The sequence below is a fragment of the Pseudomonas sp. TH10 genome (assembly GCF_016651255.1).
Lineage (GTDB): Bacteria > Pseudomonadota > Gammaproteobacteria > Pseudomonadales > Pseudomonadaceae > Aquipseudomonas.
Window position 1 is genome coordinate 1 of the sequence record NZ_JAEKEG010000064.1, and the last position, 50,579, is coordinate 50,579.

General features: G+C 58.9%; 38 protein-coding genes and 10 pseudogenes. 25 read left to right on the forward strand and 23 right to left on the reverse strand.

Annotation, left to right across the window (positions count from 1 at the left end; all coding sequences use genetic code 11):
- Together JFT80_RS10105 and JFT80_RS10110 are read left to right on the forward strand one after the other, a co-directional pair.
- Window positions 1–342 (forward strand): FAD-dependent monooxygenase (locus tag JFT80_RS10105; protein ID WP_201147756.1); only part of this gene is annotated, 342 nt, incomplete at its 5' end.
- A 15-nt stretch (window positions 343–357) separates the two neighbouring features.
- Entirely contained in the window at window positions 358–1,167 is an 810-nt protein-coding gene (locus JFT80_RS10110) for an SDR family oxidoreductase (RefSeq protein ID WP_201147757.1), read from the forward strand.
- A gap of 130 nt (window positions 1,168–1,297) precedes the next feature.
- Here JFT80_RS10110 and JFT80_RS10115 read toward each other — a convergent pair whose 3' ends face one another.
- The 11 genes and pseudogenes from JFT80_RS10115 to JFT80_RS10160 all read right to left on the reverse strand — a co-directional run bounded on the left by JFT80_RS10115 (window position 1,298) and on the right by JFT80_RS10160 (window position 13,303).
- Complete coding sequence (locus tag JFT80_RS10115) at window positions 1,298–2,104, reverse strand: LysR family transcriptional regulator (RefSeq protein ID WP_307833066.1); 807 nt, start codon at window positions 2,102–2,104, stop codon at window positions 1,298–1,300.
- Between the two features lie 263 nt (window positions 2,105–2,367).
- The gene (locus JFT80_RS10120) at window positions 2,368–3,822 is read right to left on the reverse strand and encodes a site-specific integrase (protein WP_201147758.1); all 1,455 of its coding nucleotides are present in this window, start codon (window positions 3,820–3,822) and stop codon (window positions 2,368–2,370) included.
- 471 nt (window positions 3,823–4,293) lie between these two features.
- A complete protein-coding gene (locus JFT80_RS10125) occupies window positions 4,294–5,565 on the reverse strand; it encodes an OprD family porin (RefSeq protein WP_201147759.1) in 1,272 nt (423 codons plus the stop codon).
- Window positions 5,566–5,637: 72 nt separating this feature from the next.
- Entirely contained in the window at window positions 5,638–6,846 is a 1,209-nt protein-coding gene (gene mhpT / locus JFT80_RS10130; protein WP_201147760.1) for a 3-(3-hydroxy-phenyl)propionate transporter MhpT, read from the reverse strand.
- A gap of 85 nt (window positions 6,847–6,931) precedes the next feature.
- Window positions 6,932–7,951 (reverse strand): 4-hydroxy-2-oxovalerate aldolase, encoded by a 1,020-nt coding sequence (dmpG, locus tag JFT80_RS10135; protein ID WP_201147761.1) that lies wholly within the window; start codon window positions 7,949–7,951, stop codon window positions 6,932–6,934.
- Between the two features lie 10 nt (window positions 7,952–7,961).
- Window positions 7,962–8,897: an acetaldehyde dehydrogenase (acetylating) gene (locus JFT80_RS10140; protein WP_201147762.1), complete on the reverse strand. Its 936-nt coding sequence runs from the start codon at window positions 8,895–8,897 to the stop codon at window positions 7,962–7,964.
- Between the two features lie 32 nt (window positions 8,898–8,929).
- A pseudogene (gene mhpD / locus JFT80_RS10145) lies at window positions 8,930–9,726 on the reverse strand (2-keto-4-pentenoate hydratase).
- A 14-nt stretch (window positions 9,727–9,740) separates the two neighbouring features.
- The gene (locus JFT80_RS10150; RefSeq protein ID WP_201147763.1) at window positions 9,741–10,604 is read right to left on the reverse strand and encodes an alpha/beta fold hydrolase; all 864 of its coding nucleotides are present in this window, start codon (window positions 10,602–10,604) and stop codon (window positions 9,741–9,743) included.
- 17 nt (window positions 10,605–10,621) lie between these two features.
- Window positions 10,622–11,575 carry a 3-carboxyethylcatechol 2,3-dioxygenase gene (gene mhpB / locus JFT80_RS10155; protein ID WP_201147764.1) on the reverse strand — a complete coding sequence of 318 codons (954 nt, stop codon included), beginning with the start codon at window positions 11,573–11,575 and terminating at the stop codon, window positions 10,622–10,624.
- A 1-nt stretch (window position 11,576) separates the two neighbouring features.
- Window positions 11,577–11,993, reverse strand: coding sequence for a hypothetical protein (locus JFT80_RS24055; RefSeq protein WP_242482868.1), 417 nt, complete (start codon window positions 11,991–11,993; stop codon window positions 11,577–11,579).
- A gap of 5 nt (window positions 11,994–11,998) precedes the next feature.
- The gene (locus JFT80_RS10160) at window positions 11,999–13,303 is read right to left on the reverse strand and encodes a bifunctional 3-(3-hydroxy-phenyl)propionate/3-hydroxycinnamic acid hydroxylase (RefSeq protein WP_242482869.1); all 1,305 of its coding nucleotides are present in this window, start codon (window positions 13,301–13,303) and stop codon (window positions 11,999–12,001) included.
- A 65-nt stretch (window positions 13,304–13,368) separates the two neighbouring features.
- On the opposite strand from JFT80_RS10160, the gene JFT80_RS10165 reads away from it, so the two are divergent.
- The 7 genes from JFT80_RS10165 (at window position 13,369) to JFT80_RS10195 (ending at window position 20,522) form a co-directional block, all read left to right on the forward strand.
- Complete coding sequence (locus JFT80_RS10165) at window positions 13,369–14,145, forward strand: DNA-binding transcriptional regulator (RefSeq protein WP_201147765.1); 777 nt, start codon at window positions 13,369–13,371, stop codon at window positions 14,143–14,145.
- 230 nt (window positions 14,146–14,375) lie between these two features.
- On the forward strand, window positions 14,376–15,071 hold the full coding sequence (locus JFT80_RS10170) for a TetR/AcrR family transcriptional regulator (protein WP_201147766.1): 696 nt from the start codon (window positions 14,376–14,378) through the stop codon (window positions 15,069–15,071).
- A 981-nt stretch (window positions 15,072–16,052) separates the two neighbouring features.
- A complete protein-coding gene (locus tag JFT80_RS10175) occupies window positions 16,053–16,661 on the forward strand; it encodes a hypothetical protein (protein ID WP_201147767.1) in 609 nt (202 codons plus the stop codon).
- Window positions 16,606–16,944, forward strand: a complete 339-nt coding sequence (locus JFT80_RS10180; protein ID WP_201147768.1) for a VOC family protein — start codon at window positions 16,606–16,608, stop codon at window positions 16,942–16,944. The genes JFT80_RS10175 and JFT80_RS10180 overlap by 56 nt, the downstream gene beginning before the upstream one ends.
- Complete coding sequence (locus tag JFT80_RS10185; RefSeq protein WP_201147769.1) at window positions 16,937–17,761, forward strand: alpha/beta fold hydrolase; 825 nt, start codon at window positions 16,937–16,939, stop codon at window positions 17,759–17,761. The genes JFT80_RS10180 and JFT80_RS10185 overlap by 8 nt, the downstream gene beginning before the upstream one ends.
- A complete protein-coding gene (locus JFT80_RS10190; protein ID WP_201147770.1) occupies window positions 17,758–19,290 on the forward strand; it encodes a bifunctional 3-(3-hydroxy-phenyl)propionate/3-hydroxycinnamic acid hydroxylase in 1,533 nt (510 codons plus the stop codon). The genes JFT80_RS10185 and JFT80_RS10190 overlap by 4 nt, the downstream gene beginning before the upstream one ends.
- A 365-nt stretch (window positions 19,291–19,655) precedes the next feature.
- Window positions 19,656–20,522 (forward strand): transporter, encoded by an 867-nt coding sequence (locus JFT80_RS10195; RefSeq protein ID WP_242482872.1) that lies wholly within the window; start codon window positions 19,656–19,658, stop codon window positions 20,520–20,522.
- A gap of 75 nt (window positions 20,523–20,597) precedes the next feature.
- On the opposite strand, the pseudogene JFT80_RS24060 reads toward JFT80_RS10195, so the two are convergent.
- A pseudogene (locus JFT80_RS24060) lies at window positions 20,598–20,795 on the reverse strand (integrase); the annotation flags it as partial.
- Between the two features lie 854 nt (window positions 20,796–21,649).
- A pseudogene (locus JFT80_RS24065) lies at window positions 21,650–21,769 on the reverse strand (TIGR03759 family integrating conjugative element protein); the annotation flags it as partial.
- Between the two features lie 257 nt (window positions 21,770–22,026).
- Here JFT80_RS24065 and JFT80_RS10200 point away from each other — a divergent pair.
- The 14 genes and pseudogenes from JFT80_RS10200 (at window position 22,027) to JFT80_RS10265 (ending at window position 39,915) form a co-directional block, all read left to right on the forward strand.
- Window positions 22,027–22,347, forward strand: a complete 321-nt coding sequence (locus JFT80_RS10200; RefSeq protein WP_201147771.1) for a hypothetical protein — start codon at window positions 22,027–22,029, stop codon at window positions 22,345–22,347.
- 151 nt (window positions 22,348–22,498) lie between these two features.
- A complete protein-coding gene (locus JFT80_RS10205; RefSeq protein ID WP_201147772.1) occupies window positions 22,499–24,712 on the forward strand; it encodes an EAL domain-containing protein in 2,214 nt (737 codons plus the stop codon).
- 162 nt (window positions 24,713–24,874) lie between these two features.
- A pseudogene (locus tag JFT80_RS24805) lies at window positions 24,875–27,873 on the forward strand (molybdopterin cofactor-binding domain-containing protein).
- Window positions 27,870–28,676: a xanthine dehydrogenase family protein subunit M gene (locus tag JFT80_RS10215; protein ID WP_201147773.1), complete on the forward strand. Its 807-nt coding sequence runs from the start codon at window positions 27,870–27,872 to the stop codon at window positions 28,674–28,676. Before JFT80_RS24805 ends, JFT80_RS10215 begins: the two are co-directional and overlap by 4 nt.
- A 2-nt stretch (window positions 28,677–28,678) precedes the next feature.
- Entirely contained in the window at window positions 28,679–29,179 is a 501-nt protein-coding gene (locus JFT80_RS10220) for a (2Fe-2S)-binding protein (RefSeq protein WP_201147774.1), read from the forward strand.
- Between the two features lie 5 nt (window positions 29,180–29,184).
- Window positions 29,185–30,722: pseudogene (locus tag JFT80_RS10225) on the forward strand (AMP-binding protein).
- Window positions 30,723–30,741: 19 nt separating this feature from the next.
- Window positions 30,742–31,544: pseudogene (locus JFT80_RS25110) on the forward strand (enoyl-CoA hydratase/isomerase family protein).
- A 194-nt stretch (window positions 31,545–31,738) separates the two neighbouring features.
- Window positions 31,739–33,157: a sodium:solute symporter family protein gene (locus tag JFT80_RS10235; RefSeq protein ID WP_201147775.1), complete on the forward strand. Its 1,419-nt coding sequence runs from the start codon at window positions 31,739–31,741 to the stop codon at window positions 33,155–33,157.
- 109 nt (window positions 33,158–33,266) lie between these two features.
- Complete coding sequence (locus tag JFT80_RS10240; protein ID WP_201147776.1) at window positions 33,267–34,664, forward strand: UbiD family decarboxylase; 1,398 nt, start codon at window positions 33,267–33,269, stop codon at window positions 34,662–34,664.
- A 78-nt stretch (window positions 34,665–34,742) separates the two neighbouring features.
- Window positions 34,743–36,101 carry an MFS transporter gene (locus JFT80_RS10245; protein WP_242482870.1) on the forward strand — a complete coding sequence of 453 codons (1,359 nt, stop codon included), beginning with the start codon at window positions 34,743–34,745 and terminating at the stop codon, window positions 36,099–36,101.
- 11 nt (window positions 36,102–36,112) lie between these two features.
- Complete coding sequence (locus JFT80_RS10250; protein WP_008431725.1) at window positions 36,113–36,871, forward strand: SDR family NAD(P)-dependent oxidoreductase; 759 nt, start codon at window positions 36,113–36,115, stop codon at window positions 36,869–36,871.
- A 14-nt stretch (window positions 36,872–36,885) separates the two neighbouring features.
- On the forward strand, window positions 36,886–38,328 hold the full coding sequence (locus tag JFT80_RS10255; protein WP_201147777.1) for an aldehyde dehydrogenase family protein: 1,443 nt from the start codon (window positions 36,886–36,888) through the stop codon (window positions 38,326–38,328).
- A gap of 20 nt (window positions 38,329–38,348) precedes the next feature.
- Window positions 38,349–39,308, forward strand: a complete 960-nt coding sequence (locus JFT80_RS10260) for a LysR family transcriptional regulator (RefSeq protein WP_201147778.1) — start codon at window positions 38,349–38,351, stop codon at window positions 39,306–39,308.
- Complete coding sequence (locus JFT80_RS10265; RefSeq protein ID WP_201147779.1) at window positions 39,292–39,915, forward strand: UbiX family flavin prenyltransferase; 624 nt, start codon at window positions 39,292–39,294, stop codon at window positions 39,913–39,915. The genes JFT80_RS10260 and JFT80_RS10265 overlap by 17 nt, the downstream gene beginning before the upstream one ends.
- A gap of 16 nt (window positions 39,916–39,931) precedes the next feature.
- Here JFT80_RS10265 and JFT80_RS10270 read toward each other — a convergent pair whose 3' ends face one another.
- On the reverse strand, window positions 39,932–40,711 hold the full coding sequence (locus JFT80_RS10270; RefSeq protein ID WP_201147780.1) for an alpha/beta fold hydrolase: 780 nt from the start codon (window positions 40,709–40,711) through the stop codon (window positions 39,932–39,934).
- A gap of 90 nt (window positions 40,712–40,801) precedes the next feature.
- Between JFT80_RS10270 and JFT80_RS10275 the strand changes: the two are divergent.
- Window positions 40,802–41,772: pseudogene (locus JFT80_RS10275) on the forward strand (XdhC family protein).
- Window positions 41,773–41,961: 189 nt separating this feature from the next.
- Window positions 41,962–42,815, forward strand: a pseudogene (locus tag JFT80_RS10280) (AraC family transcriptional regulator).
- Between the two features lie 103 nt (window positions 42,816–42,918).
- On the opposite strand, the gene JFT80_RS10285 reads toward JFT80_RS10280, so the two are convergent.
- The 9 genes and pseudogenes from JFT80_RS10285 to JFT80_RS24095 all read right to left on the reverse strand — a co-directional run.
- Window positions 42,919–43,209, reverse strand: a complete 291-nt coding sequence (locus JFT80_RS10285) for a DUF6388 family protein (protein ID WP_201147781.1) — start codon at window positions 43,207–43,209, stop codon at window positions 42,919–42,921.
- Between the two features lie 69 nt (window positions 43,210–43,278).
- The gene (locus JFT80_RS10290; protein ID WP_201147787.1) at window positions 43,279–44,022 is read right to left on the reverse strand and encodes an SPOR domain-containing protein; all 744 of its coding nucleotides are present in this window, start codon (window positions 44,020–44,022) and stop codon (window positions 43,279–43,281) included.
- Window positions 44,023–44,427: 405 nt separating this feature from the next.
- Window positions 44,428–45,861: an alginate export family protein gene (locus JFT80_RS10295; protein WP_201147782.1), complete on the reverse strand. Its 1,434-nt coding sequence runs from the start codon at window positions 45,859–45,861 to the stop codon at window positions 44,428–44,430.
- Between the two features lie 286 nt (window positions 45,862–46,147).
- Entirely contained in the window at window positions 46,148–47,380 is a 1,233-nt protein-coding gene (locus tag JFT80_RS10300) for an MFS transporter (protein WP_307833068.1), read from the reverse strand.
- A gap of 125 nt (window positions 47,381–47,505) precedes the next feature.
- Complete coding sequence (locus JFT80_RS25115) at window positions 47,506–47,988, reverse strand: hypothetical protein (RefSeq protein ID WP_307833069.1); 483 nt, start codon at window positions 47,986–47,988, stop codon at window positions 47,506–47,508.
- A gap of 11 nt (window positions 47,989–47,999) precedes the next feature.
- Window positions 48,000–48,515: pseudogene (locus tag JFT80_RS24815) on the reverse strand (2Fe-2S iron-sulfur cluster-binding protein); the annotation flags it as partial.
- On the reverse strand, window positions 48,512–49,510 hold the full coding sequence (locus JFT80_RS10310; RefSeq protein ID WP_201147783.1) for a PdxA family protein: 999 nt from the start codon (window positions 49,508–49,510) through the stop codon (window positions 48,512–48,514). The pseudogene JFT80_RS24815 and the gene JFT80_RS10310, both read right to left, overlap by 4 nt.
- Window positions 49,507–49,977, reverse strand: coding sequence for an aromatic-ring-hydroxylating dioxygenase subunit beta (locus tag JFT80_RS10315; protein WP_103444837.1), 471 nt, complete (start codon window positions 49,975–49,977; stop codon window positions 49,507–49,509). The genes JFT80_RS10310 and JFT80_RS10315 overlap by 4 nt, the downstream gene beginning before the upstream one ends.
- Window positions 49,978–50,209: 232 nt before the next feature.
- Window positions 50,210–50,579: pseudogene (locus tag JFT80_RS24095) on the reverse strand (hypothetical protein); the annotation flags it as partial.

The following is a 50,579-nucleotide window of genomic DNA, read 5'->3' on the forward strand; positions in this document are numbered from 1 at the left end:
TCGCTGGTGATTTTCCGTCCGCTGGAAGGACTGTTGGTGGAGCAACCTTGGTATCGCGGGCGTGTGGTGCTGATTGGCGATGCGGTGCACGCCACCACACCGCATCTCGCTTCCGGGGCGTGTATTGGCATTGAGGACGCCATCGTGCTGGCAGAGGAACTTGAGAAAGCCTCCAGCCTGTCGGCTGCGCTGGAGTGCTTTCAGCAACGTCGATGGGAGCGCTGCCGACTGGTCGTGGAGAATTCAATGCGTCTGGGCGAAATCGAGATTAATGGCGGCGACAAGGCCGAGCACATGCGCATCATGCATGCTTCATTCGCCGCATTGGCTCAACCGATCTGACATGGAGAGACGACGATGAGTTTGTTAAGTGAGCATGTAGTACTGGTGACTGGTGGTGGTTCAGGCCTGGGCCTAGGCCTGGCGCGTCACTGCCTGAGCGAGGGCGCGCAGGTGGCGATCTTCGAAATCTCACCCGAGAAGGTCGTTCTGCTACGTGAAGAGTTCGGTCCTGACGTGCTGGTCTTTCAGGGCGACGTAACGCGCCTTGATGATTTACGTGCCTGCCGCGAAGCGGTGCTTTCACGTTTTGGCCGGCTTGATGCACTGATTGGTGCGCAGGGTATTTTCGACGGCAACGTGCCGCTTATGGAAATGCCTGAGGAGCGCCTCGATGCACTGTTTGACGAGGTAATGCGGGTTAACGTCAAAGGCTATCTGCTGTCGGCCCGGGTGTTCTTTGATCTGCTGCGTGCCAGTGAAGGTGCCATGGTGCTGACCACTTCGACTGCAGCTTATGCCGCCGATGGTGGCGGTGCGGTGTACAGCGCAAGCAAGGGCGCAATACGCAGTCTGGTCAACCAGTTGGCGTTCGAATGTGCGCCACATGTACGGGTCAATGCCGTCGCACCGGCCGGTATTGCCAACAGCCAACTGAGCGGGCCGCGTTCACTGGGGTTAGAGGCGCAAAAGCAATCCGACATTCCTGAGGATGCCTTTCTCTCGATGTTTCGCTCGCTCAGTTTGCTCAAGGAACTCCCGACGCCCGAGGATCACGGGCCGCTCTATGCCTTCCTGGCGTCCAGGCAGAACCGCATTATGACCGGGCAGACGGTCGTGGCTGATCAGGGGATGCTCAACCGGGCGGTGCTGCATCGGCAGCACTGATTGCGCGCTGCCGGGCTGCTGCCATGTGCTCAGGAGCGGTTCTTCAGCAACAAAGGGGCTTCCTGCTCCAGCAGCTTTTGCACCGTGCGGGTCGCCAGGGTGTTGGGGCGACGCAGGGAGCTGGCCAGTACTACGCTGCGCATGAGTTCCGGCTTGATGATACGGGCGACCGAAAAGCGTGGGTCGTCGACGTGTTCAAACAAACCCGAGGTGATTGCGTAGCCGCCACCGGCAGCGACGATTTCCCATTGCAGCCGGATCGAGTCTGCTTCCACCGCACAGTCGAATTGAATGCCGTGCGACTTGGAGAGTTTTCAAGCCGCGCGCGCAATGGATGAGGGCGCGAAGGCAGTACCAAAGGTAGACCCTGCAGGCTAGATAACTCGACGGTGGATTGTGTGACAGCGGGATCTTGCGCACGACCGACCAGCATGAGTTTGGGTTGTACCAGCACCGTCTCTTCCAGGTTCGACACATCGGCTTCGCGTAGAAGCAACGCCATGTCTACACGCCCTTCATTGATGAGTTCTTCAAGGTGTGCGCTGCTGCCTTCGCAGATCTGCAACTTGATGCGCGGGTAACGTTCATGCACCAGCTTGTAAAGTGGCCCTGCGATTGGCTCTACGGTAGATGGCAGCAAGCCAATGCGTACCTCGCCAATCGGAATGCCGCCGGAGGTGCGAATCACGTCGGAGACTTCTTCCGATTCCTCTACCAGGGCTTCGATACGCGGCAGGATCTGCAGGCCGAATTCGGTGAGGTTGACGCCGCGACCGGTACGGTTGAACAGCCTGACGCCGCATTCGCGTTCCAGTTGGGAAATATGCCGGCTGATCATCGATTGCGGTACGTCGAGTGCCACGGCTGCTTGAGTCAGGCTTCCCAACTTGGCGACCTTGATGAAATGGTGCCATTTCGGGTCCAGGATCGATTGCACTGTGGCTATCCTTTTTATTTTTTATGGAAGACGTGAGGCTTTGGATTATTCCATGCGTTCGGTATCCAGGGCAAAGGGCGAGCTCGAACTGCTCAATAAGCGACTCTTTACGGTGCTTGCGCCGAGAGCTATGGAACGGGGCGGAATCAGCCCCCGTTCCCCACGACAAAAGTTCTCAGCCTCTGAAGATACAGAGTTGCCTTCAATATCGATGCTGATTTCCAGGTCGTTTCAATGTCCGGAGAGCGCTGGGGGCAACAGCCCTATGAGGGAGACCACGTCTCTGTAGCCGCGAACGCTGGAAAGGACAGCATCGACTCGGTCGGTGTGTGCTCGTAGGTTGAGGACAACACGGCACTGAGTCGATCGCCCAGCAGGTTCCAGGCGCGTTTCTTCTCTTCGGCATAATCGTGATGCAGGTAGTGGCGCCTCACCTGAGAGCCGGCCAGCACATGGTTTTGACAGCGATCGATGACGTCCAGGCTGACACCCAAAGCCTGCATCATGGTCGCGCCCGTGCGGCGCAGGTCATGGGGTGTCCAGTCACCGTTCTGGCCGTCGGCAAGCACCAGGGTATCGTCATGACGCCGTCTGGAGAGGGCCTTACGGTTTTTGAACCGAGCCTGACGATCGCCGACCTGTTTGCTCACCACTTTCACGTCAACATGCAGGTCATCCTGCTTGTTGGGAAAGCACCACCGGGAGTCTCCCGTGAGGGTCTTGAGTTCCTCAAAGAAATGCAGGGCGAAGGGCGACAGGAAGACATGGTGGTCTTGTTTCTTGCCGCGGGTGCCTTTGACGTTCTCGCTGGGAATAAACCAAGTCTGCTGGTCCAGGTCGACATTTCTCCATTCGGCCTGGAGCAACTCGCCAATGCGGCACAAGGTGCCCAGGCTGATCCAGAGCGCGAGTTGGGTTTCCTTCTTTAACGGCCGAATGCCGTCGTATTTTTGGCCGGCGGGGAGGGCGTTGTAATCAGCGGTCATTTGCTGGAAGCGGTTGTGCAATTCCAACAGCTCCGCCGGCGAAAGGATCCGGCTTCTTTCCGCTTCGTAGTCGGCAGGGATCAAGGGGGAGATGTCGACCAGCTCAGTTGGATCACCCTCGATCAATAAGGCCCGCCAAGGTTGGCGCTTTCTAGCCCAGCTAAACATCTGGGTGAGGTCGGCGAAGAAGCTGATGGCTTGCCGGTAAGCGCCGCGGTTGAGCACGGCCCGGATCAGCGCCCGAACATCGTGTTCGGAAACATTGTTCACCGCTGTCTTGCCAAGTGCTGGTAAAAGGTCCTTGTTAAAGCGTCGTTGCAACTCGGCATTACCGTCTTTGCGCGCCACGCCATCCAACAGCCAGGCCTTGGCCAGATCTTGGACGGTCAGCGTTAGCACCTTCGTCGTTTTTATACGTTCGGCCTCTACGTTAGCCGCGACGTATGCCTGTGCCTTGGCGGTTTTCTTGTGCTCGTTGGGATTGATCTGCTCATCAATGAGTGCCCGTGCCTGGTTGCGGGCCTTGCGGATGTCCGTCAGGGATTTGCGTGGCCAGGATCCGCAGGCGTATTCTTTGTTCTGGTCGCCCCACCGATAGCGATAGAAAAAGCTGACCGACACGCCGTCTTTGCGCAGGGAAATTCGACCCGCGAGATTGCCATCTTCCCGGAGGATTCGGCCTGCATCGTTGGCGGTCAGCGACTCTAGTTCTTTGATGGTGATTTTGGCCATAAAATGGGTTCCCCTACTTTTACCCCCACAAAAACGTCGGCTCTTGATGGACGTTACTGGACTCTCGTAGAGCAGAACATCGCTGGAGCTCAAGTAAATACTAGCTTAGAAAAATCCAGAGTAAAATTTTGGAAGCTTTCAAGAAGTATGAAAAAGGAGATGGGGTGCTAGGGGTCGAGTGTTCGAATCACTCCGTCCCGACCATATTTTTCAAGGGGTTGCGAGATTTTATCTCGCGACCCTTTTTTATTTTTCTGCGTTTTTACCCCCACGAAACGACTGGCTCTGGGTGGAATCTTCGGCTGTACTAGCTCCTTGAGGACGGATCGAACGGCGAAGCGGTTATAAACTAGGCTTTACGCTTGGTCCGTACTCAAGCTGCACGCAAGGCTGGCTAGGTAATCTTGGTTTGATACGAAACGGCCTTTAGAGGGCGTTTTGTTGGCGGACTTCCATTGCGTTACATGAAAATCACCATAACCTCCATGTGTAATCGACATTCACCCGTAGCTCATTATCATCCCGATGGCTGGCCTGGGCGGTGAAGTCGTTGCGGTACCAGGCGTTACGCACGCGCAGAGCTAGACCCTTCAGTGGAGTCCCCTGAAGCACGTAAGACAGTTCGATATCCTTTTCGCTCTCGGTCAGGTTGGAGCCTCCCAGCTTGGCTAGTTCGATATTGTCACCACTCACGTAGCGCAGCATGCCATTGAGTCCCGGCACGCCAAGGCCTGCAAAATTGTAGTCATACCGTACTTGCCAACTGCGCTCTTTTGGGTTGAGAAACTCAGAGCTCAGCGTGCCTTCGGTGATCACTAACGGTTCAGTGCCGAACATGTAGGGCATGGCTGTCTTGCCGGTCAGTTGCATGTAGCCGGCCCCGAATTTGTGGGCGCCCAGGGCGTACGTCAGCATCAGTGCCGCATTGCGGTTGTCCACCGGGCCGGCCTTGGCTGCGCCGTCTTCACCGGTAACGAACAGACGAAAGTCGCTTTTCAGGCTGCCCGGGCCCATAAGGCGATTGTCGACAAAGCCGTAGAAGTCCTTGCAGTACAGGTCAGCGAGTTCTGCGTGGTAGTACTTCAGCGTCAGTTGCGGCGACCAGGCATAGTCGCCGCCGACAAAAGAAAAACGGTCCGACTCGGCGGCGCCATTGAAGCGTCCGTTAGGTGAACCGACCGACATTTTCTGGTAATCGGTGAAATCACGCAGATTGACGCGATCCAGCCAGCCAACGTGCAGGGTGAGGTTGTCGATTTCCTGAGACTTCAAATACGCGCCGCGGAAGGTCTGTGGCAAGAGGCGGGTAGGGCTGGCGAAAGCGATCGGCAGAAACGTGCTAATGGTGCCCAATTGCAGCTCGCTTTTCGATGCCCTGACCTTGGCCGTCAGACCCAGCTCCGAATATTCATCGGCCGGCTCACGGGTGGTGGCGCTGTACGGCAGCAGGCCGGTGCCGGTGCGGCCGCGTGAAGAATCCAGCTGCACGCCCATCAAGCCCTGGGCGTCGAGGCCGAACCCTACAGGACCTTCTGTATAACCTGAACGCACGTTGAGAACGAAACCCAGGGCCCACTCGCGGGCGGCGGCCTGGGGTGTGGCGTTCACGTAATTACGATCGAAGTAAAAATTGCGCATTGTCAGATCGGCGTGGCTGTCATCGACAAAACCGCTGGCGCAAGCCTGGCCAAAAGACAGAACGCAGGTGCAGGCGCTGAGCGCCCGAAGAGAGTTCTTGAGCATGCAGGTGTTCACTTTTATTGTAGTTGGAGGTGAACCCGCACCGTTTGGGCGCGGGGTATTACGAATGGGTGGTCAGTCAGGCTGAGCGCTGTTGCGGCGCACTGACAGGTAAAACATCGCCACTGCAGCGATGACGATGCCCGGCGCCGAGGCGAGCATCACCCCGGCGGTGCCGGTGCCCAAGGCGAGCATCTTGCCGGCCACCAGCGGGCCGCTCATTGCGCCGAGTCTGCCGATGGCTACCGCGCTGCCCACACCCGTGGCTCGCACGGAAGGGCGATAAAAATGCGGTGCCAAGGCATACAGCACACACTGCCCGCCGGTGGCGAAAAAGCCGGCAACGAAACCGGCCGCCAGCATGCTCTCCAGCTGGCTGGCCAAACCCAGAGCAGTCAGCGAAGCGAGAATGCCGACATAGATGAGTGCGGACAGGGCCCAGGCCGGCAGACGGTCCATCACCCAGCCCAGCAGCAAGGTGCCGGTCGCTGCGCCAAATTGCAGCGCCAGCATCACCCAGCTGGCCTGGGTACCGCTGAAGCCTTGGCCGATCAACAGGCTGGGCAGCCAATTGATCAGGATGTAGACCACCATGAGCGTGAAGAAGTAGCTGACCCAGATCATCGCGGTCGGCAGGGCCGCACCCTCGCGAAACAGGCCCCGGACCACGCCGACCGGAGCGACGTTCTGGCCGCGCTGGAGAAACTGTGCCGACTCGGGCAGATAAAGTGCCAACAGCGGCACAATCAACAGCGGCACCACTCCGCCGACATAGAACACCACTTGCCAGCCACCGGCCAGATCGGCGATGCCAATTGTAGCTGCGAGCGCAGCACCCAACGGCACGCCGCAATACATCAGGCTAACGGCGGTGCCACGCAGGCGCGGGCTTGCCACTTCACTGCTCAGGGCGATCAGGTTAGGCAACGCGGCGCCCAGGCCCACGCCCGTGAGGCAGCGGGCAACCAACAGGCTGTTGAAGTCCCAAGCCATGGCGGTGACCAGCGAGAACAGCCCGAACAGCGCCACCGACACCATCAGCACGCGTTTGCGACCGATGCGATCCGCGAGCATGCCGCCGAGGAAAGCGCCGGGCAGCAGGCCGAAAATTCCGGCGCTGAAGACCCAGCCCATGTGTAATTTATCCAGTTGGAAAGCCGCAGCCATACCTTGGGCGGCGATCCCCGAGGCTTGCAGGTCCAGGCCTTCCATGAGGGCGACGAGGAAACACAGACTGATGGTCCGCGCCATGTGTAACGGTGTTATCACGTTCAGCGATGTCATGTGGAATACCCGTTTTATTGTTGTAATGGGCAAAGCAAACCCGTCCGGCCGCTGCGTGGGCGACCAGCCGGGGGTGATGCACGGTTCAGCGCTTGAGCAGGTCCAGAGCAACGTCGACGATCATGTCTTCCTGGCCGCCAACCATCCGCCGCTTACCCAGTTCGACGAGGATGTCGAGGGTCTTGAGGCCGTACTTCGCGGCAGCGATTTCGGCGTGGCGCAGGAAGCTTGAGTAGACGCCGGCATAACCCAGCGCCAGGGTCTCGCGGTCGACTCGAACGGGACGATCCTGTAGCGGACGGACGATGTCATCGGCCGCGTCCATCAGGGTGTAAAGGTCGGTGCCGTGGTTCCAACCCAAGCGTTCGGCAGCGGCGATGAACACTTCCAGCGGCGCATTACCGGCACCTGCGCCCATGCCGGCGAGGCTGGCGTCGATGCGGTCGCAACCTTCCTCGACGGCAGTGATCGAGTTGGCCACGCCGAGCGATAGGTTGTGGTGAGCGTGCATACCCGTTTCGGTATCAGGCTTGAGCACGGCCTTGAACGCACGGAAACGCTCGCGCACATCCTGCATGTTCATCGCCCCACCAGAGTCGGCCATGTACACGCAGGTCGCGCCGTAGCTCTCCATCAACTGCGCCTGCGCGGCCAACTGCTCGGCCGGGATCATGTGGCTCATCATCAGGAAACCGACGGTGTCCATGCCCAGCTCACGGGCGTACTCGATGTGCTGCTTCGACACGTCGGCTTCGGTGCAATGGGTGGCGACGCGTACCACCCGGGCCCCGGCGTTGTACGCCGCTTTCAAGTCATGCACGGTGCCGATGCCGGGCAACAACAAGGTCGTGATTTTGGCGTGGCTGATGACATCGGCGGCAGCCTCGATCCACTCCAGATCGGTGTGCGCCGCGAAGCCATAGTTGAAGCTCGAGCCCTGCAGGCCATCACCGTGGGCGACTTCAATCGCATCGACTTTGGCTTTGTCCAAGGCGCGGGCAATGTCTTGCACGTTCTGAATCGAATACTGATGTCGAATCGCGTGGCTACCGTCGCGCAGGGTCACGTCGGAGATGTAAAGTTTTTTACCGGGGTTGAAAGTCATGTCGGTCTCCTCAGGCGTTCAGCATCGACAACGCCATGCGCTCGGCGGTAGCCAAGGCCGCGGAGGTCATGATGTCGAGGTTGCCGGCGTAGGCTGGCAAATAATGGGCGGCGCCTTCGACTTCGAGGAACACCGAGGTCTTGAGCCCGGAGAAGGTGCCGAGCCCGGGGATATGCAGCGGCGCGTCTTCGGGGATCACGTCGAACTGCACTTTCTGCTTGAGGCGATAGCCCGGCACATAGGCCTGCACCGCCGCCGCCATCTCGACGATGGAGGCCTCGACCAGCGCCTGGTCCGCCGCTTCGGACAACACGAACACCGTGTCGCGCATCATCAGCGGCGGCTCGGCCGGGTTCATCACGATGATCGCCTTGCCCTTGGCGGCGCCGCCGATCACTTCGATAGCCTTGGAGGTGGTTTCGGTGAACTCGTCGATGTTGGCGCGGGTGCCGGGCCCCGCGGACTTGCTGGCGATCGAGGCGACGATTTCGGCGTAGTGCACCTTGGCTACTCGGGACACGGCCGCGACCATCGGAATGGTCGCCTGACCGCCGCAGGTGACCATGTTGACGTTGAGCCGATCCAGGTTCTGTTCCAGGTTGACCACCGGCACACAGTACGGACCGATGGCTGCCGGGGTCAGGTCGATCAAGCGGATACCGGCTTTGATCGAGCGCAGGAACGCGTCGTTCTTCACGTGGGCGCCGGCCGAAGTGGCATCGAAGACGAAGTCGATGTCCTTGAACACGTTCAGGCGGGCCAGCCCTTCAACGCCTTCATGGGTCACGGCCACGCCCATGCGTGCTGCGCGGGCCAGCCCGTCGGAGGCCGGGTCGATGCCAACCATGACCGCCATTTCCAGGTGCTTGGCGTTACGCAGGATCTTGATCATCAGGTCGGTGCCGATGTTGCCGGACCCGATGATAGCGACTTTGAGTTTTTTCATTGTTATTGCCTCGTTTACACGCAAGTCGCCGATTAATCAGCGCTGAACTGAACACCAACGCGGCCGATGCCTTCGATGTCGGCTTCAAAGCGGTCACCCGCCGTCACCGCCACCATCGGCCCCAGCGCGCCGGTCAGAATGATGTCGCCCGCGCGCAGCGGATCGCCCAGGCGAGCCATGGTTTGCGCCAGCCACACGGCGGCATTGAGTGGATGGCCGAGGCATTCGGCGCCGCTGCCGCTGGACACTTCTTCGCCATTGCGGGTCATGCGCATGCTGGCCTGGCGCAGGTCCAGGCCATCGAGACGGCGGGCCGGGCCACCGAGGACGAAGCATCCGCTGGAGGCGTTATCGGCAACGGTATCGACGAAGCGGATGTTCCAGCCCTGCACGCGACTGCCGACGATTTCCAATGCCGGGACGACCCAGCCGGTAGCCGCCATCACATCGGCAAACGTGGTGTCGGCACGGGGTAGATCACGCTCCAGAATCAGCGCAATTTCGGCTTCGATCTTCGGTTGCAGCACGCGGCCCGCCGGCACGTTTTCGTTATCGCCGTAGCACATGTCGGCGAACAAGGTGCCGAAATCCGGCTGATCGACGCCCAACTGCTGTTGCACCTTGGGGTTGGTCAGGCCGATCTTGCGTCCGACCACGCGCCGACCGCTGGAGCCACTCCGTGGGCGACGTTGAGCCGTTGGATCGTGTACGCCGCTTCGGCATTGTCTTCACCGATCAGCTCACGCAAGGGCGCAATCCCTTCGCTGCGGGCTTCGGCGTGGCGCAGATCGGCGGCGAGTTGTTCCAGAGTTTCTTGAATAGGGGACATGTTGGCCTCTGTGATCAGTGGGTCAGGAAATCCAGGACCATGCGGTTGAAGGTCTCGGCGTGCTCCCACTGGGCCCAGTGGCCACAGCGGTTGAACACGTGAAGTTGGGCATCAGGCAAACCGGCCAACAGGCGCAGACCGGTGTCCATTGGAACGAACCGGTCCTCGCGGCCCCAGACGAGCAGGGTGCGGGCCTTGATTTCGTGCAGGCGATGGCTGAAATCGGGGAATTGCTTGGGGTTGAGCGTGCTGCTCTTGACGAAGTTTTCCAGGTGATCGCGGCGTGCGAGGATGTTGTCCAGGCGGGTCTGGAACAACTCTTCGGTCAGGCTGCTGGCGTCGAAGACAAAGACATTCATCATCTTTTTCAGGTTGTCGATGGTTGGATCGCGGTACAGCGCGCCGATCAGTTTGATCCCTTCGGTTGGCTGCGGGACGAAGGCGCTCGGGCCACCCGTGCCGCCGCCCATCAGGATCAATTTGCCAATGCGTTCCGGGTAGGCAAGGGCAAACGCCACGGTGCTGTGGCCGCCCATGGAATTGCCGATAATGTGCACGCGATCCAGCTCCAGCACGTCGACCAGGCCCTTGAGCGCGCGGGCATTCAAGTCCGAACGCGAGCTGTCGCAAACGATCGGGTCGCTTTTGCTCCATCCTGGGCAGTCCATCAGGATTACGCGGTAACCGGCATTCACCAACGGCTCGATGTTGCGGTGGAAGTTTGCCCAGCCGCTGGCGCCGGGGCCGGAGCCGTGCAGCATGACCACGGTTTCGGCACCTTCGCCAACGTCGTTGTAGTGCAGTTGCAGGTCCAGGTCGCCTTCCTTGATACGGGCAAAGCGGCTGGTGGAAGCTTCGGTGAATGTAGTGGCTGTCATGGCAGTGTTCCTTGAATTCAATGATGGTTGTTCAGCGGCTGTGCGCCGAGGGCGCCGAAGCCTGCAATCCATTCGGGAATCGGACGGTAATAGCGACCTTCGGTTTGATACGGGCCGAAGGCACTAAGGGCAGCGAAGGCGGCGATCCAGGTTTTCACTTCGTGAGTGGACTTGCCGGCCAGTGCCGATAGCTCGTCATTGCCCAAGGCATCGAGGTCGCTCAGGCGGCCCTGTTCGAGGGTGTCGAGAAACTGCTGATCCCACACGGGATTCAGCGGATGCAGAGTGTGTTGGTCTTCAACGAAATCCCGGGCAGCCTGGATCACGCGTTCTTGCCGCGCCTGTCGCTCACCCGCCGGCAATTGACGACCGCTGCCCATCAGTCGATCGGCCAGACGCGCATCGACCTTGGCCAGTTCCGGCACCGGAGGTTGATGGGACAGTCCCCCGGAAGCCAGGAACAGCACGCGCTGGTTCAGCGACTGCGCCCACTGGCCGATCGCCTCCCCGAGCAGACGGGAACGTTTGAAGCCGGGCAGGGGAACGGCCACCGAATTGACGAACACCGGAATCACTGGACACTCCCTTAAACCACCCAGCAACAGCTCCAGCGGTTGGGCGAACGCGTGGTCGACCTGCATGCGATAGGAAACGGCAGCGTCGACACCGGCATCCAGGACAGCCTGGGCGCAGGATTCGGCCAGCGCTTTGGGCACGTCCAAGGGGCCGGCAGCGGTGTCGAAATCACCGATGGCGTCGGCGGCCATGCCGATGCAAAAGGCCGGCATCACGTCGTAGAAAAAGCCGTTGTAGTGGTCCGGGCCAAACAGCACGATCAGTTCCGGATCAAAGCGTGCAATGCGCTCACGGGCATCAGCGATCATGCCATCGACCTCGGCCAGCACCTCAGGCGTCGGGTCGACAAAACCCACCAGTGGCGTGTGCGACAAACAATGCAGATAGGCGCTCATGTCAGGCCACCTTGCTGGCGGGGATCGCCACTTCGGGTTGCGGCAGGGCGTTGATTGCCAGGGCCAATTCATCACAGGCCTGACCGACGGTTTGCGGAATGGCCAGGCCGGCAAGGAAGCGATCCGGACGCACCAGGGCGATGGAGGCCGATCCGCGGGCGAACCATTCCTTGAGACGGCCGGTGCTGTCTCCGATGCGAATCGCCCCTTGGCTGACGTCACTGGCAGCCTGGAGCTGGACGTCCGGCAGTACCTGGATAAAACGCGTACCCAATGCTTGCCATTGATCGATCTGTGCAGCCGTAAGGCCCCAGGTCGGGTCGCAGCCCCAGGCAATAATCGCGAAGTTCTCGCCGATCACCTCATCCAGCAAGACGGTTTCGCCAGCTTCGGTCAGAACCCGTGGCTGAATGAACATTTTGCCTACCGGTGAGCCTTTTCGCTCGGTACGATCAAGGCGCCCTCGGTGTATTGCGGCATCGGCTTGAAGCGCATTTCCACGAAGTAGCGTTTGACGGGCGGCACATAGTTGAGCAGCCACGACACACCGTCACGCAAAGTGCCTTGCCAGCGTTTGGGCGGTGCCAACACGTGACCGGCCAGCACTGAAAGGTCGATCATCGCCTTGGCGTGATCACGGCGTTCCTGTTCATAGCTGTCGAGCAGGCTGTCGGCGGCCAGGCCTTTGATGACCAGTGACAGTTTCCAGGCCAGGTTGGAGGCGTCGCGCATGCCGCTGTTGTAACCCTGACCTTGCCAGACCGGCATGATGTGCGCGGCGTCGCCGGCCAGCAGCACTCGGCCCTCACGGAACCGGCCGGCGAGGCGAGCGTTGTGGGTATAGACGCGGCTACGGATCAGTTCGATGCGATCCGGATTTGGCAGCACCTTGGCCAGCAGCTTGCGCATGTTCTCGGGTTTGCTCAGCTCGGCTTCCGTCTCGCCGGGCATGACCATGAACTCGAAACGACGTATAGCGTGGGGCAGGGCGGCGGACACGTACGGGCGCACTGGGTCGCAGCACAGGTACACATGGGGCGTGCTCAGCGGGTCGTTGGCGATGTCGACGACAATCCACTGATTAGGCGCGGTCTTGCCCTCGAAACTGATGTCCAGGCTGCGTCGCACCAGGCTGTTGCCACCGTCGCAACCGATCAGATAACGAGCCCGAAGAAGTTCGCCGCGACCGTTCTTATCCTTGAGGTTCAGCACGACGTCGCTGTCACTTTGCACAAAGCCTTCGAACTCGCGGCCGAACAGCACCTTGACGTTATCAAAGCGCTGCAAGCCTTCGAACAGTACGCGGTCGGCCAAGGGCTGGATGAAGGCGTTGCGGCGCGACCAGCCGAACTCATCGGTCTTGGGCTGGATATCGGCGAAGCAGCGACCCTTGGGGGTCAGGAAGCGCATGGCGTGCCAAGGCGTGGTATGCGGCAGCACCTTGTCGGCCAGGCCGACGGCCTGGAATGTACGCAGGCTTTCGTCGTCCAGTCCGATGGCGCGAGGGTAGTCGATCAGGCTGTCGAGCTTTTCCACCAAGGTGACGGCCACACCGCACTGGCCCAGGTAATTGGCGATCATCAAGCCGACCGGGCCGGCACCAACGATGGCGACGTCAGTGGTCAGGTCCAACGTGGAAGGAGTGGGGCAGGACTCATGGGTATCTCCGTACAGCGCTTTTGGATTTCTTGTTGGGCGCAGTATGGAAATCACGGGGCTGGTCGACAACGACAACCCTTGTTAGTGTGCACAGAGTGCACTTGATTGATTTACAACAAAAAAAGGACCAAGCCATGAGCGAGACCGAATACAAAGCCGTGCGTGGCCTGATGCGCGGCCTGGCATTGATCAATGGCTTGAACCGCTTCGACGGCGGCGCCAGCACCGCGCAATTGGCTGGGCAAAGCGGGCTGCATCGCACCACCGTGCGCAGGCTGTTGGAGACCTTGCAGGCTGAAGGATATGTACGGCGAAGCGAGTCGGATGACAGCTATCGCCTGACGTTGAAAGTACGCGAACTCAGTGAAGGTTTTCGCGATGAGCAGTGGATCTCCTCCATCGCCGCCCCCTTGCTTGGTGAGTTGTTGCAGGAAGTCGTCTGGCCCACCGACCTGTGTACGCTGGACGGTGATGCAATGGTGATTCGTGAGACCACCCATCGTTTCAGCCGTCTATCGTTTCACCGATCGATGGTTGGACGGCGTTTGCCGCTGCTGATGACCGCGACCGGGCGCGCGTACTTTGCGTATTGCTCGCCGGCGGAACAAGAAGAGTTGATTGAGTTGATGGTCACTCGCGAAGACGAACAATCTGCATTCGCCGCGGATCGCCGATTTGTCGACCGGTTGGTAGAGCACACGCTCAGCAAAGGCTATGGCGAAAATAATTCCCATTGGGGAGAGGAACGCAAGATCGCGGCCATTGCAATTCCGATCACCCACGAGGCGCGGGTAATGGGTTGCCTGAATTTGGTTTACATCGCCAAGGCGATGTCAATTGAGGAAGCGGCCCGTCGATATTTGCCGTCAATGCGGATGGTAGTGCAGAAGATCCAGGATCAGTTGGGGTAGTTTTTTCACGGGGCTCATTCAGGAACGTAAACAATGAGGGAAACGGTTTGCTGCATATCTCAAGCTGCCTAGGTAGTCTCGCGTCGCTCGACTCCAATCACATCACCCTCAATGCCCAGATAGCGTCGATAATCAGGTTGCTCGCACCGGCGATCTCCTTTGAGAGGAGGCCAATGACGGGTATTGTGCTCGGCTAGCGAAGACGATCATCAGATTCAAGGGGAAAGCCAATGAGCAATGCCGAACATGCGTCGGACAATAAAAAGAGCAAGTCCGAAAAGCCGCGTTCAGCCAGTCGTCAACGGGCCGAAGCTAATCCCGAAAAGATTCTAGACGTCGCAATGAGTCTGATGGCTGAGTACGGTTATGCCGGAACCAGTATGTCGATGATCCGTGAGCATAGTGGCTATCCAACGACATCTATTTACTGGCATTTCGGCAATAAGGAAAAGTTGCTGCTTGCCGCTCTCGAACACAGTGCCTTACAGGTTATCGATAACAATCTCAGCCGCAAAAGCAAGAATAAGATGCTTGGCGAGAAGGATTTGATAGAGAGCCAAGCGCGTAGCGATGCCGAATTCCTCGAGAATCCACCACCGTTTATGCGTTTGATTTTTCTGATTGGTCTGGAGCGACGTAGCTCTGATCCTGAAGTGACCAAGGTTATTGCCCGTATTCGTCAGCACAGCCGGGCGATATTGACCGAGCAGATACGTCACGTAATTCGGCCAGGTGGTCAGATGTTGCCACCTGACCTGGCTGAGGAGCTAGCGCAGGTGTGGATGGCTTTCGGAGATGGTGTTTTCGTTGCATCGCAACTAGAGCCTGGGGCGGTGGATGTGGTCAGGTGTTGTCGGCAACAACTCCTCGCAATGCAGGCTTTGGCGGAAAAACTTCTTGAGAAGTGGAAGCCTTTAGCGACGTAGCTTCTAGCCGGCCTCGCGAGAGTCAGGGTTAGGGCTAAGGAGCCACTTGAGGCTAGCAAGGTGAGTACAGCTATCTCTGCATCTACTGTTTTCGTGAGGTCCTCTTCACCGCTCGTTGCGAACGGAGTTAGCGGCTGCAGAGCCTAGCTCTTGACCTTGTATTTGTCTGCGAGTCATCGGATGTCCTGCTGAACCGAGGCTTGACCGCAGCTTTCTGGCTCGAAATCGCCTAGCTAATCGTTATAGGAACTCCAGTTGGCGTCAGGTAGAACAGCTTCCTAGTGGTTCTCGACTTCGAAAGCATCGTGTGCGTAGCTTGAGGCGGCTGCCTAAAAGTGCCGTCCTAGACGTTGCGAAAGGGCCTACGTTATACGCACTGATGCCTACTCATCTTGCGCGGCACGATAAAAAACTCCCTGGGGGTCTTGATTAAGTCGAGTGTTTCCATTTAAGTTATGTAACGAGCGACACATACATGCATGAAAACCGAAAGCGTGAAGGTCCTCGGCTCACCTTTGGATGCCTGAGAAAATCAGGCGCTTAGGGGGTGAGCGAAGCCAATAAAAATAATAGAGGTTAGTCAATGAGCCATTTCAATCCAAAAACTGCGCTAGCAGGAACCATCCTTCGCAACAGCGAACCGAATAAATCAATTCCGATGACCTCAACTTTCAGCCCTTTCGTAATGGGCGAAGCGAGCTTTGAGAATGCTGATCGCGCCAGGAACTGATCGTCACTACATCTTGGCTTGAGGTTTTAGCAACGGCTGGATCATAGGGCCTGATGTTTATATCTGCCGACAGTGGTGCGGCGCCAAATTGGGCGGACGCTTTCCGGTAGTAAGGCCCGCGCCTGGCTTTTGGCTGTCAGGTATACCCCGAATTTCGCAATCGCCCGGATGTGGCGGGGTGCGCAATCAACGCGGTCAGCCCTTTGTAAACCCACCGCAAGTACCAATCGACATTCAAGTACGGAGAACACATGTCCATATCCGCATTGGGTTACGTCGTCGTCGAGGCCCGCGACCTTAAGGCCTGGGCCGAGTACGGCCGCAACATTCTCGGCGCCGAGGTCAACGAAAAAAATGGTGCACTGGAGTTGCGCATTGATGAGCGCGCTTGGCGTCTGCGTGTTGAGGAGGGACCCCTGGACGATCTCAAGGTCATCGGGTTCGAAACCACCTCGCCGGCGACTTTTGCCGACGTGCTGGCCGCACTCGATGCGCTCAATGTCGAGTACACGAAGGATGCAATGCTGGCACAGGACCGCGGAGTGGTGGAATTAGCCACATTTGTGGACCCGGCTGGCGTGACGATCGAAGTGTTCTATGGCGCGACCCAGTTGTTCCAGAAGCCTTTCATATCGCCGGTTGGTGTGAAGAGCTTCGTCACGGGTGATCAAGGTCTTGGCCACATCGTCATCGCGGTGAAGGACGACGTCGAATATCAGGCGTTCTGGACCAGGCTCGGCTTCAAGCTCAGCGACTACATCGAGTTCATACCAGCGCCGGGGCTGCACGCAAAAGGTGACCTTTATGCACTGCAATACGCGTCACCACAGCCTTGCGTTTGCGTCGGTGCCCAGCCCTAAGAGAATCGTCCACCTCATGGTACAGACCCACTGCTTGGACGACGTCGGCCTGGCGCTGGATCGTGTCAAGAAGGCCGGCGTTCCGGTTGCGTGGGACATCGGCCGCCATACCAACGACCACATGACCTCGTTTTACATGCTCACGCCATCGAAGTGGGAATTTGAGTATGGGTGGGGCGCCCGTGAGATCGACGATGCAACTTGGACCGTCGAGCGCCACGATTCGATGAGCATTTGGGGTCACGAACTGAAGATCAATCCTGAGGATCGCGCACATGGCTGAGGGCAGATTCGCCACCATTAGTGGCGTCAGCATCCATTACCACGACGAAGGCCAGGGGCCGGTGCTTGTGATGTTACAAGGTTCCGGTCCTGGGGCCACCGGCTGGTCGAACTACAGTCGCAACATCGCCCACTTCGCAAAGACTCACCGCGTTATTTGCCCTGACTTGCCGGGTTTCGGTAAGTCGGACATGAAACCGGTGGACGCGCCGATTCCCGGCTGGTGGGCTGGGGTCATCATCGGCCTGCTCGACACACTCGGCATCGACAAAGCCGATTTCGTCGGCAACTCGATGGGCGGCATGATTACCCTGAAGATTGCCTTGGAGAAACCGGAGCTTATCAGCCGCATGGTACTGATGGGGCCTGGCGGTGGCTCGCCGGTGAGTTCGGTGTTTCCGACTGAAGGAATTAAGACTCTGGTCAGCTTTTATGATGGTCCCGGTCCTTCCTTGGAACGGCTCAAGAGTTTCACCAGCCAGATGGTCTTCGATCCAGGAGTGCTTACCAACGATTTGTTGAAAGAGCGCTTCGAGGCGGCGATGGATCCACGCATCGTTGCTCAACCACCGATGCGTCCGGGGCCAGGGGGCATGCCCGAAGAGCTGTGGCGCGATGCGCGACTGACCCGGTTGCCACATGAAACTCTGATCATCTGGGGGCGAGAAGACCGGGTAATGCCGCTGGACGCAGGCTTCACCTTGATGAAACAAATCCCGCGGGCCCGCTTTTTGGTGATGCCACAGTGCGGCCACTGGGTGCAGTGGGAACACGCCGATGAATTCAACCGTATTGTCGAAGGATTTCTTGCCCCATGAGTAGCCAAACGAGATTCGATACAGACGTCCTTATTATCGGCTATGGCCCAGGCGGCGTTGCCGCTGCCAACGTCCTTGGCAAGCTCGGGGTGAAAACTATTGCCATCGAGCGTAGTAAGGACATCTATTCCAGGGCTCGTGCGGTCACGGTGAACGACTGGACCATGCGCATCTTCCAAGACATGGGCTTGGCCGAAAAGATGAAAGCCATCATGGATGTGACGCACTCGCTACGCTGGTTGGACTACGAAGGGCGCGAGTTGACCTCGACGCCTTTTCCGCCGGGCGAGCTTGGCCATGCCACCTCCTATGCCATCTATCAGCCGGAGATGGAACGGGTTCTGCGCGAAGGTGCCGAGCGCTATAAGAGCGTGAGCGTAAAGTACGGGTGGGAGACAGTCACGCTCGACCAGGACGATGACGGCGTGACGGTCAGAATAAAGAATCTGGAAACTGACGAGGTCGAGACCGTCCGCGCGCGTTATGTGTTGGCCTGTGATGGTGGCGCTAGTCAGACCCGCGAACAGTTGGGCATCAAATTGATCGGCGACACCTTGCCGGTACGCTGGGTGGTGATTGACTGCCGAGTCAAACGTTGGTGGCCGAACCGACACATGCTTACGTTCTGGTCGGACAAGAAACGCCCTGTAGTCGATATCGCACTGTCGATGGGCAACCATCGCTGGGAGTTTCCGCTCAATCCCGATGAGACGGACGCAGATTTCCAAACCCACGAACAGTTGTGGCGTTTGCTCAACTCGCTTGGCGTGACCGAAAACGAAGTAAGCATCCACCAGCAGGCCTTCTACAACCACCATGTGCGCTTTGCCGAGCGCTGGCGTGAAGGGCGAGCTTTTCTCTGCGGCGACGCTGCGCACCTGATGCCACCATGGGCCGGGTCGGGTATGCAGTCCTGCATCCGCGATACTCAGAACATCTGCTTGAAATTGGCCGAAGTGCTAGGAGGACGCCTGCCAGAGTCCATCCTCGACACATACGAGATTGAACGCGCGCCAGACGTGGATCGGTATACGCAGACTTCGGTCGGCTTGGGCATGATCATCAAGCGCGAACTGCCCGACGAACAGATAGTCGCGATGCTGGAAGCGGAACGCGCCTCTGGCGAGCTGCCGGCTTTGCTGCGTCCGCCGCACTATCACCAGGGCTGGCTGCAGAAGGGCGAGGGTAGCAAGGAAGTGGTCGGCAAGCTTCTGCCACAGCCGCGCGCTGCCACCTGCAGGGGCGAACTCGGCCTGCTCGACGATTTTATCGGCGAAGGCATCGTATTGCTTGGCGCCAACGTCGACCCCTCTAGCAAACTCAGTTCTGCGCAGAGGGCCGCATGGGAAGAGCTAGGGGCGCGCTTTGTCGCCTTGCGCTCGGTCGATCAACACGCCCAGGCTGATAGCGACTTGATCGATATCGATGGCGCGCTAATTGTCTGGCTCGACCAGCATGGGGTCGATGTTGTCGCGGTCCGTCCGGACAAGATCGTCCTGGCCGCTAGTGGAAACCTAAACGTGCCATAGGGCTTGGCAGGTCGTTGGCCGGCTGGATTGGCGCCTAGGGGATAGCCCGCAAGATCGTCCGCCTAGCGGCCTTCTTCTGAACAATACATGGACCGCTTTTCACTATCGGTCCGGGGGCCTGCGCCCGCGTTTTGCCAGACTCCCCCAGATAGGCATCACGGTGTCGGCTCTAGAAATCTGCATGGGGACTCAGCAGAGGAATTGTGGGGGCGGTTATTCATCCGTATTGGCTGTAAGACGGAAGTTTCCCACCCACGATCTTTGCGTCACCGATTGTATTCAGTGGCTAAGCCTTTACGTGAACAACTAGGTGAATTATGAAAAATAATAACAAAACTATACTGTTTCGCTCGTTTTCAGTCTCCATGGCTCTGGCGGGAGCGACTCTTTTCTCAATCCCTGGCTCTGCCACAGAAGGAGGGGCCTCCGCCTATCCAATGGGGGCGGACAACTATTTATCGGGTTTCCTGCCTCCGCCGGGTTTGTATAGCCAAATCTACGCGGAGCACTACGAGGCTAATAACCTCCGGGGTAATGATGGTCGTAAATTACCTGTTGATTTCCGTGTCCAAGTCGATGCTGTTGTGCCGCGCTTAATTTGGGTGAGCGACACTACTATCCTCGGTGGTACTTCGGCATTGCATGTGATGGCTCCGTTGGCCGAGATAAAGGCTAGGGTCAATGGGATTAGCCAACGCAAGCAGGGGTTAGGTGATATGACCTTCGGCGCCGGGCTGGGCTACCATTACAGCCAGAACTTCCACGTCATATACGGCTTGGATATTACGGCACCGACGGGTAGCTATGATCGCAACGACATTTCTAACCTTGGGCGCAACCATTGGATGATTGAGCCGGTGCTGGCCCTCACCTATGTCGATCCCCAGGGACTAAATGCTGACGCCAAGATCATGTACGACTTTAATATGAAGAATCCGGATACCGACTATAGGTCTGGTCAGGAATTTCACGTTGACTACTCCGTTGGTTGGGGCGTCGCCGATGGCTGGGTATTAGGCATAGGTGGTTACGCATATCGCCAGACTACCGATGACAAGCAGGATGGAGATCGCGTCGAAGACAATAAGGGACGCGCTTTTTCAGTTGGCCCATCTATAAAGTACAGCTCTTCAGATGGTTGGTTTGTCACAGCTAAGTGGCAACAGGAGACCGAAGTGCGTAACCGGGCGCAAGGAAACGCATATTGGTTTAAGTTAGTATTTCCTCTTTGAGCCTAGTGTGTTTTTCCTGATAGCTGACACTGATTGTAGCCGCTTGCTGAACGTGGCCGCTCCCGCAGGTCATCATAGAGCGTCAAGCTGCCATTCGATTAAGCAGCGTGTTGTGCTTTTGATGCAGGCGTTGGCGATTGCGACATTGGCTCTGGCAGCTCTTCGTGGCGAAGGGCTGCCATGTTTCTGTTTTTTCGGTTTCTTGAAAACGGCTCGAATGCCACTGAGTGGGTTGGGGAAGATCATTCCAGAGTTCACGCCATAGTTCATGATCACATGATCACATGATCACATGATCACATGATCGCGGACTGAGATTCGACCGGCGAGATTGCCATCCTCCCGGACGGTGCTACCGGCATCATTGACGGTCAGTGACTCGAGTTCTTTGATGGTGATTTTGGCCATGAAATGGACTCCCCTACTTTTACCCCCACAAAAACGTCGGCTCTTGATGGACGTTACTGGACTCTCGTAGAGCAGAACTCCGCTGGAGCTCAAGTAAATACTAGCTTAGAAAAATCCAGAGTAAAATTTTGAAATCTTTCAAGAAGTATGAAAAAGGAGATGGGGTGCTAGGGGTCGAGTGTTCGAATCACTCCGTCCCGACCATATTATTCAAGGGGTTGCGAGATTTTATCTCGCGACCCCTTTTTATTTTCTATCGGTTTTACTCCCACAAATCGTCTGGCTTTCGGTGGAATCCTCACTGCTTCCGTGTTGAGCTGAAGCCAGCTTTGGCGCTCTCTAGCACGTTTTTTAGGACGACGTTGTCGCCCTTTCTTGGTGCTTTCAGTATCTAAGGTGCTCTTCTCTTACAAGCCATCGACAGGGTGCCCATCGGTTTGTACTCGTCAGGCCGACGGAGCCTTCCCGCGTAGCGGTAGTTCTTCTTGGAGATACCAGGATCGAATAGCCATTGGGAGCTGCGCAGGCCGCAGAGTGCCTCTGCTTTTCTTAGGAGTGCGCGTATAGGCGTCAAAGCTATCCACAAAGAGCGTGGGTATATCTGTGGATAATGACCCAGGCACTGCGGAATACAGGGCTTGCAATGTGCTGGTCATTAATTGAGCAGGTTTTGTGTGCAGCTGACGTTGGCGAGCAGGCTTAGGGGCGCAAAGTCGCTATCGTTCGGCTTGGATCTGCAGTTTTACGTCACGCCTGCACTCGTCAGCCAACCAGGCCTCAATACCTAATGCCGTAAGTGGATCAATACCAGCAGAGTAGATTCCACGCGGCCCTTCCATACTCACCTTGCGCCACCCGCTGCCCACCGCCAAGGCTTCGGCCTCAGTGTATTGCCTGTCCGGTGGCCGCCTGGTGTTGGTCGTGGAGTTGGGGGACCGGGCCGTGGAGTTCCTGCAATCCCCTTACGGCGAAATGTTCGGTGTGAGATACCCATGCCCGCCAGTCACCTGCCGACGCTGGTGACCGGGACAGCGGTCAGCCGATGGGGATTGCGCGTAATTCCGATGGCTGGATTACTTACCCACGCGGTCTTCAATTGCAGGCGGAAATGGTCTCACGCTGGCAGGCAGCGGCAACAGCTTATGCACCGGGTGTGTTCAAGCCTTTTGTGCAGTCGCTTTACATCGAAATGGCCGAACATCCCGACCATCCACCGAGCCCGATTCACTTGATATTGCGCGCCGGGTGCAATGTGATCCTGCAGTCTCTCGAAGGCCTGAGTGCGGCCGGTGTCAACCATGCGGTTTTGAATTTCAAGTACGGCGAACGCGATGCCACTCAGGTGGTGGAAGAAGTTGGCCGAGAAATTTTGCCGCGACTTGAGGACAGCGAAGCCAGCCGAATGGGAGCAATCTGATACGGTTTCTTATGGTGGATCTGAGCCTTTTTTGTGGCTAGGTCGGTGCTTTATAAAGTGCGCGACCGGAGTGCGAGTGGATTGTGCCCGGCCGCCCACTTTTCCAGACTCTTTGAAGATCGGATGGTCTCGGCAGTCCTCAGGAACCACCATGAATACCCGCCGCACGAGATTTCACAGCGTGGCTCTCCCCGAGTCGCAGCGTGACATTCTCGGCATGATCGCGACCAATCATCAACTGGACGACATTCTTGCCGCCATCTGTTTGATGCTCGACGCACAAGATCCTTACACGCTTTGTTCGATACTGCTCACCGATGCCGAGGGCAAGCACCTGCTGAACGGTGCGGCGCCTAGTCTACCAGCTGAATACAGCCAGGCGATTCATGGAATGGCCATTGGTCCACAGGAAGGAACCTGCGGCACCGCAGCGTTCCGTCGCGAGCTGGTGGTCACCGAAGACATCGCCCGGGACCCAAGCTGGGAGCGTTTTCGCGGCCTGGCGCTGGGGCATAACCTGCGTTCCTGCTGGTCGGTGCCTTTGCTCTCCCATCAAGGAAGCGTGTTGGGTACATTTGCCCTGTACCAGAATCGCGCCCATGCGCCGGACGAGGCGCAGATTCAACGACTGGCCTGCGCGGCCCAACTGGCAGCCATTGCGATCCGCCATGAACGTGACGGCCAACGTCTGGAGGAAAGCGAGCAACGTTTTCGTTCTTTGTTCACCTATAACCCCAACCCGGTGTTCGCCCTCGATCTGGCCGGCAACATCCAGAGCGTGAATCCAGCGGGCCTGAAGCTCAAGCCGCACACCGCAACCGACTTCATCGGTCATCACTTTGCCAATCTGGTGGTCGAAGAAGACCTGCAACGAGTCAGTCGGCATTTCTCTGCAGCCAGCACCGGAGAGCCCCAGCGCTTCGAGGCACGGGTTCGCGACGTGAGCGACAAGCTGTTGACCATGGACATTTCCAACCTGCCGATCATGGTCAATGGCGAGATCGTCGGGGTATTCGGAGTTGCCAGGGACATCAGCGAGCAGAAGCACTACGAGCGCCAGTTGAGCTTCAACGCCTGCCATGATCGGCTGACTGGTTTGCTTAACCGTGTCTCTCTTGAAGATCGGCTTATTCTGGATTGTCACATCAGTCGTCGGCGTAAGCGTCGTCTGGCAGTGATGTGCATTGATCTGGATGGATTCAAATCCATCAACGATTCGATCGGGCACTACTTCGGTGATCAGGTGCTGATTGAGGTGGCACAGCGTATGACTCAGCAGGTTCGTCCCGGTGACACCATCGTGCGCATGGGCGGTGACGAATTTATCGTTCTGCTGCCGGACCTGATTCGTGGTGAGGACGTTGTACCAGTAGCCGAGCGATTGATGGCCAGCATTGCCAGACCCTACTGCATCCAGGGCATTGACCTGCACGTGAGTGCAAGTGTCGGCATCACCCTGAGCGATGGTCACATCGAGCAGCCGATGCAGCTGATCCAGCAGGCTGACATGGCCATGTACAAAGCCAAGCAGCAAGGGCGCAACAACTTTCAGTGGTACACAAGCGATCTTAATCAGCGCGTTTGCGAGCACGCGAGTCTGCGCAATGACCTGCAAAAGGCTATCGAAACCCAGTCGTTCAAGCTGCATTATCAACCGCAGATAGAAGCGCGCACGTGCCGGGTGGTCGGGATCGAAGCATTGCTGCGCTGGGAGCATCCGGAAAAAGGATTTATCTCACCAGCGGTGTTTGTGCCGGTGGCAGAGGACAGTGGTCAGATCATTCCGCTGAGCCTTTGGGTACTCGATACGGCCTGCGCGCACTTGCGCCAGCTAGGCGAGCAGGGCATCACCGGCATTTCGATGGCGGTGAATATTTCGCCGATGCATTTTCAGCGCGGCCATTTCGTCCAGTATGTACAAGCCACCCTGGAGAAACACGGACTCTGTGGTGAGCAACTGGAGCTGGAGATCACCGAGTCGCTTCTGTTGCATAACGCTGAACAGGCGATCGACACGTTGCACAGGCTCAAGGCGTTGGGGGTACGCATTGCTCTTGATGATTTCGGCACTGGTTTTTCGAGCCTCAGCTACCTCAAGCGTTTGCCCATCGACAAGATCAAGATTGACCGCTCGTTCATCCAGGAAATCGCCACTGACCATCACGATGCAGCGATCACCCAAGGCATTATTTCCATGGCCCATCACCTCAGCCTGACGGTGGTCGCCGAAGGCGTGGAAACTGCGTCTCAGGTGGATTTCCTGAAGGGCAGTCGCTGCGATATTTTTCAGGGGTATTACTTTGCAAAACCGATGCCCTATGCAGAAATCGAAGCTTTCCTGAGCCATCCCGCGTCCCATCCCTGACCGGAAATTCTGCCCAGTCCCAGCCCTTAAAATCAGACGCTAAGGCAAATTTTCAGACCCCAACGCAGAACTCCCTCTCCCCAGGCAAGGCGCTCCCTGCGCCTTTCTCGCACACTCGGCTCTAACGCTATCGCGCTGCATAACAACAAGAGCCGCGAAAAAATGACTAGTTTCCAACCTGCTACCGAAAGCCAGACCGGCCACATCGGTGCCCGTCAGACCCGTGTCGAGGACGCCGCATTGTTGCGCGGCCTCGGCTGCTATGCCGATGACGCAGCGATCCCTCCGGGTACGCTACATGCGGCGATCATCCGCTCACCCCACGCTCATGCGCGGATCACCTCGGTGGACTTTTCCAGTGCGCTGCTGATGAAAGGCGTACACGGCGTGCTGGTCGGTGAAGACGTCAAACGCTGGGCGCTGCCGTTTCCGGTGGGTGTACGTCAGCCGATGGAGCACTGGTGCGTCGCTGTCGACAAGGTGCGCTACGTCGGAGAGCCGGTGGCCGTGGTGATCGCTGAGAGCCGCTATCTGGCCGAGGACGCCATCGAAGGTGTGCGCGTTGAATACGAGCCGCTACCCCCGATCATCGATCCCGAACTGGCCACCGCCGAACAAGCGCCGATCTTGCACGAAGCAGTCGGCAGCAATGTGGTCAACGAACGGCGCTTTCGTTATGGCGAGCCGGAGCAGGCGTTCGAGCAGGCGCCGCACAAGGTTTCGCTCAAAGTGAAGTTTCCGCGCAGTTCCTGCACACCCATTGAATGCTATGTGGTGCTGGCTCAGTACGAGCGCGCCACCGGCATTTATGACGTGCTGGCCAATTTCCAGGGCCCCTACGCGTTGCACACGGTCATGGCCCGTGCACTGAATGTGCCCGGCAACCGCTTGCGTTTGCGCACCCCGAAAGATTCCGGCGGCAGTTTTGGCATCAAGCAGGGGGTTTCCCTTACGTGGTGATGATGGGCCTGGCGTCACGCAAGGTCGGCGCACCGGTGAAGTGGGTCGAGGACCGTCTGGAACATTTGCAGGGCGCTTCTTCGGCGACCAATCGGGTGACCGAAATCGAAGCGGCGGTAGAATCCGACGGCCGCATCACCGCTTTGCGTTATGACCAGATCGACGATTGTGGTGCCTACCTGAGAGCGCCCGAACCGGCGACTTTTTACCGCATGCACGGCAACCTGACGGGTGCCTACGCGATCCGCAATTTGCAAGTGCGCAACCGCGTGGTGCTGACCAACAAAACCCCTTCCGGCCTGAACCGTGGTTTCGGTGGCCCGCAGGTGTATTTCGCCCTTGAGCGGCTGCTGCAACACATCGCCGTGCAGTTGAAGCTTGATCCGTTGGACGTGATCCGCCGCAACCTGGTGCCGGCCGATGCCTTCCCTTATCGCGCGGCCGCCGGTGCATTGCTCGATTCCGGCAATTACCAGGCAGGTATTGCCTTGGCGGCGGCTGATGGTGGTCTCGACGAGTTGCTCAAACGTCGTGATCAGGCGCGTGCCGAAGGCCGAATCTATGGCATCGGTTATGCCGCAGTCATCGAACCATCGATTTCCAACATGGGTTACATCACCACCGCGATGACGCCCGAAGAGCGGCGCAAGGCTGGTCCGAAAAACGGCGCTGTCGCAACCGCAACCATCAACGTCGGCCCGTTGGGTGACGTCAGTGTGCACGTGTCCTCTGCACCGCAAGGGCAGGGCCATCAAACCACGGTCGCTCAGGTCGTCGCCGAAGTGCTCGGGGTTGCGCTGGAGTCCATCGTGGTCAACGTCGAACTGGATACCCAGAAGGACGCTTGGTCGATTGCCTCGGGCAACTATTCCAGCCGCTTCGCCGGTGCTGTGGCTGGTGCCGTCTACAAGGCAGCGCTGAAGATCCGTGATCGCCTCGCCGCGATTGCCGCCGAGCAATTGCAGGCCAGTCCCGAGGATATTCGTTTCGCGGGCGGCAAGATTTTTGTGGTCAATGGCGGGGCGGTGGCGCCATTCCATCGGATTGCCGGTGCGACCCACTGGTCGCCGGGCCTGCTGCCGGAAGGTGAAAGCGGCGGTCTGCGCGAAACCGCCTTCTGGAGCCCGCCGCAATTGGTGGCACCGGACGACCAGGATCAGGTCAATAGCTCGCTGTGCTACGGCTTTGTCTTCGACATCTGTGGTCTGGAAATCGACCGCATGACCGGCGAGATCCACATCGATCGCTACGTCACCTGCCATGACGCTGGCCGCCTGCTCAACCCGGCACTGGTCGATGGCCAGATTCGTGGTGGCTTCACCCAAGGCCTCGGCGCGGCGCTGATGGAAGAGTTAGCCTATGGCGAGGACGGCAGCTTCCTCTCCGGGACCTTCGCCGATTATCTGGTGCCGACCGCGCCGGAAGTGATCGAACCGGTGATCCTGCACATGGAAACGCCATCGCCATTCACCCCACTGGGCGCCAAAGGTGTGGGCGAGGGCAACAATATGAGCACGCCGGTGTGCATCGCCAACGCGGTGGCCGACGCCCTCGGTCGCTCGGACATTCGTCTGCCACTAACGCCATCGAAAGTACGCACGCTCATCGGGATCGACGAACCACCACGGCCCGCCGGTATGGAGCCCGATGAAAACCTGGACGCAGCACCTGCCGGTGGACCGGCATTGCGGGCCAACGACTCGGTGGTGATTCCTGCTCCGCCGCAGCAGGTCTTCGATACCTTGCTCGACCCACAGACGCTGGCGGCGATCATTCCCGGTTGTCACGACCTCGTGCTTGAAGGCGAAAACCGTTACCGCGCAGACGTCACCGTCGGCGTCGGCATGATCCGTGCGCGCTTCGAGGCCAAGGTTGCCCTGAGTGATCTCGACCCTCCGCATTCATTGCGTCTGTCCGGTTCCGGCAGCAGCTCGATGGGCTCGGCCCAAGGCCAGGCCAAGGTGCGTTTCGTCGAACTGGAAAATGGCCACACACGCCTGGAATACCAATACCAGGTGGCGGTCAGCGGCAAAGTCGCCGCGGTCGGCGGCCGAATGTTGCAAGGGGCCTCGAAAGTGATCATCGGACAAATTTTTACTCGCCTGTCGCAACGGGTCAGCGGCCAAGCCATCTCCACCGGCTGGTGGGCGCGACTGCGGGCCTCGCTTGGCGCGCTGTTTGGCAAGGGAGGTGCGCAATGAAACCGGCTGCTTTCGATTACGTTCGGGCTGACACCCGTCGTCAGGTGGTTGAGTTGCTCGCCGAGTACGGCCAAGAGGCTCGCATCATCGCCGGTGGCCAATCGCTGATGGCGGTGCTGAACATGCGCCTGGCTCAACCCAAGTTGCTGATCGATATCAATCATGTGGCTGACCTGGCCTATATCGAACTGCGCAAGGATTGCCTGGCTGTAGGTGCCGGGGTGCGACAGGCGCAGTTGCTGGCGCGTTCGACCCTGATGGACGAGGTGCCTTTATTGGCACTGGCGATGCCCTGGATCGGCCACTTCCAGACGCGTAATCGCGGCACAGTCTGCGGTTCGGTGGCTCACGCCGACCCCAGCGCCGAGTTGCCGCTGTGCCTGGTGACGCTGGGCGGCGAGATCGTTCTCGAGTCGAAAAAAGGCAAGCGCATCGTCAAGGCTGCGGACTTCTTTCAAGGCATTCTCACCACTGAAAAGCGTGCGGATGAACTGGTCGTCGAGGTGCGTTTTCCGCTCAAGCGCGAAGGCATCACCTATCGCTTCCGCGAAATCGCCATGCGTCACGGCGACTTTGCAATTGTATCCCTGGCCGCAGCCATCGGCACGGACCAGGTCGAACTCGGCATCGGCGGGGTCGCCGACCGTCCGCAACGTCGCAGCCTGCCTCGTGGTGCGGCGTTACCAGACGCGCTCAATCAAACCGCCTGGTCGCTCGATGCACAAGACGACGTGCACGCCAGCGCTGCCTATCGCCGCCAACTAATTCGCGAGCTGGGTCATCAGCTGATCGAAGGAGTCTGAACATGCGTGTAACTGCCGAACAAACCTTTGCGATTCGCCTGGAACTCAATGGCCGCACCCGCGAAGCGCTGGCCGAACCGCGGACCCAACTCTGCGACTTCCTGCGCCACGACCTCGGTGCCACCGGTGTCCATGTCGGATGCGAACACGGAGTCTGCGGTGCCTGCACGGTGCTGGTGGACGGGGTCGCCATGCGTTCCTGCCTGATGCTCGCGGTACAGGGGCACGAGCGGCGTATCGAGACCGTCGAGTCCCTGGCCGACGACGACACACTGAGCGACCTGCAACAAGCCTTTCGCCGTCATCACGCCTTGCAGTGCGGCTTTTGCACTGCGGGCATTCTCATGTCCTGCGTGGATTTCCTCGAACGGGTACCCAACCCGGACGAGACCCAGGTACGCGACATGCTTTCGGGGCATTTATGTCGCTGCACGGGCTACACCGGCATCGTCCAGGCCGTGCTCGAAGTAGCTGCCCAGCGCCAAACGAACAAAGGGGAATAACAATAATGTTCGATCTCGGACGCAGCTTCCTCGCTGCCGTTGAACGCCGACCACACGCCGTGGCGGTCAGTGACGGTGCGTTGAAGAAAACCTATGAAGACTGGTTCGTCGATATCCAGAGCGCAGCTCGGGGCTTGCAACGCCTCGGGCTGCAGCGGGGTGACCGACTGCTGGTAGCGATGCAGAACCGCTGGCAGATGGCGACTCTGCATTGGGCCTGTCAGTTTGCGGGCATCGTCATGACCCCGTTGAACTGGCGCTCGACTGCCGATGAGCTGGGCTACTGCATCGAAGATGCACAAATCCGTGCACTGGCTTACGACGACTCGACGGTGGCCGCGGTGGCCGGTTGCAGCGCCGCCACAAGGCTGCCACGGATCGCCGCCGGTATCCGTGCCGCCGACACCGACCTGAGTTTCGAGGAACTGTGTTCGCAGACCCCGTCCGGAATCATTTTGCAGGCCGACGCCGAAGACTTTTCACTGCTGCTGTACACCTCCGGCACCACCAGCAAGCCCAAGGGGTGCCCCGTCGGCACCGTTCCGAACGCGCCGCGGCGGTGGCCCACGTAGCGCAAAACCTCTACCGCCAGAGCGAGTGCACGCTGGGTGTCATGCCGCTTTACCACACCATGGGCGTGCGTTCGTTGCTGTCCATGGCGCTGATCGACGGACATTTCGTCTGTGTGCCGAAGTTCGACGTGGAAGCCACGCTGCAAGCCATCGAACGGGAAAAGGTCACCAACCTATACCTGGTGCCGACGCTCTACCACATGCTCATCGAACACCCGGCCTTTGCCCGCGAGCGAGTAGCCAGTGTGGAGAAAATTGGCTTTGCCGGCGCACCGATGAGCGATGGCTTGATGCGTCGCGTCGAGCAGGCGTTCCAGCCGCAATTGTTCGTCAATCATTACGGCAGTTCGGAGATCTACACCTTCACCATCGACCAGCAGGCCAGCCGTAAACCCGGCTCGTCAGGGCGCAGTGCAATGAACCAGCGAGTGCGCGTGGTGCCGATCGATGCTGAAACGGTGGACGTGCAGGCCAACCCATTGGAGGAGGGCCAGATCATCGCCGACCTGGCGAGTGACGAGGCGTTCGAAGGCTACCTGAACCGCCCCGAAGCGACCGCCAGGGCGTTGCGTGACGGATGGTATTTCACCGGTGACATCGGCTACTTCGATCTGGAGGGCGATCTGTTCGTCACGGGGCGTGTCGATGACTTGATCATCACCGGCGGCGAAAACGTCAGCCCGGCGGAAATCGAAAACATGCTCTCCCTGCACCCAGCAGTAGAAGAAGTGGTGGTGGTCGGCCTGCCGGACGAGCAGTGGGGCAAGATCATTGCTGCGTTTATCAAGCTGCGCGCCGAGGTCTCGGAATGCGACCTCGATGCCCATTGCATCGCTTCGGGTCTGGCCAAATTCAAGCGGCCACGGCGTTACCAGTTCATCGATCAGATTCCCAAATCTCCAGTTGGCAAGGTGCTGCGACGCGTGCTGCTGGCCCAATTTCAGGAACAGGCCTTGAAGGCCATCAGCTAATCATCCAGAGGACACTCCCATGCAACAACAAGCAATCCAGCAATTTCTCGACACTCAGTTCGATGGCTTCCAGGTTGAAGTCGATGTGTTCCGCGAGCGCGCCGACATCATCCTCAACCGGGCGCCGTTGAACGTCATTTCCATGGGCCAGCGCGATCAACTGCGCCTGGTCTTCGAAGCCCTCGATGCACACAAAGACGTGCGCGTCATCGTGCTGCGCTCGGTGGGTGAACACTTCTCCAGCGGCGGCGACATCAAGGGCTTCCTCGAAGCTTCGCCGGAGCACGTTTCGAAGCTGGCCTGGAACGTTGCGGCACCGGCGCGTTGCGAAAACCGGTGATCGTTGCCAACCGTGGTTACACCTTCGGCGTCGGTTTCGAACTGTCCCTGGCCTGCGATTTCCGCGTTGCTTCGCAAACCACGCGCTACGCCTTGCCTGAGCAGAACCTGGGTCAGATCCCCGGCTCGGGTGGCTCTGCACGCCTGCAGAAAATCATCGGCATCACCCGCACCAAGCACATGGTGATGCGCGCCAAACGCATCACGGGCGACCAGGCCTATGCCTGGGGTATCGCAACCGAGGTCGTGCCGGATGCCGAACTCGAAAGCACCGTCGATGCGCTGGCAGATGAGCTGCGGCGCTTCTCGCCGCTGGCTCAGCGCACGGCGAAAAAACTGATCAACGACAACGAAGATGCACCGCTGACCGTCGCGATCGAAATGGAAGGTCACTGCTACAGCCGACTGCGCAGCTCCAAGGACTTCAAGGAAGGCGTCGAAGCGTTTCACAGCAAGCGTCCGGCAGTGTTCACCGGCGAGTAAATGCGTACCGGCGAGCAGGCCCGGGAGCATGTCGGAAACGGCGTGCGCCCCTACGGAGCAGGGCCTGCCGCCCCTTCACTGAAACTGATAGGGCGCATCAATATTCGTTAATAGAAAACCCGCTGCGGGGCTCTTAGGCTGAGATCGGCTGCACCGAAATCCGTCCAATAAATATAAAAATCGGAGTTCCACTTATGGCTTCTAGCTGGCTGGTATTAACCATCGTGGCCGCCTACATGGTGGTCTTGGCGTTGATCAGTTTTTGGGTTCGACGCTCTACACAAAGCGCGAAAAACTTCACCACCGGAGGCAAGGACTTCCCGGCGGTGCTGATCGGTTTTCTGATGATGTCCGAGTTCATTGGCACTACCGCGAGCATTGGTACGGCTCAGGCGGGTTACACTTATGGCATTTCCGCTGCCTGGAACATCGCCGCCCTGGGCGTCGGTTTCGTGATCTTCTCCGTGCTGTTGGCGAAGAAGTACAAGGACCTCGGCGAGAACACCATTTCCGGTGCGCTGGCCCGTACATACGGCGAGCCGGTACGCTTCGCCACGTCAGTGATCATGATATGCGCGCTGTCGATCGTTGCGGTCTCGATCTATGCCAGCGGCGGAGCAGTGCTCGCGACCTTGCTGGGCATCGAGCGGACTTCGGCGATCATCATCGTCGGTATTGTTTCGGTGCTGTACGTCGGCATCGGTGGCATGCGTTCGGTGATTTATACCAACGTCTTGCACGCGATAATGATGTACGCCGGGATCATCCTCGCCCTGGGTTTTGCCTTGAGCAAGGTTGGTGGCATGGGCGAGTTGGTGGCGCGACTGCCAGCGCCGATGTTCGAAGTCGGCAACGTCGGTTGGCCGAAGATCTTCGCCTGGCTGGTGGCCGGTATCGGCGCGACGTTCGCCACCCAGTACGTGGTGCAGGCGGTGAATACCGTCAGCGACGGGCGCAAGGCCCAACACGCGAGTTTCTACTGCGCATTAATGTTGATTCCCTACGGCTTGATCGCTGCGATGGTGGGGATGTGCAGCGCGGTGCTGTTTCCGCAGATTCCCTCGTTGCAGGCCTTTCCGCAAATCCTCGGGCACATGCACGAATGGATGGCCGGGATCGTCGTCGCAGGACTGGCCGGGGCGCTGTTCGGCACCATGGCCGCGCTAACCATGGGCATCGCCACGTTGTTGCTCAAGGACTTCTATCAGCCGTTCTTCAACCCACAACGTGATGATCGCAAGAACCTCAATTTTGCCCGGGCCGCGACCATCATCGCCGGCCTGCTGCCCATCACGCTGGCGCTGTACGCCTCCGACGTTCTGGTGGTGACCTTCCTCGCCAAGGCCTTGCGTGCCTCACTCGCGGTACTGGTGCTGATGGTGTTTTACGCGCCGACATTCGGCACGCGGCAGGGTGCGTTCATCAGCATCATCGCGTCACTGATCATCACCATCGGCTGGTTCCTGATGGGCAATCCCTACGGCATCGACAATGCCTACATCGCGCTGGCCACACCGCTGGTGATCATGACCTTGAGCCATTTGCTGCGGGGCGGAAAACCCGAACACGCCGACAGCACCAAACCCATCAGTGCGAGCGCAACCGGAAGCTGAACCCCAACGAATTAAACGGGCATGCCGTCGGGTGACCGGGCATGCCACCAAAACAATAATGACGAGGTAAGGCCATGCAGCCTGTGACCCTTTCCACCCCGAAGCCGACATGGCCGGGGACTTGCCAGCAGGCGCCAGCCTGCGTGGCTGGCTCGACCATATGCAGCGTCAGCAGCGTTTGGCGATGATCCGTCCCGGCGTGGACCTGCGTTTTGGCGTTGCAGCGATTGCTAATCGTCTGGACGGCAAGAGCGCTTCACTGTTTCCCCAGCCTGGCGGCCACTCGATTGCGGTGGTTTCCGGCCTGCTGTCCGACCGGCAGTGGATGGCCGAGGCCATGGGCGTGGAGTCCGCTGAAGTGTTGGCGCGTTTCGAAACGGCCAGCCTCAATCCGCTGCCGTGGCGCGAAGTCAGCGATGCAGCTTGTCAGCAAGTGGTGCATCGCGAGATCGACCTGAACAAACTGTTGCCAATTCCCACCCACAACGAGCACGACAGCGGCCCTTACATCACCGCTGGCCTGCTGATTACCCGCAACCCACGCACCGGGGTGCAGAACGTTTCGATTCACCGCTTGCAGGTGAGCAGCCCTAATCGCCTGGGCGCATTGCTGCTACCACGCCATGCGCTGGCCTTCTTTCAGGAAGTCGAGGCGCTGGGTGAGGATCTGGACGTGGCGGTGGTCATTGGTGCTGATCCGCTGACCTTGCTGGCGTCCCAGGCCATCGTGCCTATCGATCACGACGAACTGGAAATCGCCGGCGCTCTGCATGGCCGCCCGCTGGCCGTAACGCGCTGTGTGACCAATCAGATTCGCGTACCTGCCGACGCCGAGATTGTTATCGAGGGCCGGTTGCTGGCCAAGGCGCGGGAGATGGAAGGGCCGTTCGGTGAGTTTCCGCAGTACTACGGCGAGCGCGCCGAACGCCATGTGATCGAAGTCGACGCCGTAACCCATCGTCACAACCCGATTTTTCACACCATCGTCGGCGGCGGCCTGGAGCACTTGCTGCTCGGCGGTATCCCGCGCGAAGCGACCATGCTCGCGCACTTGCGCCGCAGCTTTCCGTGTGTGCGTGACGTGCACCTGAGCAGGGGCGGAGTGTGTCGTTATCACCTTTATGTGCAGATCGACAAACGCTCCGAAGGCGAGGGCAAGAACGTCATCCTCGGCGCACTGGGCGGTCACTACGACATCAAGCACGTCACCGTGGTGGATCTGGATGTGGACATTCATGACCCCACCGAAGTCGAGTGGGCGATTGCCACCCGTTTTCAGGCCGACCGCGACCTGGTGCTGATCCACGAATCCCAGGGCTCGAAACTCGACCCGTCCACCCGTGACGGTGTCGGCTCGAAGATGGGCTACGACGCCACGGTGCCGCTGTCGGCACCGACCATGCGCTTCAAACGAATCCAGGTGCCGGGCCAACAGGAAGTCGAACTCGACAAGGTGGCGCACGCGGCGTCGCAGGACTGGCAACGCGTGCTCCAGACGCACGATTGAACCCGGCGGCCGCTGGTGTTCAGCGGCCTGTTCCCGATAGCTCCAACCAGCTCAAGACACGTCTTGTGTGAGGCAACCATGACCACAACAACAACAACAACAACAACTGCACCGCCAACCAGCGCCGCTACCGATATACCGCAGATTCCACCGGGCAAGGCCTTGCTGGCGGCATTTGCCTCAACATTCGGCTGGGCGCTGGATTTGTTTGACCTGTTCATTCTGCTCTACGTGGCGCCGATCATCGGCCGCATGTTCTTCCCCTCGGATACCCCGACACTGTCGCTGGCCGCGGTGTATGCCTCGTTCGCCGTGGCTTTGCTGGTGCGTCCGCTGGGCTCGGCGATCTTTGGCGCGTATGCCGACAAATACGGCCGCAAGCGTGCGTTGATGGTGTCGATGGTCGGCGTCGGTATTTCCACGGCACTGTTTGGCGCGTTGCCGACCATTCACCAGGTCGGGGTATTGGCCCCAATACTGTTTTTGGTATTACGGGTGATTCAGGGCGTTTTCGTTGGCGGCATCGTTGCCTCCACTCACACCATCGGCACCGAATCCATCTCGCCGCGCTATCGCGGCTTGATGTCCGGGTTGATCGGTGGCGCCGGTGCCGGCATGGGCGCGCTGTTGGCGTCAGTCACTTATCTGGTGTTGTCGGAGATATTTCCCGGGGAGGAATTTGACGTATGGGGCTGGCGCTTCATGTTCTTCTGCGGCCTGCTCAGCACTTTTTTCGGTCTGGTGATGTTCCGTTACCTGGAAGAAACCCCGGTCTGGCAGCAACTGCAACAAGCCCGCAAAACCAAGGGGCCGGCGGTAGTGGTCGTGTCGCCACTCAAGCGTCTGTTTGGTCGCGAGTACCGCGGCGTGATGCTGGTCAATCTGCTGATTACGTTCGGCGGCGGTGCCACGTATTACCTGGCCTGCGGTTATCTGCCGACATTGCTCAACGTGGTGGCCAACGTGCCCCATACGCAGACATCGCAATTGCTCATGTACGGCTCGGTGGCAACGATTGTCGGGGCGTTGGCCTTCGGCTATTTGAGTGACCTGATCGGTCGCAAGAAGACCTTCATGCTGCTGGGTGTGATCAACCTGGTGGGTCTGCCGATGTTGTTCCTCGGTGTCGCCGAACCGGGCTCGCTGAGCCGAACCGCGCTGTATTGCGTGGGCATCGCCTTCATGGGCGGGGCGATCATCGCGCCGATCCTGATCTTCCTCAACGAGCGCTTCACCACCGAGCTGCGCGCCAGCGGCACCGGGTTGTCCTGGAACATCGGTTTCGCCCTTGGCGGAACCATGCCGACCTTTGTGTCCCTGTTCAGCAGCAGCCCAGCGCAGATCCCCATGGTATTGGCGATGTTCGCCGCCGGCCTGTCGGTGATCTACCTGATCGGCAGCGTGGTGATTCCGGAAACCCAAGGCAACTTCAAGTAAAGGAACACGCAATGAGCAGATTGAATGGAAAAGTCGCGATCATTACCGGTGCCGCGCAAGGCATCGGTGCCACTTATGCCCAGGCCCTGGCGGCCGAGGGCGCGAAGGTGGTGCTTTGCGATTTGAAGGCGCCTGACGAAACCGCTGCTGCGATCCGCAACAAGGGCGGTACGGCCCTGGCAATCGCTTGCGACGTGACCGACGGTGCCGCGGTGCAAGCCATGGTCGAGGAAGCCGTGGCGCAGTTCAGCGGTGTGCACGTGCTGATCAACAACGCCGCGTTGTTCGCCACCCTGGAACTCAAACCTTTCGAGCAGACCAGCTCGACGGAATGGGACCGGATCATGGCGGTCAATGTGCGCGGCTCCTTCGAGTGTGCGAAGGCGGTAATGCCGGTGATGCGCCGTCAGGGCTACGGCAAGATCGTCAACATTGCCTCGGCGACGGCTTTCAAAGGCGCGCCGATGATGGCGGCTTATGTCGCGTCGAAGGGCGCGGTGATTGCCCTGACACGCTCGATAGCGCGAGAAGTCGGCGACGCCGGCATCCGCTGCAACTGCCTGGCGCCCGGCCTGACCATGAGCGCCAACGTTCAGGCCAATGCCGCCTGGGCGGGGGATATCGTGCGCAACAACATCGCCAGCCGCTGCATCAAGCGCGAAGCGGTGCCGCAGGATCTGATCGGCGCGCTGCTGTTTCTGTCCAGCACCGACAGTGATTTCATGAGCGGCCAGACCCTTGTGGTCGACGGCGGTTCGGTGACCCATTGATTGAAGGAGGATTCATGCAAAGCCGACACTTCATCGATGGACAATGGACCTCAGCGGATCGCTGGACCGACAGTCTCGACCCGGCAAACGGAGAGCTGATCGGGTGCTTTGCCGACGGCGGCGAGGCCGAAGCTGAAGCAGCGGTGGCAGCGGCCGCACGAGCCTTCAACGACCCGCAATGGGCGCAGAATCCACGCCTGCGTCAGCAGCTATTGCTGGAGTGGGCTGCCGGCCTGACAGCGCGTCAGGAACAACTCGCGCAGTTGCTGACCCGCGAGAACGGCAAGGCATTGGCGCAGTCCCGAGGGGAGATCGGCGGGGCGATTTCCGAGATTCTTTATTACGCCGGCCTGGCCCGGCACAACCCGGGGCACATGCTCGAAGTGGCGCCCGGTGAGTTCTCCAGCATGCTGCGCGAACCCGCCGGGGTGGCCGGGCTGATCATTCCGTGGAATGCGCCGGCGGTGCTGCTGGTGCGTGCTCTGGCGCCGGCGATCGCGGCGGGTTGCACGGTGGTGATCAAACCCGCGCCGCAAACCGCGCTGTTCAACGCTGCGATGCTCGAACCGCTGTTCGCATTGCCAGGCCTGCCGGCTGGGGCGGTCAATCTATTCGCCGAGAGCGGGCATGCCGGGGCAGCGCATCTGGTGGCTTCGCCACGGGTGGATGTGCTCAGCTTCACCGGATCGACCGCTACCGGCCAGCGCATCATGCGCGACTCAGCGGCGACCATGAAAAAGCTCTCTCTGGAACTGGGCGGGAAGTCCTGCTGCCTGGTCTTTGAAGATGCCGATATTGCCGCCATCGCGCCGAAACTGGCAGCGGCGGCCACCATTATCTCTGGCCAGCAATGCACTGCCGCCCGGCGCGTGCTGGTGCATGCCAGCCGTTTCGCCGAAATGAAAACCGCGCTGAGCGCCGCACTGGGGCAGATCCGCCTGGGTAATGGTCTCGCTTCAGCGACGAACATGGGGCCGCTGATCGACTGGCAATCCCGGGACAGCGTTGAGCGGCGCATTGGCGAGGCGCTGGACAGCTGTGACGAAGTGCTGCTGGCCGGAGGTCGCCCGCAGGGTGAACTGAGCAAAGGCGCATTTCTCGCGCCGTCGCTGATCGCCCATCGCGACAGCAGCGCGTTCTTTTGTCAGGAAGAAATCTTCGGCCCGTTGCTGGTATTGGAGTCCTTCGAAGATGAAGCCGAGGCTATTGCGCGCGCCAACCATACCGAGTTCGGCCTGTCCGCGAGTGTCTGGACCGAGCAGGGCGCTCGCGCCTGGCGTGTCGCTCGGGCACTGCGCAACGGCACGGTGTGGCTCAATGACCACAACAAATTGTTCGCCGAGGCGGAAACCGGTGGCTACCGCAAGAGCGGTCTGGGGCGCTTGCATGGCGTCGATGCGCTGCTGGATTTCAGCGAGCTCAAACACATTTATCAGAACGTCGGCACGCTCAGTTGAGCGCGAACGCGAGGGTGATTATGGAGCTGCGTCATCTGAAGTATTTTACTTGCCTCTACGAGGAGGGCTCCGTCACCCGGGCTGCACAGCGCTTGAATATCGTGCAACCGGCGTTGTCGATGCAGATCGCCAGGCTTGAGGAAGAACTCGGGCAGACGTTGTTCGAGCGCAGCTCCAAGGGCATGGCGCCGACCGAGGCCGGAGATCAGGCTTATCGCTTGTTCATGCCGATCCTTGGCCAGCTGCTGGCGGCGCGTCAGGCCCTGATCGATCGCAGCGGCCAGATTGGCGGACGCATCAGCGCCGGGCTGATCGCGTCTGCCGTCAACAACGCATTGGCCAGTACCCTGGCGCATTTTGTCGAGCATCATCCGCAGGTCGAACTGTGCGTCACCTCGGGCTACAGCCAGGAACTGATCGCGAAGGTCCTGACCGGCGTGCTGGATTTTGCGGTCATCAACCAAAGCTTTCAGCATGAGCACCTGATCGGCCACGACATCTTCGATGAGGAGTTACTGGTCGCCACCGGTGCAGCTAATCGCCTCAACGGTGCGTTGCCATTGCCATTGCCGTTGGCCAGTTTGGTGGGATTCAAACTGGTGCTGCCCTCGCGTCGCCACGGGTTGCGCAGGGTGATCGACCAACACCTTGCCGCCCAAGGAATTGAAGTCGTCCCGCAGTTGGAGGTGGACGATCTGGCGGTCATCGAGGACTTCCTGCGGCGTAGCGACTGGGTCAGCGTGCTGCCGGCAACCGTCCTGCATCGCGGATTGCACGAAGGCGCATTGCGCGCCTATCCGCTGGCCGCGCCGGGTATCAGCCGGCGCATGGTCTGTGTGCACGACGCCCGTCGACCACTGACCCCGGCGGCAATGCTGTTCATCGAGATGATCGGCAAAACCATGACCACCGCGCTCGACACCATCCATTTCTACAAAGAAGGTCCGATAGAGGAAGGCGACCATGAGCGCTCCCAGTAATACCCGACCACAGCGTCTGATCGTAGGAATTTCCGGTGCCTCCGGCGCCGTTTATGGCGTGCGTCTGCTGGAGCTGTTGCGTGACACGCCAATTGAAACCCATCTGGTGGTCAGCAAGTCGGCGCTGATTACTTTGGCCCATGAAACCGAGATGTCCTGGTCCCGGATCAAGAGCCTTGCTGACGTCAGCTACGTCAATCAGGACATCGGCGCGGCAATTGCCAGCGGCTCGTTCAAAACCATGGGCATGATCATCGCGCCATGTTCGATACGCAGCTTGTCGGAGATTGCCAGCGGCGTGACCTCAACACTGCTGACCCGCGCCGCCGACGTGGTGCTCAAGGAGCGCCGGCGCCTGGTGCTGATGGTTCGCGAGACGCCACTGCACCGCAATCACCTGCGCAGCATGACCGAGTTGGCCGAACTCGGTGCAGTGATCGCGCCGCCAGTGCCAGCGTTCTATGCCAAGCCGACCAGCCTGGAAGCCATGATCGATCACACTGTAGGAAGGGTGCTGGATATGTTCGATATCGAACTGGGTGTCGTCCGTCGCTGGCGCGAACGGCCGGAGCGCGTAGCAACGTTGGATGAGGTGGTCGATGATTGAGTCACGTTCGGTGCATTCAGGCGGGGAGGAGCTCCAGGAATTCGCAGATCAGTTGCAAGGTCCGCTCGGTCGCTTCGGTCTGGGGAAAGTGCCGGCAGTTATCCAGCAACACACAACGGCACGGCCCAGACACCTGTCGCTGGATGACCACCAGTTGCTCGGACGTGGCGTAGTGGTCTTCGCGACCCTGAATGACCAGCAGCGGCTTTTCGATATAAGCCAACTGCGCTTCGAGATCGTCCAAGGAAAAGTCCGGGTGCAACCAGCTGTCGCTCCAGCCGTGAAAAGCACCATCGACATTCGTCCCATGGTGGCGTGCCAGGCGTTCGCGCAATTCGCCCTGATGCCAAACCTCGGTGGTATGGCGAATGCCATCGAGGCTCTCGGTCTCGACAATCACGTGAGGCGCCAGAGCAATGCTGCCCAACACGCGCGGATCGTTGGCGGCGGCATAGGCGAGGACGATGGATGCACCGTCACTGTGACCGAGCAAGACCACTTGCGGCAGTTGCAAGGCATCGAGCAATTGCCGCAGTTCACGAGGGCCGTCGCTGCTCAGGTAGTTCAGCGGACGCGGCAGGGTTACCGGGCTCGATTGCCCATAACCCTGACGGCTGTAAGTGACCACACCGCAACCGCTGGCCTGGGCCAGGCGCAGGGGGAAGTCTTTCCATTGGTCGGCGCTGCCGAGGCCTTCGTGCAGCAGCACCAGCGTCGGTCGCGATGGGTCAGCCGCAGGCAGATGGCGATATTCCAGGCGCAGCGGCCCAAGTTGCAAAAATTGTTGTGGCGACATGTTGAATCAACGATTGAACAAGATTGCTCGAAGGTTACCGTAAACGTAACCCTGCATGCAGCACCACGCTTTGCTTGAGGTACAGAAAACATGCGTCATCTTGATGTTCAGGTGATCGACCAGGCACTGCAATGGGCTCGCGCCGGGCAGGCCCAGTGGCTGTGCACGGTGCTCTCCACCTATGGCTCGGCGCCGCGTGCGCCGGGTGCGATGCTGGTGACCAATGGCTCCGGCGAACACGTCGGCTCGCTGTCGGGTGGCTGCGTCGAAGAGGAGTTTCTCGAAAGCCTGACACGCGGTGAGTTACGCGAACCGGCGCAGATCGTCAGTTATGGCGACAGCGTCGAGCAACGCCACCGTCTACGATTGCCCTGTGGTGGCGTGCTGATCGTGCTGGTCGAGCACCGTGCTGCCAGTCTCGAATGGACCGCGCACCTGGAGAGTCTGCAAGCGGCGTTACTGGGCCAGCGCCGTCTGCTGCGTCACCTCGAGCTGAGCAACGGTGCCTTGCGCCTGGACGCAGACACCGGACACGGCAGCGAGCGGGTGCAAGTCGTCGACGAAAGGGTGCGCATCCGTGTTGGCCCGGCGTTACGACTGATTCTGGCCGGGCTGTCGCCGGTCGCGGAAGTCTGCGCCAGTTTCGCCCGCGCCATCGGCTGCGAAGTCATCGCCTGCGACCCCGGGAAGAGATGCTGCATATCCAGCTCGAAGGCGTGGAGATGCAACGCGTGCTGCCCTCGATGTTCATCGCCGCCGGTGGTTGCCATGCGGCGACCGCGGTGGTGGCGCTGACTCACGATCCGCGAATCGATGATCTGGCGCTGATGGAAGCGGTGCACACACCAGCGTTTTACATCGGCGCCATGGGGTCTCAGGCAACCTCGGCCAAACGCGCCGAGCGGCTCAAACGCATCGGTGGGCTGACGGATGAACAGATTGCCCGTTTGCACATGCCCATCGGCCTCGATCTGGGCAGCAAGGCCCCGGCGGAAATCGCTCTGGCGGTGGTGGCCGATATCCTGCGCGTTTATCACGGGAAAGAACGCCATGCCTTGTAAGGCGGTTTTTCCGACGAGCGTGGGGGCTGCGAAAGTCGAGGTAGACCCTCAATCCTTCGCGCGCGATAGTAGCCAGCCACGTGTTGCTGAACCATTGAGTGACCGCCGGGGTCCAGAAACACATAGACGCCGCGATAATCCTGCATTGTGGCCGAAAACAATATCGCTTCTAGCGAGCGGAGGAATCTGATGTCGATTGCCCAACGGGTTTTCCACGGCAGGTTTGGCCGGGTCGCCTTGCTGAATATGGATCGTTCGCTGGTCACCCACACCCATTCCGAATGCCATGTGCTGGTCAAGGTGTCCGGCGAAGATACTTACTTCAACGTCAACGGTCGACGGGTTCCGCTCAGCGATCGTACGGCGGTGCTGGTCAACGCCTGGGAGCCGCATTTCTACGATCCGCAGCCGGGTGCCGGTGCCACCGTAATCCTGGCGCTCTATATCGAGCCCGCCTGGCTGGCCACTGCCCAGCAGTCGCTGGCGCTCAGCGGTCGACCGGACTTTTTGCCCAGCCGTGTATCGAGCTGTCGAGTCGTAATCGCACCTTGGCCGACATCCTGGTCGCCGAAGCGCATGGCTGCGGGATCGTGCCGAAAGAGCGCATGGAATTCATGCTGTTCGACTTCCTGATCGAACTGATCGAGGACTTTTCCAGTTGGCGGCATTTGTCGCTACTGGGTGCGCCGAACTCAGGTGAGTTCCGGGACGCGCGCGTGCGCCGTGGCACCGCCTGGTTGCTTGAGCACCTCGATGATCCGAACCCGATCGACAACGCCGCGCGGGCTTGTGGTCTGTCGCGGGCGCACTTCTTTGCGCTGTTCAAGAAAGATACCGGGATGACGCCGACCCTGCTGCTTAACGACGCGCGTATGCGCCGGGCTTTTGCCTGGCTGGAGAGTGAGCGCAGTGGAACGTTGGGCCTGTTGTCGGAGAACCTCGGGTTCTCCGAGCAAGGTCATTTCACCCGGTTTTTCCGTCAACACATCGGAGCTTCTCCCAGCCAGTATCGGCGTGTAGTGGATTGCTATGCGGCGGTTTGAACCGAGAGGAGGGCGGGGGTATTGGGCAACCCTCCCGCCTATGAAGTTAGTCTTTCATCTTGAAACTGGCGGCTTGTATAGGCTACGAAAGTTGTAGGGTCTACTAATCGTCCAGAAAATCATAAATCTCTTTCATGCGTTCTTCACGCATCAACTCAAGCTCTTCCTTAGTGTCAGCCACCCACTGCAGAATGAAGTCCCAGCAATCGCAGTCGTGAGCATCTGCTTCTGCTTCAAATGCTTCTTGCAGAAATTTCAGGCGATATTCTTCTGGCGAAAGCCCGCAGTTTTCAGCGAGGCTGTAGTTCAGCTCGCTGAGTTCAAGTTGGATCCATAAGTTGGTGTCCAGGAATTTCTTCAGGGCGAGTTCGGCCCTAAGTTCTTTTGCGATCATGAATGCGCTCTTGTGTCATAAATAAGTAGCCGTTTGTTCCAAGTCGGCCCAGTGCTAAATCGGGCTATGTCAATTTCCCGCCATCATCCATCCTCTAACGCCATGACTTTCACTCAACTCTTTCACGACTCGAGCCGCGTCCTGCTTCTGTTTATACGGTCCGATGACGACAAAGTTGTTTTCTTTTCGCGCTACCGGCAACTCCAGCTGCTTAATGGCTTTTGTGGCGCGATGACGGTTGGGTGTGTTCAACGCTATTTCGATCACCCACAAGCCGGATGAAGGCGTGGCTGAAGCGGGTTTTGCAGTGTGGAAAATGAAGCCGCCGCACGTCAAACACGGGCGTTCCAGCGTGATTAGCGAGCCTGGCACGGTGCGAAAGACATGCCATTGCGGATCAATGGTTTTTTTGCGGGCGAATACGGCCAAGAGCAGGCCGGTAAAAGTGATCAGACCGCTGAGAATAATCGTCCATTTGTGTGCCTGTGCGGGCAATGAAGGCAGCGTAAGTGCTGGAGTTTCGTCTGGCTTTTCGACCAAAAACTGTACGGCGTCAGCCTCCGTTGAATCGGGTATGTGCGATCCGTTTTTCGCAAGGGGCGTGAGCCCGTCGGAATGTTTTGTACTGAGCTCTGTCACAACTTTATTAGCGGTGTCATCGATGAGTTGTTCGAACTTTGTCACTTTTTTCTGGATGTATGAATTGTCGACGTTATTTTGACAGATTGGTCCTGTAGACATGTAGGTCCATAGGAGTGCTGATAGTTGCCCCAAAACGCCAGTTACCAGGAAGCCCAAGCCAAGCTTTCGCACAGCGGCCATCTCCAACTCAAGTGAATAGTTATTTGTCCCGTTTCTTTCTGATAAACAGGGTTTTATTGTTGATCCTGGGATGGTCTAAATTCTTGAGCGCGTCAGTGTGCTCAAGAGCCAAAATTGGTTGGCTGCTTGTTATTGTTTGAAAGAGCATCGGGCGTGCACTTTATAGAGTGTTGGTTGGCGAAAAAGGCTCAGATGATCGAAAAAAACCGTATCAGATGAGTTTGAAGGTGATCCATTAAAACACTTGTATTCAAGGTGAATATCGAGGCCAAAGCACCTTACTGTCGGAAAGCCTCGACGATTCACCGATATCAATCTGGTGCGGCAGTCAACGTCTTTGTCGACGTCAAATTTAATGAATTGCCGAGCAGCGTTCCTGCCGGATGTTCTTGATGCCTAAAAGCGAAACGTGGAGCGCAGCACCAGTATTTGCGAGTTGTTGCCGCCGGCGCTTTTGATCGCCGAACCGATGTCGTAGAACAAATAGTCGAGGTCAACGGAAACGTTAGCGGTCGGCGTCCAATTGGCGTTGGCCTGATACAGGGTGCCCAAGCGTTTTCCGCTGCTGGTGGTTGTTCCGGGGACTGTGGTCATGCCTGGCAAATAGACGCCGTCATCGTTGCTTTCTCGCCACGCAGCAAATATGCCCGGTTCGAAACGGAACCTGTTGAAGGGAGAAAACCTGAGTGTCGGGCCTACCAGAATGATGTTCGACAACGTTGTCAGGCTGGCCTGACCGTAGAAGGCGTTCTTGGGAAACAATGGATCGAAAGTACCAGCCTTGTGATCGCCATCCTTATCACCGCTCGCGGCATCGACACGCAAACCCAGACGCGCTTTCCAGGGACCCGCGAAGGTGTAACCGCTGTCGCTGGACACCGCCCAGGCGTCGATGTCGGCGCTGGCCATATGGCCCACCTGCTTCATCAGATCCCAGCTCCAGTCGAATTTATTCCATGTGCCGAACAATCGCGTGCCGAAGGTGTAGCGATTGTCCTCTCCGGTAAAACCGTCGAGCTTGCGCTGCTCTGTTCCCAGGCCAAAGGCGTACAGATCGGCTTTCAATACGCTGGATAGGGGCAGGGTGCCATAGAGCCCGTAGAACTTTTGCTGATGATTGCTTGTGTCGTTGAACGAGCCATTGTCTCTGCTAACCACGGGGCTGGTGGCGAACGCATCCAGCTTGTAACCATCCTTTGCAATCCAGCTCAGACGCACACCATCAAACGCCTGCCGTATGTTGGGGATTTCGCGATAGGTCACCAGTACCTGATTACCGTAAGCCATCTCCTGCCGACCGACTCGCGTTGTCAATGTGCCGCTCTGGTAATGCAGATTGCCGTCGACAAAGGCCTGCTGTATTTCGTTACGGCTCTGATCGGAAGGGCTGGGCAAGTCCTTACCCCATGTCCGAGTGTTTTGTAATTGGATAAAGGTGCGCAGGCTGTCGTCGAATAAGTGCAGGTCAACATGTACTTGCGCACGTTGCATTAAATAAGAGTCATCCTTTACTCCGCGCAGGCCGAACACCGGTTGGTCCGCCGCATCGGCGCGATAACGCAGTTCCGCACCAGTCTGCAGCCAGGCTGAGTCCGACAGGCGCTGAAAACGCAATGCATCGAACGGGTCCGTGCGTTTTGCCGGGTTATCGAGAAAGCGATAATCCTCCACCCAACGCGCAGGTCCCGGACGCATAGGGCGGGATACCTCAAGGGGCGAGGGAGGCGTGGACTGAATCTCTTGGGCCTGAGCGGTCGACAGGACCGTTTGGCCGAGGGCCATAATGATCGGCAGGTGGAACGAGTAACGCTTCAGTGTTGTGCTGGACATCAGATGACTCCTGTTTTTATTGTTCGTAGGGCAGGTAGACACGCGCGGGGATGCCTCAACATGAAGTTGAATTCGCGTCGATGTTGTTCCGGTTTAAACGTTTCGCTGCTTTGGAAAGAAGCGCTCTGCGTTTGCGTTGAATAAAGAGTGGGTTGTTTTCAAGGGACGTAAATCCTTATTCATCCCTTGGCGAGCTTTCATTGAAGTTGTCGAGTAGTACCGTTCGTGTTTTAAAGCGTGCTGCTGCCGTATCGTCGACCGAGAAACAGGACGAGTAACCCGGCGATCAACATCGGCACGGCCATGGCATAGAAAACTGCCGAGGGTGACCAGCCCATACCCAAGGCTGCGCCGACCACGATGGGGCCAGTAATCCCGCCGATCCGCCCGATGCCCAATGCCCAACCGACTCCGGTCGAACGTATCGGCGCCGGGTAGAAAACCGCCGCCAGGGCGATAAGGCTTTTTGCCCGCCGCTGATGCAGCAGCCTGCGAGGAAGTTGGCGGTCAACAGCATCCACAGCGGGCTTTTGAACGCCAGACCTGTCAATGCCACGCACACGAATCCGACGAGATAAAGAATGCCCAGGGTTTTGTAAGCGCCCAACCGGTCCATGGAGGGGCCGGTAATGAACGCAGCCGCGATACCGCCCACGGTGGTCAGTGTGGTGGCCATCACCACGGTGCTCATTGGGTAGTTGAGCCCCGTCATGATTGATGGCAACCAGCTTTGCAAGGCGTAGAACTCACCCAGGTTAATCGCGAACACCAGCCATAGCAGTACGGTGCCCAATACCCGATCACGGGTGAACAGACTGGCGAGTGCTCCACGTTGCCCTTGCCCTTTCTCGAGGGCGTCGACGATGAATGTCGGCTTCTCCTGTCGTGCAATGGTTGGGTCTATTTTTCGGAAAATTTTCAGGATTCGCTCGGCTGCCACCTTGCGATGGATCATGAACACCATGGATTCCGGCAGGAAACGAATCAGTACGGGTACCAGCATCAAGGGCGCCAGGGCTCCGATCCAGAACATCGAGCGCCAGCCGTAGTGGGGGATGAACCAGTTCGCCGCCAGGCCCGCCGCGATGAATCCGAGGGAAAAACCGCAGTAAATAGCCAGAACAAAGGTTGCACGAAAGCGTTTGGGGCTGTATTCGCCGGTCATGGCGATCGCGCTTGGGGCTGCGGCGCCCAGGCCGACCCCGGTGATAAAGCGCAGGATCATCAGCTCGGTCACGTTGTCAGCCCATACCGATGCCAAGGTGCACAGGCTGAAGACAATGGTGCTGACGATGATTGCTTTCTTATGTCCAAAGCGTTCGGACAGTGGCGTCAGCACCAGATAGCCGATCATCAAACCAGCGAGCGACGAAGAAAATATCGGTCCCAGCATATGCCTGGGCAGGTTCCATTCACTGGCTATATAAGGCGCCATGTAACTAATGGCTTGGGTATCGAAGCCATCGAGGAACATGACAAGACCGCACAGAATGATGATCACGTACTGAAACGGACTCACGGGTCGTTCATCCACGAACTGCGGAAGCTGCAAGGGCTTTGATTCGGGCAACATGGTTTTTCCTCATGGCCATTTTGGCCTTTTTTGTTTTTATTGCGTGCACACGCAGGTGGAGAAAAAACCGCCTATGAAGGCGGCTGGATCTCTCCAGAGGGTACGAAGGCGTCGCAGAAGAATGCGTCAGGCGACAACTGGCCTTCGGCAGTCAGGTCATTGAGCGCCGCAGTTGTCATGACCGGATTACCGCAGGCATACACTTGATAGGCACCCAGGTCGGGGTAATCCTCGAGAACCGCGCGGTGCACCCAACCGGTGCGGCCGGACCAGCCTGGCTCGGGCTCGGAAAGCACCGGAGTGAAGCTGAACCCGGGCAGGCGCCTGGACCATTGTGCCGGCAGGTCGCCGAGGTACAGGTCGTCGCTGTTGCGTGCCCCCAGAACAGGTGCATGGGTCTTGAGCCACCGCGTTTGATCTGGTCTTCGATGATGGACTTGAGCGGCGCCATGCCCGTACCGGTGCCCAGCAGGATGACCGGATGGTCGACCTCTTCGTCCAGTGAAAATTCGCCATAGGGCAGCTCGACGTTGAGCGTGTCGCCTTTTTCCAATCCTGCCAGCACGCCCTCGGAAAAGCGCCCTCCGGGAACATGGCGAATATGCAGTTGCACGCCATCGCTCTCATGGGGCGCATTGGCCATGGAGTAGTTACGGCTGTCACCATCATCCATCAACACTTTCAGGTATTGGCCGGCCTGGAATTTGGCGCGCACACCCGAAGGAAAGCGTAGGTGCAGAACCACAACATCGGCGTTGGGGCGGGTGAGGCGATGGACCTTGGTGGTAATGACCTTGCGCATCGGCGCCGCGCGTTGAACGATGCGTTTGGGGGCGATTTCCACCGGCGAGCACGGACGCGCCTGACACAGCAGCACCCTCGTGGCAGGCCCGCGTGCGAGCCCTTGTCCGCGCACTCGCAATTCCCCTGCGACCAAGCCGCCTTCGCAAGTCGAGCACACGCCCTTGCGGCAGGAGTAGGGGATCGAAAACCCCGCCCGCTCGGCAGCATCCAGCACTGTCTCGTCGGGCTCGCAGGGAAAGACGATGTCCGATCCAGAGACTGTTACGTCGAACGTCATGCCAAAACCTCCTGGTTGGAAAGCGCCGCGCCACCTACCAGGCGCAGCGCGCGGATTACCGCTTCGGGATCGGCGAGGTTTTTACCGGCGATATCGAATGCCGAGCCGTGGCCCACGCTGGAAAAGATCAGGCCGGCACCGATGGACAGCGCCGAAGCGGTACGCCCGGCCAGCAGTTTGATCGGGATGTGACCCTGGTCGTGATACATGGCAATAAAGGCGTCATAGCCATTTTGGCCGAGCATCAGATCGGCGCCGACCGGCCCATGGGCATCGATACCCGCCTGCCGCAGGCGCTCGACGGCCGGGACAGTTATCTGCTGATCGTCCTGACCGAACAGGCCGTTTTCACCCGCATGAGGATTGATGCCGAAGACGCCAATGCGCGGAGCATTGATGCCCAGCGCGTGGAGTGCAGAAACGGCTGCATGACCTGCGGCCACCACCAGCTCGGGCGTCAGCCTGGCCAGTGAATCGGCCAGGCGCTCGTGCAAGGTGACGTGGACGATCCGCATCCCCGCACCGATCAGCATCAGAAACACACGGTCGGACTCGACGCCTACCAGTTTGGCCAGCAGGTTTGGGTAACCGGAAAAATCGATGCCGGCGGTATTGATCGCCGTCTCGGAATGCGGACACGCGACAATGCCGCGTGCCCGGCCCAGGCTCAGACCCACCACTGCGGCAGACAAATAATCCACTGTGGCAGCACCTGCCGAGGCATTCACTTGCCCAGGCACGAAAGCCTCGGATGCCAGACTATGTACGGGCAGCAGGTGGATCACTCCCGCTTCTGCCGGTGCGGTGCCGTCAGTCTCTTTGACTCGCAGGCCAACGTCCTGCGCATAGGCTTCGACGACAAACCGATCGCCGACAATGACCGGATTCAACTCGGGTTCGTTCTGCAGAGCCGCGACGGCTTTGACAGCGACTTCCGGGCCGATGCCGTTGGGGTCGCCGATGCTCAAGAGGATTCGCGATGCCGGCAGCCTCATAGCGGCAGCGCCAGCAGCGTGTCGATGCGTGAGCTGTCGCACACCACGGTTCGTTCAGCCAACATGGCTGTCTCGCCGTCGACCCGGTAGCAATCGATATAGCGGCCGGAGACGAAGTTCTCGGTCGTGCCGTCGCGCATGATGCGCAGCACCAGGAATGCAGTCTCGCTGCGCACCAGGTTGCCGTTGCATTCCAGGATCACTGGCTGATTGAGCATATGGCGGTAGCTGTGTCGCTCGTAGATATTGGCGTCGCGCAAGGCGGATACCCGGTCAATCAACATTCCGCGGTTGTCGGCCCAAATCATGCCAGCGGGCAATCCTTGCCGGTAGTTATCGGCAGTGGTAACGGTATACAGGCACTTCTCCAGGAAAAACTCCGGCCATGCTTCAAGCGGGCCTTCATCGATGCAGCGGGCATATAGGGCTTGAGTCTGGCTGATCAGTGCAAAAATATTATGTGTCACGAATGATTCCCTCTTCATAGATCCATGGCTGCGCGATATGCCTTCCAGAAACCGCGGATAGACGCTTCCGTAATCCGGCTATCACTCGATTCGGCGTCAGTCCCGCCCATTTCCAGCACCGCGCTGTGATTGGACGCGCCAGCGATGCCACGCTGGACAAAGCCGCCTACGCAACCATCTTCCATGGAGATATAGCCAGCGGGACCGACAAGGTTGGCCTGCTTCAGACGCGTCAGTCGCTGTTCGGGCGTGTCGTCTTCAAAGCCCAGGTAGGTCCAGTTGAGCTGAGTCGTTTCCACGCCCCGTGGCAGCACTTGGCGAACTGCGACCGAATTCTGGATCTGTTGCAGTACGAAGCAGGGAAGATCGACAGGATTTGCAGCGTGACGTCATCACCGACTTCACTGAAGCCTTCGAGCAAAGAGGGGTCCTGCAACTGATAGGCGCTGTCGGAGCGGATGCTTTGTTCTGCATAGGAGGCATCGCGCTCGGCCTGACGTTCGGCTTCGCGGTCGATGGCTGAATAGCTGACGTGATGTCCGCCGCTTTCATCAACGATGATCGCGCCGCGCTGGGACAGGCGATTGATCTCGAAGGTGGTG

Coding starts and splice junctions, on each gene's coding strand:
- JFT80_RS10110 (WP_201147757.1), top strand. CDS start 358: ATGAGTTTGTTAAGTGAGCATGTAGTACTGGTGACTGGTGGTGGTTCA.
- JFT80_RS10120 (WP_201147758.1), bottom strand. CDS start 3,822: ATGGCCAAAATCACCATCAAAGAACTAGAGTCGCTGACCGCCAACGAT.
- JFT80_RS10125 (WP_201147759.1), bottom strand. CDS start 5,565: ATGCTCAAGAACTCTCTTCGGGCGCTCAGCGCCTGCACCTGCGTTCTG.
- mhpT (WP_201147760.1), bottom strand. CDS start 6,846: ATGACATCGCTGAACGTGATAACACCGTTACACATGGCGCGGACCATC.
- dmpG (WP_201147761.1), bottom strand. CDS start 7,951: ATGACTTTCAACCCCGGTAAAAAACTTTACATCTCCGACGTGACCCTG.
- JFT80_RS10140 (WP_201147762.1), bottom strand. CDS start 8,897: ATGAAAAAACTCAAAGTCGCTATCATCGGGTCCGGCAACATCGGCACC.
- JFT80_RS10150 (WP_201147763.1), bottom strand. CDS start 10,604: ATGACAGCCACTACATTCACCGAAGCTTCCACCAGCCGCTTTGCCCGT.
- mhpB (WP_201147764.1), bottom strand. CDS start 11,575: ATGAGCGCCTATCTGCATTGTTTGTCGCACACGCCACTGGTGGGTTTT.
- JFT80_RS24055 (WP_242482868.1), bottom strand. CDS start 11,993: ATGTTCATTCAGCCACGGGTTCTGACCGAAGCTGGCGAAACCGTCTTG.
- JFT80_RS10165 (WP_201147765.1), top strand. CDS start 13,369: ATGAGCGAGACCGAATACAAAGCCGTGCGTGGCCTGATGCGCGGCCTG.
- JFT80_RS10170 (WP_201147766.1), top strand. CDS start 14,376: ATGAGCAATGCCGAACATGCGTCGGACAATAAAAAGAGCAAGTCCGAA.
- JFT80_RS10175 (WP_201147767.1), top strand. CDS start 16,053: ATGTCCATATCCGCATTGGGTTACGTCGTCGTCGAGGCCCGCGACCTT.
- JFT80_RS10180 (WP_201147768.1), top strand. CDS start 16,606: ATGCACTGCAATACGCGTCACCACAGCCTTGCGTTTGCGTCGGTGCCC.
- JFT80_RS10185 (WP_201147769.1), top strand. CDS start 16,937: ATGGCTGAGGGCAGATTCGCCACCATTAGTGGCGTCAGCATCCATTAC.
- JFT80_RS10190 (WP_201147770.1), top strand. CDS start 17,758: ATGAGTAGCCAAACGAGATTCGATACAGACGTCCTTATTATCGGCTAT.
- JFT80_RS10195 (WP_242482872.1), top strand. CDS start 19,656: ATGGCTCTGGCGGGAGCGACTCTTTTCTCAATCCCTGGCTCTGCCACA.
- JFT80_RS10205 (WP_201147772.1), top strand. CDS start 22,499: ATGAATACCCGCCGCACGAGATTTCACAGCGTGGCTCTCCCCGAGTCG.
- JFT80_RS10215 (WP_201147773.1), top strand. CDS start 27,870: ATGAAACCGGCTGCTTTCGATTACGTTCGGGCTGACACCCGTCGTCAG.
- JFT80_RS10220 (WP_201147774.1), top strand. CDS start 28,679: ATGCGTGTAACTGCCGAACAAACCTTTGCGATTCGCCTGGAACTCAAT.
- JFT80_RS10235 (WP_201147775.1), top strand. CDS start 31,739: ATGGCTTCTAGCTGGCTGGTATTAACCATCGTGGCCGCCTACATGGTG.
- JFT80_RS10240 (WP_201147776.1), top strand. CDS start 33,267: ATGGCCGGGGACTTGCCAGCAGGCGCCAGCCTGCGTGGCTGGCTCGAC.
- JFT80_RS10245 (WP_242482870.1), top strand. CDS start 34,743: ATGACCACAACAACAACAACAACAACAACTGCACCGCCAACCAGCGCC.
- JFT80_RS10250 (WP_008431725.1), top strand. CDS start 36,113: ATGAGCAGATTGAATGGAAAAGTCGCGATCATTACCGGTGCCGCGCAA.
- JFT80_RS10255 (WP_201147777.1), top strand. CDS start 36,886: ATGCAAAGCCGACACTTCATCGATGGACAATGGACCTCAGCGGATCGC.
- JFT80_RS10260 (WP_201147778.1), top strand. CDS start 38,349: ATGGAGCTGCGTCATCTGAAGTATTTTACTTGCCTCTACGAGGAGGGC.
- JFT80_RS10265 (WP_201147779.1), top strand. CDS start 39,292: ATGAGCGCTCCCAGTAATACCCGACCACAGCGTCTGATCGTAGGAATT.
- JFT80_RS10270 (WP_201147780.1), bottom strand. CDS start 40,711: ATGTCGCCACAACAATTTTTGCAACTTGGGCCGCTGCGCCTGGAATAT.
- JFT80_RS10285 (WP_201147781.1), bottom strand. CDS start 43,209: ATGATCGCAAAAGAACTTAGGGCCGAACTCGCCCTGAAGAAATTCCTG.
- JFT80_RS10295 (WP_201147782.1), bottom strand. CDS start 45,861: ATGTCCAGCACAACACTGAAGCGTTACTCGTTCCACCTGCCGATCATT.
- JFT80_RS10310 (WP_201147783.1), bottom strand. CDS start 49,510: ATGAGGCTGCCGGCATCGCGAATCCTCTTGAGCATCGGCGACCCCAAC.